The sequence below is a fragment of the Kitasatospora sp. NPDC056181 genome (assembly GCF_042266225.1).
Taxonomy (GTDB): domain Bacteria; phylum Actinomycetota; class Actinomycetes; order Streptomycetales; family Streptomycetaceae; genus Kitasatospora.
This window is the reverse complement of record NZ_JBHJUK010000073.1, coordinates 1-42,538: the sequence shown is the minus strand read 5'-3', so window position 1 is coordinate 42,538 and position 42,538 is coordinate 1. Positions and strand designations below refer to the sequence as shown.

41 protein-coding genes and 1 pseudogene are annotated in these 42,538 nt (G+C 73.2%); 19 read left to right on the top strand and 23 right to left on the bottom strand.

The genetic code is table 11. The annotated features are described in order from the left end of the window. Nucleotides 1-258 (bottom strand): DUF1330 domain-containing protein (locus ACFC1F_RS25410; protein WP_376161556.1); only part of this gene is annotated, 258 nt, incomplete at its 3' end. A gap of 277 nt (nt 259-535) precedes the next feature. Here ACFC1F_RS25410 and ACFC1F_RS25405 point away from each other — a divergent pair. Then, complete coding sequence (locus tag ACFC1F_RS25405; RefSeq protein WP_376161554.1) at nt 536-1,546, top strand: NADP-dependent oxidoreductase; 1,011 nt, start codon at nt 536-538, stop codon at nt 1,544-1,546. 131 nt (nt 1,547-1,677) lie between these two features. On the opposite strand, the gene ACFC1F_RS25400 is transcribed toward ACFC1F_RS25405, so the two are convergent. The 8 genes from ACFC1F_RS25400 to ACFC1F_RS25365 all read right to left on the bottom strand — a co-directional run bounded on the left by ACFC1F_RS25400 (nt 1,678) and on the right by ACFC1F_RS25365 (nt 10,436). Further along, nucleotides 1,678-3,147: a glutamate synthase subunit beta gene (locus tag ACFC1F_RS25400; protein WP_376161560.1), complete on the bottom strand. Its 1,470-nt coding sequence runs from the start codon at nt 3,145-3,147 to the stop codon at nt 1,678-1,680. Between the two features lie 297 nt (nt 3,148-3,444). After that, nucleotides 3,445-4,200: an alpha/beta fold hydrolase gene (locus tag ACFC1F_RS25395; RefSeq protein WP_376161552.1), complete on the bottom strand. Its 756-nt coding sequence runs from the start codon at nt 4,198-4,200 to the stop codon at nt 3,445-3,447. Nucleotides 4,201-4,254: 54 nt separating this feature from the next. Then, nucleotides 4,255-4,797, bottom strand: coding sequence for a hypothetical protein (locus ACFC1F_RS25390; RefSeq protein WP_376161550.1), 543 nt, complete (start codon nt 4,795-4,797; stop codon nt 4,255-4,257). Continuing rightward, nucleotides 4,794-6,374 carry a DUF58 domain-containing protein gene (locus ACFC1F_RS25385; RefSeq protein WP_376161548.1) on the bottom strand — a complete coding sequence of 527 codons (1,581 nt, stop codon included), beginning with the start codon at nt 6,372-6,374 and terminating at the stop codon, nt 4,794-4,796. The genes ACFC1F_RS25390 and ACFC1F_RS25385 overlap by 4 nt, the downstream gene beginning before the upstream one ends. Further along, nucleotides 6,371-7,438: an AAA family ATPase gene (locus ACFC1F_RS25380; RefSeq protein WP_376161546.1), complete on the bottom strand. Its 1,068-nt coding sequence runs from the start codon at nt 7,436-7,438 to the stop codon at nt 6,371-6,373. Before ACFC1F_RS25380 ends, ACFC1F_RS25385 begins: the two co-directional genes overlap by 4 nt. 151 nt (nt 7,439-7,589) lie before the next feature. Continuing rightward, on the bottom strand, nt 7,590-8,138 hold the full coding sequence (locus ACFC1F_RS25375) for a hypothetical protein (RefSeq protein WP_376161544.1): 549 nt from the start codon (nt 8,136-8,138) through the stop codon (nt 7,590-7,592). Next, entirely contained in the window at nt 8,135-9,112 is a 978-nt protein-coding gene (locus tag ACFC1F_RS25370; protein WP_376161543.1) for a DUF4129 domain-containing protein, read from the bottom strand. Before ACFC1F_RS25370 ends, ACFC1F_RS25375 begins: the two co-directional genes overlap by 4 nt. A 262-nt stretch (nt 9,113-9,374) precedes the next feature. After that, the gene (locus ACFC1F_RS25365) at nt 9,375-10,436 is read right to left on the bottom strand and encodes a phosphatidylinositol-specific phospholipase C domain-containing protein (protein ID WP_376161541.1); all 1,062 of its coding nucleotides are present in this window, start codon (nt 10,434-10,436) and stop codon (nt 9,375-9,377) included. A 383-nt stretch (nt 10,437-10,819) separates the two neighbouring features. Between ACFC1F_RS25365 and ACFC1F_RS25360 the strand changes: the two genes are divergently transcribed. Then, nucleotides 10,820-11,548: a hypothetical protein gene (locus ACFC1F_RS25360; RefSeq protein ID WP_376161539.1), complete on the top strand. Its 729-nt coding sequence runs from the start codon at nt 10,820-10,822 to the stop codon at nt 11,546-11,548. A 148-nt stretch (nt 11,549-11,696) separates the two neighbouring features. Continuing rightward, nucleotides 11,697-12,482, top strand: coding sequence for an alpha/beta fold hydrolase (locus tag ACFC1F_RS25355; RefSeq protein ID WP_376161537.1), 786 nt, complete (start codon nt 11,697-11,699; stop codon nt 12,480-12,482). Nucleotides 12,483-12,586: 104 nt separating this feature from the next. Here the strand turns inward: ACFC1F_RS25355 and ACFC1F_RS25350 are convergent, their stop codons facing one another. Further along, nucleotides 12,587-13,318: an HAD family hydrolase gene (locus ACFC1F_RS25350; RefSeq protein ID WP_376161535.1), complete on the bottom strand. Its 732-nt coding sequence runs from the start codon at nt 13,316-13,318 to the stop codon at nt 12,587-12,589. A 250-nt stretch (nt 13,319-13,568) separates the two neighbouring features. On the opposite strand from ACFC1F_RS25350, the gene ACFC1F_RS25345 reads away from it, so the two are divergent. Then, nucleotides 13,569-14,234, top strand: a complete 666-nt coding sequence (locus ACFC1F_RS25345) for a response regulator (protein WP_376161533.1) — start codon at nt 13,569-13,571, stop codon at nt 14,232-14,234. A gap of 65 nt (nt 14,235-14,299) precedes the next feature. On the opposite strand, the gene ACFC1F_RS25340 is transcribed toward ACFC1F_RS25345, so the two are convergent. The 3 genes from ACFC1F_RS25340 to ACFC1F_RS25330 form a co-directional block, all read right to left on the bottom strand. Next, complete coding sequence (locus ACFC1F_RS25340; protein ID WP_376161531.1) at nt 14,300-15,664, bottom strand: sensor histidine kinase; 1,365 nt, start codon at nt 15,662-15,664, stop codon at nt 14,300-14,302. Then, nucleotides 15,657-17,048, bottom strand: a complete 1,392-nt coding sequence (locus ACFC1F_RS25335) for an FtsX-like permease family protein (protein ID WP_376161558.1) — start codon at nt 17,046-17,048, stop codon at nt 15,657-15,659. The genes ACFC1F_RS25340 and ACFC1F_RS25335 overlap by 8 nt, the downstream gene beginning before the upstream one ends. Nucleotides 17,049-17,239: 191 nt before the next feature. Further along, nucleotides 17,240-17,992, bottom strand: coding sequence for an ABC transporter ATP-binding protein (locus ACFC1F_RS25330; protein ID WP_376161529.1), 753 nt, complete (start codon nt 17,990-17,992; stop codon nt 17,240-17,242). 145 nt (nt 17,993-18,137) lie between these two features. Between ACFC1F_RS25330 and ACFC1F_RS25325 the strand changes: the two genes are divergently transcribed. Continuing rightward, a complete protein-coding gene (locus tag ACFC1F_RS25325) occupies nt 18,138-18,404 on the top strand; it encodes a hypothetical protein (protein ID WP_376161527.1) in 267 nt (88 codons plus the stop codon). Nucleotides 18,405-18,646: 242 nt separating this feature from the next. Here the strand turns inward: ACFC1F_RS25325 and ACFC1F_RS25320 are convergent, their stop codons facing one another. From ACFC1F_RS25320 to ACFC1F_RS25310, 3 genes are all read right to left on the bottom strand, one after another. Further along, on the bottom strand, nt 18,647-20,140 hold the full coding sequence (locus ACFC1F_RS25320; protein WP_376161525.1) for an SDR family oxidoreductase: 1,494 nt from the start codon (nt 20,138-20,140) through the stop codon (nt 18,647-18,649). A gap of 556 nt (nt 20,141-20,696) precedes the next feature. After that, on the bottom strand, nt 20,697-21,044 hold the full coding sequence (locus ACFC1F_RS25315; RefSeq protein ID WP_376161523.1) for a hypothetical protein: 348 nt from the start codon (nt 21,042-21,044) through the stop codon (nt 20,697-20,699). Between the two features lie 86 nt (nt 21,045-21,130). Beyond that, nucleotides 21,131-22,243 (bottom strand): glycosyltransferase, encoded by a 1,113-nt coding sequence (locus ACFC1F_RS25310; RefSeq protein WP_376161521.1) that lies wholly within the window; start codon nt 22,241-22,243, stop codon nt 21,131-21,133. Nucleotides 22,244-23,140: 897 nt separating this feature from the next. Here ACFC1F_RS25310 and ACFC1F_RS25305 point away from each other — a divergent pair. Next, nucleotides 23,141-24,007 (top strand): GNAT family N-acetyltransferase, encoded by an 867-nt coding sequence (locus ACFC1F_RS25305; RefSeq protein WP_376161520.1) that lies wholly within the window; start codon nt 23,141-23,143, stop codon nt 24,005-24,007. A 195-nt stretch (nt 24,008-24,202) separates the two neighbouring features. Here ACFC1F_RS25305 and ACFC1F_RS25300 read toward each other — a convergent pair whose 3' ends face one another. From ACFC1F_RS25300 to ACFC1F_RS25290, 3 genes are all read right to left on the bottom strand, one after another. After that, nucleotides 24,203-24,643 (bottom strand): nuclear transport factor 2 family protein, encoded by a 441-nt coding sequence (locus tag ACFC1F_RS25300; RefSeq protein ID WP_376161518.1) that lies wholly within the window; start codon nt 24,641-24,643, stop codon nt 24,203-24,205. Nucleotides 24,644-24,676: 33 nt separating this feature from the next. Next, entirely contained in the window at nt 24,677-25,501 is an 825-nt protein-coding gene (locus ACFC1F_RS25295) for an MBL fold metallo-hydrolase (protein ID WP_376161516.1), read from the bottom strand. A gap of 75 nt (nt 25,502-25,576) precedes the next feature. Further along, nucleotides 25,577-26,152 (bottom strand): NADPH-dependent FMN reductase, encoded by a 576-nt coding sequence (locus ACFC1F_RS25290; protein WP_148640682.1) that lies wholly within the window; start codon nt 26,150-26,152, stop codon nt 25,577-25,579. A gap of 166 nt (nt 26,153-26,318) precedes the next feature. Here ACFC1F_RS25290 and ACFC1F_RS25285 point away from each other — a divergent pair, with 166 nt between their 5' ends. The 9 genes and pseudogenes from ACFC1F_RS25285 (at nt 26,319) to ACFC1F_RS25245 (ending at nt 35,825) form a co-directional block, all read left to right on the top strand. After that, complete coding sequence (locus ACFC1F_RS25285; RefSeq protein WP_376161514.1) at nt 26,319-27,287, top strand: pirin family protein; 969 nt, start codon at nt 26,319-26,321, stop codon at nt 27,285-27,287. Nucleotides 27,288-27,473: 186 nt separating this feature from the next. Next, the gene (locus ACFC1F_RS25280) at nt 27,474-28,178 is read left to right on the top strand and encodes a TetR/AcrR family transcriptional regulator (protein ID WP_376161512.1); all 705 of its coding nucleotides are present in this window, start codon (nt 27,474-27,476) and stop codon (nt 28,176-28,178) included. Between the two features lie 301 nt (nt 28,179-28,479). Continuing rightward, nucleotides 28,480-29,178 carry a transcriptional regulator gene (locus ACFC1F_RS25275; RefSeq protein WP_376161510.1) on the top strand — a complete coding sequence of 233 codons (699 nt, stop codon included), beginning with the start codon at nt 28,480-28,482 and terminating at the stop codon, nt 29,176-29,178. Between the two features lie 462 nt (nt 29,179-29,640). Further along, nucleotides 29,641-30,561, top strand: a complete 921-nt coding sequence (locus ACFC1F_RS25270; RefSeq protein ID WP_376161508.1) for a helix-turn-helix domain-containing protein — start codon at nt 29,641-29,643, stop codon at nt 30,559-30,561. A gap of 384 nt (nt 30,562-30,945) precedes the next feature. Then, on the top strand, nt 30,946-31,458 hold the full coding sequence (locus ACFC1F_RS25265) for a DinB family protein (RefSeq protein WP_376161506.1): 513 nt from the start codon (nt 30,946-30,948) through the stop codon (nt 31,456-31,458). Nucleotides 31,459-31,595: 137 nt separating this feature from the next. Further along, nucleotides 31,596-32,625 (top strand): annotated as a pseudogene (locus ACFC1F_RS25260) (IS630 family transposase). 154 nt (nt 32,626-32,779) lie between these two features. Continuing rightward, entirely contained in the window at nt 32,780-33,355 is a 576-nt protein-coding gene (locus tag ACFC1F_RS25255) for a GNAT family N-acetyltransferase (protein WP_376161504.1), read from the top strand. A gap of 543 nt (nt 33,356-33,898) precedes the next feature. Then, entirely contained in the window at nt 33,899-34,141 is a 243-nt protein-coding gene (locus ACFC1F_RS25250; RefSeq protein WP_376161502.1) for a histone-like nucleoid-structuring protein Lsr2, read from the top strand. A gap of 166 nt (nt 34,142-34,307) precedes the next feature. Further along, nucleotides 34,308-35,825 (top strand): MFS transporter, encoded by a 1,518-nt coding sequence (locus tag ACFC1F_RS25245; RefSeq protein WP_376161500.1) that lies wholly within the window; start codon nt 34,308-34,310, stop codon nt 35,823-35,825. A 216-nt stretch (nt 35,826-36,041) separates the two neighbouring features. Here ACFC1F_RS25245 and ACFC1F_RS25240 read toward each other — a convergent pair whose 3' ends face one another. Continuing rightward, nucleotides 36,042-37,058 (bottom strand): chitinase, encoded by a 1,017-nt coding sequence (locus tag ACFC1F_RS25240; RefSeq protein WP_376161498.1) that lies wholly within the window; start codon nt 37,056-37,058, stop codon nt 36,042-36,044. A 226-nt stretch (nt 37,059-37,284) separates the two neighbouring features. Between ACFC1F_RS25240 and ACFC1F_RS25235 the strand changes: the two genes are divergently transcribed. Beyond that, on the top strand, nt 37,285-38,817 hold the full coding sequence (locus ACFC1F_RS25235) for an APC family permease (RefSeq protein WP_376161496.1): 1,533 nt from the start codon (nt 37,285-37,287) through the stop codon (nt 38,815-38,817). Nucleotides 38,818-39,038: 221 nt separating this feature from the next. Here ACFC1F_RS25235 and ACFC1F_RS25230 read toward each other — a convergent pair whose 3' ends face one another. Next, nucleotides 39,039-39,308 carry a hypothetical protein gene (locus tag ACFC1F_RS25230; protein ID WP_376161494.1) on the bottom strand — a complete coding sequence of 90 codons (270 nt, stop codon included), beginning with the start codon at nt 39,306-39,308 and terminating at the stop codon, nt 39,039-39,041. A 59-nt stretch (nt 39,309-39,367) separates the two neighbouring features. Between ACFC1F_RS25230 and ACFC1F_RS25225 the strand changes: the two genes are divergently transcribed. After that, entirely contained in the window at nt 39,368-40,060 is a 693-nt protein-coding gene (locus ACFC1F_RS25225) for an SDR family NAD(P)-dependent oxidoreductase (RefSeq protein WP_376161492.1), read from the top strand. A 54-nt stretch (nt 40,061-40,114) separates the two neighbouring features. Here the strand turns inward: ACFC1F_RS25225 and ACFC1F_RS25220 are convergent, their stop codons facing one another. Next, entirely contained in the window at nt 40,115-40,309 is a 195-nt protein-coding gene (locus tag ACFC1F_RS25220) for a hypothetical protein (protein ID WP_376161490.1), read from the bottom strand. A 256-nt stretch (nt 40,310-40,565) separates the two neighbouring features. After that, nucleotides 40,566-40,763, bottom strand: a complete 198-nt coding sequence (locus ACFC1F_RS25215; protein ID WP_209410864.1) for a hypothetical protein — start codon at nt 40,761-40,763, stop codon at nt 40,566-40,568. A 238-nt stretch (nt 40,764-41,001) separates the two neighbouring features. Between ACFC1F_RS25215 and ACFC1F_RS25210 the strand changes: the two genes are divergently transcribed. Next, nucleotides 41,002-41,997, top strand: a complete 996-nt coding sequence (locus ACFC1F_RS25210; protein WP_376161488.1) for a helix-turn-helix domain-containing protein — start codon at nt 41,002-41,004, stop codon at nt 41,995-41,997. A gap of 103 nt (nt 41,998-42,100) precedes the next feature. Beyond that, entirely contained in the window at nt 42,101-42,535 is a 435-nt protein-coding gene (locus ACFC1F_RS25205; protein WP_376161486.1) for a hypothetical protein, read from the top strand. Nucleotides 42,536-42,538: the final 3 nt, after the last annotated feature.

Below are 42,538 nucleotides of genomic sequence, written 5' to 3'. Positions count from 1 at the left end.
CTCCATGTGCCGGGTGCGCAGCGCCAGGATCTCCTGGTAGGCGGGCGAGTCGTACCAGGCGCGCACCGCCTCGCGGTCGGGGAACTCGATCACGATCAGGTCCGGCCCCCAGGACCCCTCCACCGCCTCGACCTCGCCCCCGTGGACCAGGAAGCGGCCGCCGAAGGGCTCCAGGGTGGCGTCGACGCGCTCCAGGTACTCGACGATGTCCGGGCCGAACTCGACCGAGTGGACGTGCGCCAGCGCGTAGGCGGTCATGTGCTTCTCCCCCTTGTCGTCCGGGGCTCGCGCCCCGGAACCCGACTGCTCGCGGGACCCCGGCGCTCGGGACCGGAGGGTCCCGGGAGCCTGGTGTCCCGGTGGCCGGACCGTTCCGGCCTGGCTCCGACCGTACGACACCACCGGCGCACCGGAATCAGTCGGGGATAGGTACTCCGCGACCGCCCGCGACCGCCCGCATCCGCCCACCCCTGGCGCCCCGACTAAGCGCTTGCTTAGAATCGCCCTCGTCCGACGTCCAGACAGGGGAGCCGTCATGTTGTCCGCAGAGAACCGTCAGATCCGCCTCGCCCGGCGACCGGTGGGCGAGATCGGGCCCGAGGACTGGGAGCACGTCACCGTGGCCGCCGCGGCGCCCGGCGAGGGCGAGTTCGCCGGCCGCACCCGCTTCATCTCGCTGGACCCGGCCATGCGCGGCTGGCTCGACGACCGGCGCTCCTACCTGCCGCCCGTCGGCCTCGGCGAGGTGATGCGGGCCGGCTCGGTGGTCGAGGTGACCGAGTCCAACCACCCGGGCTTCCGGATCGGCGACCTGGTCGTCGGCACCTTCGGCGTCCAGGAGCACGTGGTCTCCGACGGCAAGGGCACGCTGAAGGTCGACCCGTCCGCCGCCGCACCGTCGACCTTCCTCGGCGCGCTGGGCATGCCCGGCATGACGGCCTACTTCGGGCTGCTGGACGTCGGGGCGCTCAAGGAGGGCGAGACGGTGGTGGTCTCCGGTGCCGCGGGCGCCGTGGGCACGATGGCCGGCCAGATCGCCAAGGCGAAGGGCTGCCGGGTCGTCGGCATCGCCGGCGGGGCCGAGAAGTGCGCGCTGCTGACCGACGAACTGGGCTTCGACGCCGCGATCGACTACCGCACCGAGGACGTCAGGAAGGCACTGCGCACCCACGCCCCGGACGGTGTCGACGTCTACTTCGACAACGTCGGCGGCGAGGTCCTGGAGGCGGCGCTGGCCAACCTGGCGATGCACGCCCGCGTGGTGATCTGCGGTGCCATCAGCCAGTACAACGCCACCGAGGGCGTGCAGGGACCGGCCAACTACCTGTCGCTGCTGGTCTGCCGGGCTCGGATGGAGGGTTTCGTGGTCTTCGACTACGCGCCGCGCTTCACCGAGGCGGCCCGGGAGATCGGCGGCTGGATCGGCTCGGGGAGGATCAAGGTCCTGGAGCACGTGGTCAAGGGCACCGTGGACGACTTCCCGCAGACCCTCCAGATGCTCTTCCGCGGCGAGAACACCGGCAAGCTCGTCCTCGAACTGGTCTGACCGCTTCCTCCCGCGCCGGCCCGCCCTGCCCACCCGGCCCACCCTGTTTGCACGGCCCGCCCGGCCCGCACGGCGACCGGCCCCTCCCCAGCCCCGGGCGGGGCCGCCCCGGGCGGTGCGCGGGCACGACCTCAGACGGTGAGCGGGCCGTCCGAGGGTGCGATCGGCGCGGGGAGGTCGGTAGCGCCGCGCAGGTAGCCGTCGACGGCGGCCGCCACCGCCCGGCCCTCGGCGATCGCCCAGACGATCAGCGACTGGCCGCGCCCCGCGTCGCCCGCGACGAACACGCCGTCCGCCCGGGCGGCGAAGCCCTCGTCGCGGACGAGCCGGCCCTGCCGGTCGGCGGCCAGGCCGAGCTGGCGGGCGAGGCCGCTCCGGCGCCCGGGCCCGTTGAAGCCGAGGGCCAGCAGCGCCAGTTCGGCCGGGACGGTCCGCTCCGTCCCGGGCCGGGGGCTGCGGTCGCCCGGCCGCGCCTCGGCGAACCGGACCGCCGCCAGCCGCCCGTCCGCACCGGCCTCGAACCCGACCGTCACTGCCGCGAACACCCGCGGCTCGGCGGCCGAACCGCCGGCCTCCTCGTGCGAGGTGGTCACCCGGTACACCTTCGGGTGGACGGGCCAGGGCTGGCCGGGTGCGCGGCGGTCGGGCGGCCGCGGGTTGATGTCGAACTGGGTGACGGCGGTGGCACGTTGGCGCAGCGCCGTGCCCAGGCAGTCGGCGGCGGTGTCGCCACCGCCGACGATCACCACACTGCGGCCCTCGGCGCTCACCGGGGAGGCCGGGCAGTCGCCCTCGTCCACCCGGTTGGCCAGGGTCAGGTAGGTGATCGCCTGGTACACCCCGGGCAGCCGGCGGCCGGCCACCGGGAGGTCGCGGCAGGCCGTGGCGCCGATCGCGACGACCATCGCGTCGTGCCGGGCCCGCAGGTCGTCCGCGGACACGTCGCGGCCGACCGCGACCCGGGTGCGGAACCGGGTGCCCTCCGCCGCCATCTGGCCGATCCGCCGGTCCAGGCGGTGCTTCTCCAGCCGGAACGGCGGGATGCCGTACCGCAGCAGCCCGCCGATCCGGTCGGCCCGCTCGTACACCGTGGTGGTGTGGCCGGCCCGGGTCAGCTGCTGGGCCGCGGCCAGGCCGGCCGGGCCCGAACCGACCACGGCCACCCGCAGACCGGTCATCCGCTCCGGCGGCTGCGGCCGGTCGTACCCGTCCTCCCAGGCCCGGTCCGCGATCGCCAGCTCCACGTTCTTGATCGTCACGGCCTCGCCGTCGATCGCCAGCACGCAGGCGCTCTCGCAGGGGGCCGGGCAGAGCCGGCCGGTGAACTCGGGGAAGTTGTTGGTGGCCAGCAGGCGCGAGGCGGCCGCGCCCCAGTCCCGGTGGGCGACCAGCGTGTTCCAGTCGGGGATGACGTTGCCCAACGGGCAGGCGTGGTGGCAGAACGGCAGGCCGCAGTCCATGCAGCGGCCCGCCTGTGTGCTGACGACCGGCAGCAGCGCGCCCTCGCGGTAGACCTCGTTCCAGTCCCCCAGCCGCTCCTGCGGGGCCCGGCGCTCGCGCGGCCGCCGGGGCGTGGTGAAAAAGGCCATGCGGTCGGCCATGGAATCAGCCATCGCGGTCTCCGGCAGGGCGTGCCAACGCGGGTGGCGACGCCGCCGTACCGGGCCGGACGGGCGCGCCCCCGGTCGGCGCATCACCGTGTGGCCACCGTACGCCTGCCGACCGCCCGGCGGGAGGGGGGAACGCTCACCGGGCCCACGGGAGAGGCGGCGGGAGCCCACGGAAGCGGCCGCGGAAGCCGACGGGAGGGGATGCGGGGAAGCGGGCGGGGAGGGCCCCTGCCGGGCCGGTGACCGGGGGCCGCCGACCCGGAGGACCCGGAGCACCACCCGGGCGGGTCAGTCGCGCAGGAAGGCCTCCAAGGCGGTGGCGAAGGCCACCGGCACCTCGTGCATCGGATAGTGGCCGGAGTTGGTGAGGACCTCCAGCTCCGCCTGCGGGTGGTGCGCCAGCCAGGTGCCGCGCATCACCTCGGCCGACAGCGCCGGGTCGTGCTCGCCGACGAAGACCTTGACCGGCAGGGTGCTGCCGGCCACCTTCGCCGCGAAGTCCTGGGTGGTCCAGTCCCGCAGGTAGGCGGCCATGGCCTCCGGGCGGGAGCCGGCCACCGAGCGGGCCGTCATCGCGTCCAGCCAGCGGCCGCAGGCACGGTTCCCGGTGACCAGGTCGAGGATGGCCCGGCGGTTGGCGGCGTGCTCGGGCGCCCCGTGGAAGAGGTCGTACATGCCGCCCTCCAGCGGGAAGGCGCTCGCCGGGACGGGCGTCACCCCGACCAGCTTCCGGACCCGCTGCGGAGCCTCGGCGAGGACGCGCTGCGCCGCCTTGCCGCCCATCGAGTGCCCGACCACGGAGAACTCGCCCCAGCCGAGCTGGTCGGCCAGGGCGAGCGCGTCCGAGGCGATCTCGGCGAGGGTGAACTCACCCTCCACGTCCCGTCGTTCACCGTATCCGCGGTAGTCGAGGAAGGCGTAGCCGAAGGCGTCCCGGTCCAGGTGGTCGAGGAACTGGCCCCACCCGGCGCCGGTTCCGAACCAGTCGTGCAGAACGAGCACCTTCCGTCCGCCGGCCCCGATGGTGCGGTGACTGATCGTCATCCACGGCTCCCTTCTGGCGATGTGACGGCGGTTACCTTCCCATCCGTCCGCGGACTACTCCCGCGCCCGTCGCCCGCGGTGGGGCCAGAACGCCAGACCGACGCCGCAGGCCGCCGCCACCAGCCCCAGCACGGCCACCGGACGGGACCACTCCCCCGCCCCGGTCGGCGCGAAGGCCACCGGCAGGACCAGCAGGGACGCGACGACCGCGGCCACCCCGTGCGCCGGCCCGGTCGTACGCCGGTGCGAGCCGAAGGCGTCGACCAGCAGCAGGTAGCCGGTCAGCAGCACGGCCACCGCCGCGGCCTGCCAGAACGGCGGCTCGCCCAGCGCGGCGAGCGCCACCGCCCCGGCGGGCAGCACCGTGGCGCGGCCCGCCGCCAGCCGGGCCGGCCAGCCGACCGGACGGTGCCGCGGGTCCACCGGCGGCACGGCGCCCGCGGCGGCGAGGGCGCCGGCGATCACCGCGGCGGCCGGACCGAACCGGTCCACCGCGCCGCCCGGATCGTCCACCGGCCCGGCGGCGGCGAGCGCCAGCGCGGCTCCCGTGGCGCGCAGCGCGGCGCGCTCCGCCCAGGGCGGCAGTGTCACGTTCATCGGACTCCTCCCCCGATCCGGCGGCGCAGCAGGGGCGCGAGCGCGAGGTCGAGCGCCTCCCCTGGGGTGTAGCGGGCCACCGGGACGCCCTTGGCCCGCAGGGCCGAGCGCATCGCCTCGCGCTCGGCGTGCCAGAGCCGCAGGGCGAGGGCGTCGATCTCGTCGCCGGGCTCCACCGCCGGCTCGCCGGCCGGGATCTCCACCACGACGAGCGGATTGCCGCGGTCGCGGACCTGCCCGAGCACCTCCAGGATCCGCTGGTCGGCGAGCGAGGTGAACGCGTACACCAGCGCGTGGCCGGGCAGGGCGGGCAGCGGGAGCCGCGGGAGGTCGGTGCCGCGGTGGCGGCGGTCCTGGCGGACCTCCAGCACGCTCTCCACCATCCGGTAGAACTGCCGGTCCCCGGTGCCCGCGGCGAGCCAGCGCAGCTTCCCGCCGACGGCGATCATGCCGACCCGGTCGTGCCGGCGCAGGTAGGCGCGGGTCAGCCCGCCGGCCGCGCGCAGCGTCTCGTCCAGACTGGACAGGCCCGTGGCGGCGTCCCGGAAGTCCGCCAGGGTGTCCAGCAGGACGACCGCGTCGGCGGCCCGCTCGGCGGCGAACTGGTTGATCTGGACGGCGTCGCGGCGGGTGGTCGACGGCCAGTGGATGCGCCGCTGGCGCTCGCCCGGCACGTGCGGGCGCACGCCGACCACCTCGACGCCGGTGCCCTCCTGGACGGTGGTGTGCTCGCCGAGCCGCTCGGGCAGCCGGACCGGGATCGGGGTGAGCCGGGCGGCGCTCGGCACCGGGAAGACGTCCACCTCGCCGAGTTCGGTGCGCACCGTCCGGCGGGTCAGGCCCCCGGCGTCGTAGACGTCGAGGTCGACGGCGCCCAGGGTCCAGCGGCCCCAGCTCCGGGCGCGCAGGACGAGGTCCACCTCGGCCGCGCCGACGGTGAGCGCCTCCAGGGAAACTCCGGGACCGAGGGCGATGGTGGGGTCGAGCGGGCCGATCCGCCCGTCGTGCCGCACGGTGATCCGCACGACGACCGGCTCGCCCTCGAAGCAGCGGCGCGGTTCGGCGGTGCTCTCGGCGGCCAGCCGGGTCGGCCTGCCGTGACCCGGGGCCGCCAGTGCCAACAGGACGGCGGGGCCGGCCGCCAGGGCGAGCAGCCAGGCGTGGCCGGTGGCAAGGGCGGCGACGGTCGCGACGGCGGCCACGGTGAGCAGGCGCAGGGTCTGCTCACCGGCCCGCCAGTGCGGCGAGGGCGGGGAGCTCGGCAGGCCGGCCACGGTGGCCCGGGCGCTGCGGGCCAGCAGCCGGGCGGTGACCCGGTCGGCGACCTGGCCGTCCCTCCGGGCACGGGACCGCTCGGTGGCGGGCCGCTCTCCTGCGGGCGGCTCGATGGCGGGCGGCTCGGTGGAGGGCCGCTCGGTGGAGGGCCGCTCCGTGAAGGGCTTGGCGGCGGGCGTGGAGGGCCGGCCTCCGCTGCCCGCGGGCGCCACGGCCAGCCGCCGCACCGGCCGGCGGCCGGCGGCGGCGCTCTGCGCGGCGAGCCGGCGGGCCCGCTGCCCGTCCGGTGACGCGGGATTCACCGGGCGCCGCCCGGCGAGCGGTCCGCGCCCGTCTCCGCCGCCCGCGGCAGCGTCTGCGGCGCCGGGACGGTGGCGACCAGCCGCGCCAGCACGTCGTCCGCCTCGATCTGGCGCACCCACAACTCCGGCTTCAAGGTGATGCGGTGGGCCAGCGCCGGCACGGCGAGTGCCTTCACGTCCTCCGGCGTCAGGTAGTCGCGGCCCTCCACCATCGCCCGGGCCCGGGCGAGTTGGATCAGCGCGAGCCCGCCGCGGGGCGAGGCACCGACCTGGATCTGCTGGTCACGGCGGGTCGCATCGACCAGCGCGACCACGTACTCGACCAGGTCGTCGTCCACCTCGACCCGCTCCACGGCCGCCCGCATGGCGAGGAGTTCGGCCGGGCTGCTGACCGGCTCCAGGACGGGCTCGGGCACCGACCGGTCCAGCCGGGCCCGGAGCATCGCCGCCTCCAGCCCGGTGGACAGGTAGCCCATCCGCACCCGGAGGAGGAAGCGGTCGAGCTGCGCCTCCGGCAGGGAGTAGGTGCCCTCGTACTCGATCGGGTTGGCGGTGGCGATCACCGCGAACGGCTGCGGGAGCCGGCGGGTGGCACCGTCCACGGAGACCTGCCCCTCGGCCATCGCCTCCAGCAGCGCCGCCTGGGTCTTCGGCGGTGTCCGGTTGATCTCGTCGGCCAGCAGGAGCTGGGTGAAGAGCGGGCCGGGCCTGAAGACCATCTCCCCGCTGCCCCGGTCGTAGAACGGCGCGCCGGTGACGTCCGAGGGCAGCAGGTCGGGGGTGAACTGGATCCGGCGGAAGTCCAGGCCGAGGGTGGTCGCGAAGGAGCGCGCCAACAGGGTCTTGCCGAGCCCGGGCAGGTCCTCGATCAGCACGTGGCCGCCGGCCAGCACGCCGAGCATCACCAGGCGGAGGGCCTCGGGCTTGCCCACCACGGCCCGTTCGATCTCCTCGACCACCGCGCGGGCGCGCTTGCCGGCCTCCTGCGGCGTCAGCGCGGGGACCGGGACGGCGGCGTCGGTCTCGGCGGCCGGGGCGGCGGGGGCCTGGGGAACGGCGGTCATGGCTCTCCTGAAGGGGCTGGCTGAGGTGTCGGTGCCGTGGGGCGGTGCTGCGGGTCGGGCGGTGCTGCGGGTCGGGCGGGGAGGTGGTCCGGGGAGGGTGCTCCGGAACGGTGGCAGGGGGACGGTGCGTACGGCCGGTGGTTCTCCTCGGCTACAGGGATTCGAGCCGGTCGACGAGGGCCAGCAGGACCGGAGCCGGAACGGGCTCGGGCGACGCCGCGGCCTCCGGGTCGATCCAGGGCCAGAGCCGGGGGCCGACCAGCTCGGCGGCCCGGTCGCGGTCGGCGGTCAGCGAGACGCCGTGCGCGTCCGACAGCCGTGCCGCGAACAGCCGTTGGAGCCGGCCGCGCAACGGCTGGCTGTCGCCCTGCGGGTCGAGCCCGTGCCGGACGGTCCAGCGCCAGTCGCCGAGCCCGGGCTCGTGCGCCTCCATCAACCGTGCGCGCTGCCGCAGGCCCTCCGTCCCGACCCCGGCGCCGGCGACGTACCGGCCGGCGACCAGGGCGACGCCGGCCAGCAGGACCGCCCCGGCGCCGGCCGCGGGCGCACCGCCGACCAGCGCGAAGAGGATCTCCGCCAGGACGGCCACCGTGATCAGCTCGATCAGACTGTGCTTGACCGAGCCAGGCTCGGCCACCGCGTCCCGTTCCGCACCCGGGCCGGCCTCGTCCCGCCCCCGCCTGTTCCGGCCGGTGTTCATCCGCGTCCTCCTGCCGGGCCAGTGGTGCCTGTGGCTGTTCCCGCGGCCGTACCTGCGCCCGTGCCCGCGGCTGTTCCCGCGGCCGGGACGGGCTCGGACGGCGCCTGTGCCCGGGCCGCGAGGTGGGCCGCGATCGCGTCCAACGCGTCCTGTGCCCGGCGCACGTGGCCGTCGCCCATCGGGTGGGTCGAGTAACGCGCCTCCCGGAACAGCCCGGTGAGCGCCTCCGCGGAACCGCGGTCCACGTGGTCGTCGGCCACCGCGCGCTCCAGCAGTTCGGTCGGGCTGTCGCAGGCCCGCCGGGCCGTGCCGGAGGCCGCCAACGAGCCCTCCATCGCGGCGTAGCAGGCGATCACCGCCGCCCGCGCGTCATCGCCGGAAAGCGCCCGGCGACCGGTGGCCACGGCGGCCGCGAGTACCTCCTCGGGCCGCGCGGGGGCGGCGGGCAGCGGCGCGGGCAGCCGGTTGCGGGAGATGCGCAGGCGCCGCCAGACCTGGACGAGGAGGATCACGAAGGCGACCGCCACCGCGATGACCAACCCACCGATCACCACCGCGACGAGGGCCTTGAGCAGGCCCCCGGAGCTCGGGTCCGTCGGCACCGGCGGCGGCGTTGGCGGGCGCGAGGAGCTCGGCAGTGCCTCCAGGGGCAACTTCGCCGTCTCGGCCGGCCTGTGGAGCCCTTGGCGGAAGGCGAACAGCAGCAACGGCACCGCGACGGCGGCCCCGGGCAGGAGCACCATGGCAGCCTCCCGCAGTCGCTCGGCCCACGGCGTCGGTCCGGCCAGATGCCGGACCTCCTCGCGGAACCTCACCGCGAACCGGCCGACGAGCACCGCCCAGCCCACGGCCAGCAGCACCACCATCCCGACGGGCCCGACCAACCCGGTCGTGGCCGTGCCGAGCAGCCCGCCGTCCGGGCGCAACGTCGCTGCGGCAGCCAACAGCCCGGCTCCCACCAGGAGGACGACCATGGTCCGCCCACCCGGCCCTCGTCCGGCCCGCCCGGCCCCGCCCGACGGCTCCTCGCCGCCCATGCGGCCACCCCCCGGTCCCTCCGCCGCGTGAATGATCACGCGCGAGGGTGCAGCGTCGCACACCAACTGTCACAGTGTCATCCCCCCGAAAGGGGGGAGACGAGGTGGGCGGGCGGAGTCGGCGGCGGGACGCCCGTGGCCGGCTCACCGGGCCGCCGGGGGTGGGGTGGGGCCGCGCGGGCAGGGCGGGGTCGGGTGGTCAGCCTCGCGGGAGCACCAGGGACTGGACCGCGGGGAGCTTGCGCCAGTCGCTGGAGACGATGCTCGCGTGGGCCCGGGCGAGCTGTTCGGCGCGGGCGCGGGCCTGCTCGGCCGTCGGGTCGGTGGCGCTGATCGCGGGGGCGACGTTGTGGGCGTCGGTCATCGTCAGCAGGTAGTGCCGGCTGTCGTACCAGGACGTGTCGATCCCGCCGGTGTACGCGGCGGCGTCGCCGTCGAAGACGACGAACCAGGGGCGGATGGCCGTCTCCGCGTACTGGGTGCGCGGGTCGCCGGCCGCGGCGCCGAGGACGGCCGGGAAGACCTGGGCGTCACCGATCCGGCCGGCCGCGGCGAGGTCGCGCAGGTGGCGGCCGTACTCGACGTCGGTGTGCAGGGTGTCGAACGGGTTGCCCAGCTCGAAGGTGCCGGGGATGACGTACACCAGCACCCGCCCGGCGAGCGCCGCGCGGGTCGGCCAGTTGCCCGCGCGGGCGGCCTCGTCGGCGGTCGCGTACGAGCCCCCGCCGGGCTTGGCGAGCAGGTCGGCGGGGCGGAAGGCGGCGGGGCCGAGGTGTGCGGCGATCAGCGAGTCGAGCTGGGCGGGGCCCATGCCGCGGTTGCCGGCGAAGCCGCCCTTCAGCTCCAGCTTGACCACCAGCGGGCCGGCCCCGGGGTGGGCCCCGAGCCAGATCCGGACGTCGTCGAGGCAGGTCTCCAGGTTCTTGTTGGTGCCGCCGGTGTAGAGCTGCGCGGGGGTGCCGGCGGCGGCACAGTTGTTGGCGTTGCCCAGCGGGTTGGAGTGGCTGACCTTCCACTCCTTGGTGACGGTGTCCGTCCAGGCGTCCAGCTCGATCATGCCGGTGCCGGTGTCCAGGCCCTGGGCGAGGCGGCCGAACGCGGCCGGGTCGTAGGTGTTGTGGATGCCGACCGTGGTGGCCGAGCCGAACGGGAGGTCGCCGGGCCCGCTCGCGTCGGCCACCGGGGCCGGCAGGAGGGCGGTGGCGGCTGCGGCGAGCAGACCGGTGGCGATGATGCCGGCGAGGGCGCGGCGTACGGTCACGGTGGCTTGTCCCCTTGTCAGAACGCGTGTGGCTGCGTGTCAGAACGCGTGCGGTTGTCCCGGAACGCGTGCGGCGGTCGTCCTCGGACGATGCCCGGCCCGGGCGACCCTCACATGAAGCGGGCACAACAACTCCGTAACGCCGACGGGACAACTACGACCGCCGGACGACCGGCCCGCCGCGGGCCGGAGCCCCCGCCGGTGCGGGCGCGCCCTCGACAACCTGCCGGCCGGACCGCTCCTGACCGACCCGCAGCAGTGGACGGGGGCGACGGATGCGACCTCCGTGTGGTAGACCCTTGCGCTGACACCGGGGCCACCGGTGCGGGCCCCCGGACCGCCGACACGGCGCGGCGGGCCATGACCTGACATCGGGGGATGCCATGACACTTCGCCGTACGCTGACCAGATCCCTGGCCGCCGCCACCGTCGCGGTGCTCGCCGCGGCCTGTGGCAGCACAGCAGGCCCGTCGGCCGCCACCACCGGCGACGCCGCCGGCAGCGGCACCACCGCCGCCGGATCCACCTCCGGCGGCGCCACCGTCCCCGGCCCGGGCCGGAGCGAGAGCGCCCCGCCCCCTCCGCCGACGGCGCCCGGCCGGACCGTTCCGACCGCGCGGGGGCAGGTGCTCCACGGGGTCACCGTCGACACCGGTTTCACCGCCCAGGTGGTCAGCGCCAACACCAGCGCCGCGCTGCCGGGCATCGCCGCCCCCACCGGAAGGACCACGCTGCTGGTCCGACTCAAGGTCGCCTCGGACCCGGCCGACCGGACGGTCAACGCCCCGAACCACCAGGCCCTCGTCGTCAAGTTCCCGGGCTGCGACCCGCTCCGGGACTGCTTCACCGCCGACGACGGGGCTCGGGCCGTCCCCGAGGGCGACGTCCGGGAGGGCGTCCACATGAACAGCGTGCCCGACTGGTTCGGCAAACTGGACGCCAACACGGCCTACTACAAGTACGTCTGGCAGTTCGTCCCCGAGGGCGCCGACCTCTCGGCCGCCCAGCTCTGTTCGAAGCGGATCGGCAACCAGCAGGACGTCTGTGTCCCGCTCGGCCCGGTGGAACCCTTGAACGGCCAGGTCGACCGCGCCGATCTGGAGTCGCGCTGACCGGTCGTTCCCGACGGACACCGCGTCGGGACGTCGCCGGCCGGGCGGCGGAACACGGTGACGAACATCCGCGGTGCACAGGAACCTGTGGCGGGGCGGCGGTCAAAACCGGATGGCGGGTCCCGCGCCGGCCTGCGAGGATCTCCGGATGATGATCTTCGCCGACGATCTCGGCCACCTCTCCCACACCGTCACCGGCGACGGGCCGCCCGTGGTCCTCGTCCACGCCGGCATCGCCGATCACCGGATGTGGGACGCGATCGTGCCCGCCCTCGCGGAGCGGCACACGGTCATCCGGTACGACCTGCGCGGCTTCGGTGAATCCGCGCCCCCGACCGGCCCGTTCAGCGAGGCCGACGACCTGCGCCGTCTCCTGGACCACCTCGGCCACGAGCGTGTCCGGCTCGTCGGCGCCTCCTGGGGCGGCCGCGTGGCCGTGGAGTTCGCGCTCGCCCACCCGGACCGGGTGCACTCCCTCGTCCTGCTCTCCCCGCCGTGGCCGGGATACCACTGGTCCGCGGACATGATCGCCTACGACGAGGCCGAGACCGCGGCCCTGGAGGCGGGGAACCTCGACGAGGCCGTCCAGGTGAACCTGGACATGTGGGTGCGCGGACCGGCCCGCACCTGGGACGCGGTGGACCCGGCACTGGCCGACCGGCTCCGCGGGCCGGTCCGGACGTCACTGGCGAACCAGGACGTCGTGGGGACGTACTCCCAGGGCGTCACGGACGGCGACGTCGCCACGATCGCCGCCCCCACCCTGGTCGGGATCGGGCGCCTCGACGTCCCCGACTTCCAGGACATCAGCCGCCGGTACGCCGACGCCGTCCCCGGCGCCGCCCTGGTCGAGTTCCCCTCCGCGGCCCACCTCATCGCCCTGGACGCGCCCACCGAACTCGTCGCCGCGCTGCTCCCGTTCCTCGCCCGCTAGGAACCCGTGCACGGGGCCCCGTGCTGGGGCCCTGTGCTGGGGCTCCGGGCACCGGCCCCGGTCACCGACCCCGGCCGCCCGCCCACGACGGCCGTGAGGGCGGGTCAGGTATCAGTGCGCGGCAGGTGGCCGGGGAGGTCGGTGAGCCGTTCGATGCGGCGGACCGTCGCGTCCGCCGTCGGCGACGGTCCACCGGTGACGAAGTCGACGCCGCGGTCCAGCCAGATGCCGGTGAGCCCGGCGAGGGCGGCTGCGTTCACATCGCTCTCCAGCATGTCGCCCACGTTGACCGCCCGCGCGGGGTCCGTCCGCATCCACCGGCAGGCGGCGGCGTAGGCGGCGGGCTTGGACGCACCGAGCTCGGTCGGGGTCAGCACGGCTTCGAAGTATTCGAGGAGGCCGAACCGGGCGAGCTTGGCGCGCTGCTGCCCGGGGTCCCCGTTGGTGAGGACAGCCAGACGCGGACCCCGGGCGAGCCGCTTCAGGGCCTCCAGGCACGGCCGGACATCGGGGTAGCACCGCCAGGACTCCTCGAACACGGCGAGGTAGCGCTCGGCGATCCAGGCGTCCAGGAGGCCGGGATCCTCGGGAACCGGCTCGCCGAGCGCCGGCAGGAACGAACGGAGCCTGCGCCGGTGGTGCTCGGCGAAGGAACACCCGCCGGCCAGGTACTCCCGCATGTGGCGCGCCTCCAGCGTCCACCACAACGCCGCCAGCTCCTCCGGTGGAGCCGTCGCGTCGGGCGCGTCCCGGACGATCCGGCCGATCGTTTCGAAGACCGCGCCTCGGTGGTCGACCAGGGTGCCGTCCAGATCGAAGAAGATCACATCTGCCATGGGGTGATCCTCTCCTGACGCCTCTTCCCGGCACCAGGGCCAGCCCTCGCGAGCCTCCGCGGGGACGGCTGCCCGAGCGCGACGCCGCACCGCTTCCGTCTTCTCCGGCCCTCTTCTCCGGCCCGTCGTCCTCCGTCCGCGGCCCCGCCGCCCGGTTGCCCGGCTGCCCGCTTACCGTCCGGGAGTGCCGCTCCCCCGCCGAAGTGCCGGAAGGGACGGGCCCGTCCGGGTCCTCGTTGATAATGGCCTCATGATCGACAGGCAGCTGCGGGTGGTACTGGCCGAGGACTCCGTCATCCTGCGGGAGGGGATGGTCGAGCTGCTCGCGGCCCGGGGGTGCGAGGTGGTGGCCGCGACCGGGACGGCGCCGGAACTGCTCGCCGCGGTGGCCGGGCACCGGCCCGACGTCGCAGTGGTGGACATCCGGATGCCGCCCACGCACACCGACGAGGGCATCCGCGCGGCCGTCGAACTCCGGGCGACCGCACCCGAGGTGGGCATCCTGGTCTTCTCGCAGCACGTCGAGACCGCCTGGGCGTCGCGGCTGCTCGCGGGCGGTGCGGCGGGAGTCGGGTACCTGCTGAAGGAACGGGTGGCCCGGACGTCGGAGTTCGTGGACGCGCTGCACCGGGTCGCGGACGGCGGGACGGCGCTGGACCCGGAGGTCGTGACCCGGCTGATGCAGGGCGGCCGGCGCGGCCGGGTGGACGGGCTGACGCCGCGCGAGCGGGAGGTGCTGGAGCTGATGGCTCAGGGGCACTCCAACCGCTCGATCGCGGCGCGGCTGGTGGTGTCGGAGCGGGCGGTGGAGAAGCACGTCGCCGCCGTGTTCACCAAGTTCGACCTACCGGCCACGGAGACGGACAACCGCCGGGTGAAGGCGGTGCTCACCTACCTCTCCGAGACGTCCGGTTGAGGGTCTGGTTGACGATCGGTTGACGATCGGTTGACGATCGGATTGAGAGTTTGATTGACGATCCGTCAGATTCGGCTCGGCAGTTCGACGGTGACGACGGTGGGCCCGCCGACCGGGCTCTCCAGCCGCAGCACGCCGTCCACGGCGGCGAGCCGCTCGGTCAGCCCGGCCAGGCCGGTCCCGCCGGACGCGCCCACGCCGGGGGCCGGCCCCCCGATCACCGCCCCGCCGCGGCCGTCGTCGCGCACCGTGATCCGGACCCGGCCGTCGGCCGCCGTCGCCGACAGCTCCGCCGTCCGCGCGCCGCTGTGCTTGGCGAGGTTGGTGAGCAGCTCGGCCGCGCAGAAGTAGACGGCCTGTTCGATCGCCGGGTCCGGCCGCTCGCGCAGGTCGACGCGGACGGCGACCGGGACGGGTGAGGTGCCGGCCAGCCCGGGCAGGGCCTCCCCGAGGCCGCCGTCCAGCGCCACCGGGTGGATGCCCCGGGTGACCCGGCGCAGTCCGGTGATGGTGTCGTCGGTCTGGCCGCGGGCGCGGTCGACCAGGGCGCGCAGGCGGGCGAGGTCCGGGCTCCCGGGGGCGGCGCCGGGGTCGAGTGCGTCGTCGGCCAGCGACAGGGTGATGGCGAGCGCGACCAACTGGGCCTGGGTGCCGTCGTGCAGGTCGCGTTCCAGGCGGCGCAGCCGGTCGGTGTTGTCGGCGAGGAGCGTCGCGCGGGCGGATTCGAGGGCGCGCACGCGCTGTTGGGCGCGGGCCGGGCCGAGCAGCAGCCGGGCGAGGTTCCGGTTGGCCGCGCCGAGTGCACGGTTGGCGGGCGGGGCGGCGGCCAGGACGGCGAGGCCGAGCAGGACGGCGACCGCGTCCAGCCGGCCGGCGGGCCGCTCACCCGGCTCCAGCAGCCGTACCCAGAGCGGGAACCCGAGCAGCCAGCCGCAGCCGAGCGGCAGGACGACGGCGGCGGCGAAGCCGAGCAGTCCGAGCGGCAGGCGGATCAGCAGGTAGAGCAGCGACCGCCAGGCGACCGGGTCCGCCAGGACGGCGCGGCCGCGGGCGAACGCGCCGTCCGGCCTCGGTGCCGGGAGTGGGGGTTCGACGTGCTCCCCCAGCAGCCGGCCCACCAGTCGGCGGTGGAGCCCGCCGAGGCCGCGCGCGCCGGCCAGCGCGGCGACCACGAACGGGAGGCCGAGGACGGTGAGCGAGAACAGCGTCCCGGCGTAGAGGACGGCGAGCGCGTAGGCGCCGCCGAGGACGGCGGCCGGCATGCCCGCGACGGCGAAGAGCAGTTCGCCGCCGCGGACGGCGAAGTACCGCCGTACCCCGGAGGGCGGCCGTACCCCGGAGGGCGGCTTGGTTCCCGGGGACAGCCGTACCCCGGTGGGCGGCCGTACCCCGGCGGGCCGCCGCGACGCGTCACGGGCCCGGTCAGCCACGCTCGCCGCCGGCCAGCTCGGCGGCCGGGCCGGTGATGGCGCGCAGGCCGGTGCCCAGGATGCCGGGTACGGTCAGCGCGGCCGCACCGGCCACGATCCAGCCGCAGGCGGCCACCGGGACGGCCGGCGCGGCGGATCCGGTGACGGCCGTGCTGAAGGCGGCCGAGGCGACGGCGGCGATCGCCGCGCCCAGCAGCACGCCCACCGCCGTGGTGAGCACCGCCTCGGCGGTGAGCATCCGCAGCAGCTGGCGCCGGGTGGCGCCGACCAGCCGGAGCAGTGCGAACTCGCGGCGGCGGTCGGCGGTCAGGGCGACCAGGGTGTTGACGGTGGAGACGGCGGCGAAGCAGACCAGCATGGCCAACTCCGCCTGGCGCAACCAGACGTCGGTCGCGGAGGTCACGGACGTCACGGTGGCGGCGGACCCGGGGAGGGCGCGGGCCACCGCTTGCTCGGCGATGCTTGTCATGATCGACATCGTGCCCGACACCCCGGTCAGGAGCGCAACCGGCACCACGGCGGCCGAGAGCCGGTGCGCGTAGCCGCGCAGGTTGGCGTCGGCCAGCCAGCCCGAGCGGGGGGCCGCCCACCGCACCGGCGCACCCAGCGCGGTGGCCAGTACCCGGGCCGCGAGCGGTCCCAGCAGGGCGACGGCGGCCAGCAGCACCAGCGAGGCGAGCATGGCCGCCTGTCCGGCCTTGTCGAGCTGGTCGGCCGGCCGGGTGGCCGCGAGCCGCAGCAGCAGCGCGCCGCCGGTCAGGGCTCCGGCGCCGGCCAGCAGCCGCACGACGCCGGTCCGGCCGTGCCCGGTAGAACCGGCGGTGAGCGCGGCGGCCGGCGGGATCCGGGTGATCCGCCGGGCCGCGACGGCGGTCGCCACCAGGCCGACCAGCAGCGCGGCGGCGAGCGCCACCAGCATCGGCAGCGGTGTGCCCGGGACCCGGACGGTGGGCGCGGCCATCCCGCGCTCCTGGAGGGCGGCGAGGAAGCGGCGCGCGGCGAACGCGCCGACCGCCCAGCCGGGCCCGGCCGCCAGCAGCGTGGTCGCGACCACCTGGCCGCGCACCAGCCGGCGGACCTGCCGGGGCGTGGCGGCGACGGTCCGCAGCAGTGCCAGCTCCCGGTGCTGCTGGCGCAGCGCGAAGCCGAGCGCGTTGACCACCACGAAGAAGGCCACCAGTACGGCGATCTCGCCGAACGCGCCCGCGATCACCATCAGCCCCGGCCCGGCGGGCGCCTTGCGCACTGCGGCGGGCGCGGTGACCTCGGCGGCGAACAGCGAGCCGAAGAGGGTCACCGTGGCGACGGCGAGGAAGAGCGCCACGGCCAGCCCCGCGAACGCGGCGGGTCGTCGGCGGAGCTGCCCGAGCACGAGCGCGGGCACCGGACGGCCGGCGGCGCGGAAGCCGAGGTCGGAGCCGGAGCCAGGGGCGGAGCCCCGGCCAGGGCCGGAGCCCCGGCCAGGGCCGGAGCCCCGGCCAGGGGCGGACTGCGGGGCGGGGGCGGACTGCGGGCCCGGGACGGAAGCGGTCTGCGGGCCCGGGGCGGGGTGCAGGTGTGGAGACGTCATCGTGGTCACCCGCCCAGCCGGCTCAGCCGCTCGGCGACCAGCGCCGCCGTCGGCCGCACCAGTTCGTCGACCAGCAGCCCGTCGGCGAGCAGCAGGACGCGGTCCGCGTACCCGGCCGCCACCGGATCGTGGGTGACCATCACACAGGTCTGCCCGTCCCGGTCCACACCGGTTCGCAGCAGGGCGAGGATCTCGTGGCCGGTGGAGCGGTCGAGCGCGCCGGTGGGTTCGTCGGCGAAGATCACGTCGGGGCGGGTGACCAGGGCACGGGCGATCGCGACGCGCTGCTGCTGGCCGCCGGAGAGCTCCCCCGGCCGGTGCCGTTCGCGGCCGGCCAGGCCGACCCGGGCGAGCGCCTCCCGGACGGCCGCGCGGTCCGGGCGGGCACCGGCCAGGCGGCCGGGGAGCTCGACGTTCTGTGCGACGGTCATCGCGGGCATCAGGTTGAACGCCTGGAAGACGAACCCCACCCGGCTGCGCCGCAGTTCGGCCAGCCTGCGTTCGGACAGCCGGGACACCTCCGTCGAACCCCAGCGGACGGTGCCACCGGTGGGGCGGTCCATGCCGGCGAGGCAGTGCAGCAGGGTGGTCTTGCCGGAGCCCGAAGGCCCCATCACGGCGGTGAAGGTCCCGTGTTCGAACGCCACCGACACCCCGCGCAGCGCCTGAACGGCGGCGCCGCCCCGCCCGTACTGCCGGTGCAGGTCGTCCGCACGGGCGGCGGGTTCCGCCATCACTGTCGTTCTCGTTTCAGCCATGACTCCATGCTGGCCGGGCCGGGCGCGACGATCGATCGTGCCCGCCCCCGGATCGGCGGTTCGGTTTTCCGAACCCCTCCCGAGGCGTGCCGGGTTGTCCCGCGCCACATCAACCGACGTCTGCCCTGCGTGTACGGTCGGGACCATGGATCCCAGCCGCCGGCCGACTCTCGACGAGATCGAGGAATGCTTCGTCGCGCTCGTCGAGGGCCGTCTGTCCCGGGACGAGGCCGACCGCTGGGCCGCGCGATGGGTGGCCGACGACGAGCTCGAATGGGACGACATCTCCTGGTGGGCGCTCGGACTCCTGCACGGAATCGACCTGCCTGCAGGCCGGCACGCCGCCTACCTGCATGACAACGGCCAGCTCCGTGACTGGCTCGCCGAACTGAGGAGGCGCCGGACGGTCTGACGCCCGTCACGGTCGGGTCGTACGCCTACGGGAAACCGATGATGCCGGGGGCTGCCGGGGCTGCTGGGGCTGGGCTGCCCCGGGCTTCCGGGGCCGACGACCGCGGCGGGTCATCCGCAGAGGCCCCGGGCCCACCGTCCGAGCCCCACCGCGCGGACGGGCTACGCGGACCACCGCGCCCCGGGTGACCGGAGGCGGGCCCTGGGGGACCACCGCGGTGACCGCTCCGGCGCCGCGCGTCGTCAGTCCGTCGCGCGGGCCCGCTCGGTGATGTTGCGGGCCATGCCGCCGAAGACCACGCTGTGGAACGGCGCGACGGACCACCAGTAGGCGTGTCCGGCCAGACCGTGCGGGTGGAACAGCGCCCGTTGGCGGTAGCAGGCGGCGCCGTCGCCGTCCGGGGTGACCGACAGCTCCAGCCAGGCCAGGCCCGGCAGCCGCATCTCGGCCCGCAGCCGCAGCAGCCGTCCCGGCTCGATCTCCTCGACGCGCCAGAAGTCCAGCGAGTCCCCGACCCGCAGCCGTCCCGGGTCCCGCCGCCCACGGCGCAGGCCGACGCCGCCGACCAGGCGGTCCAGCCAGCCGCGCAGCGCCCAGGCGAGCGGGAAGGAGTACCAGCCGTTGTCGCCCCCGATGCCCTCCACGACCTGCCAGACGGCGCGCGGGGAGGCCTGCACGGAACGCTCCCGGACGTCCTCGTAGAGGCTGCCGCCCGCCCAGTCGGGGTCCGTGGGCAGAGGGTCACTGGGCGCGCCGGGCAGGGAGGCCGAGGACCAGCGGGTGACCACCTCGGCATCGCGGATCCGGCGCAGGGCGAGTTCCACGGCCCGGTCGAAACCGATCAGTCCGCCCGGCGGGTCGGGCACCCACCGGGCGATGTCGTGCTCGCCGCACACCACCCGGTACCGCAGCGACTCGACCAGCGGCCGGGCGATGGCGTTCGGCACCGGGGTGACCAGGCCCACCCAGTGGCTGGACAGCCGCGGGGTGAGCACCGGCACCGCGACGATGACGCGGCGGCGCAGCCCGGCGGTCCGGGCGTAGCGCTGCATCATGCCCCGGTAGGTGAGGACGTCGGGCCCGCCGAGGTCGAAGACCCGGTTCACCTCCGGCGGCAGCCCGGCGGCGCCGACCAGGTAGCGGAGCACGTCCCGGACGGCGATCGGCTGGATCCTGGTCCCCACCCAGCTCGGGGTGACCATCACCGGCAGTCGCTCGGTGAGGTAGCGCAGCATCTCGAACGACGCGCTGCCGGATCCGATGATCACCGCGGCGCGCAGCTCGGCGGTGGGCACGCCGCTGCGCCGCAGCGTGCGGCCGACCTCGGCGCGCGAGCGCAGGTGGGGCGAGAGCTGCTGCTCGGGCACGTCGCCGGGGATCAGCCCGCCCAGGTAGACGATGCGGGACACGCCGGCCGCGGCGGCAGCCTCGCCGAAGGCGCGGGCGGCCTCGCGGTCGGTCTCCTCGAAGCCGGATCCGGTGCCCAGCGAGTGGACGAGGTAGTAGGCGACGTCCACTCCTTCGAGGGCGGCGGGGAGCGTGTCGGGGCGGGTGACGTCGCCGGTGACGGTCTCGACCTGTGCCCGCCACGGCTGGTCGCGCAGCCGGCCGGGGTCGCGGACCAGGCAGCGCACCGGGTGACCGGCGGCGAGCAGCTCGGGGACGAGGCGGCCGCCGATGTATCCGGTGGCGCCGGTGACCAGGCAGCGCTGCGCGGTGGGAGGCTGGTGGGTCATGCCCGCTCCTTCGCCCGGTGGTCACAGGCCGGCGGGCGCTGCTCGGTTCCGGGGTGCTCGGTGTGATCCCAGGATCTCGCGCATCGTCCGGAGCCGGCGACCGGACGGACCCGGCGGCCGCCGCGGGCCGGTGGCCGGCTCCGGGCCGGTGGCCGGCTCGGACCGGTGGCCGGCTCGGACCGGTGGCTGCTCGCCGATCGACCGCCTCCGCCGCTCCCCGCCGCGTCACGGTCACCTGTACGGCTTCGCGCCCAGGGCTGGTGGTGACCGAGACATCGCACTGTCGAGGACGCGATGGTCACCACGCAAAGCTTTCGACGGGTATGCGCCGACGGCCTTTCCACGGCGCTGACGCCTGGAGCGATGAGCCGTTGCCATCGAACCGGCGCCCACCCTCAGGTAGGCCCTTTCCGGGGCGGGAGACCAATCCCTGCCACAGGCCGTCGACGTCACGGCGGTGATGCGGAAATTCCCTGCACCGTTGACCGGATTCGGTCACGACACTCCGTTGAACATCCACGCGGGTGGGTGCCGTCCACAGGATGACCCGGCTGCGTCACGATCCACCGAGCCCACCCGGCACACCAGCTCGTACGCCCGGAACAGCCGACCGCATCCGCGCATGTACCCCGTACCCGCACCCGTACCCGGCGGCGACCGTCCTCTCCGTCAGGTCGGCGCCGCCGAGCACGGCCGCCGCAGGCTCGCCGTTGAGCGCGAGCCAGGCCATGTTCGCGGAGTACGCCTGACAGCCGGGCGCCGACTCCCGTTCGAACAGGGCGTCCCGCTCCGAACCGCAGGCGGCCGTGACCTGGCCGGGGTTGAGCGCGACGCTCTCACCCGGGGCCGGGTTCTCCCGCCCGCCCGGCGCGGGCTCCCGGCGGGCGGGCCTGCGGCACCTCACGCGGCTGAACGCTCGTCACGCGCCCTCGTCACGTGCCGTCGCCCACGTGCCGAGGAAGCACCGCGTGAGGCCCTGCAGCCGGCAGATCAGGCGAGCAGCGACTCGAAGCTCGCGACGAGCTCCGCCGGGGACGGCATGGCCGCGTTCTCCGCCCGCATGGCGCCCGCCGACTTCCGCAGCGCCTCGTCGGTGAGCAACCGGTCGAGCAGGCCCGCGTCCACGGTGTCCGCCGCCGACCGCAGTGCGAAGCCGTACGCCTCAGCGGCGGCGACGTTGATGAAGTGGTCCGCTCCCTGAGGAAGGATCAGCTGCGGAACGCCCAGTGCGGCAGCGGTCATCATGGTGCCGGAGCCACCGTGGTGCACCACCGCGTCACAGGCGTCCAGCAGTTGGGCGAGGGGCACCCACGGCAGCGGCCGGACGTTGGCCGGCAGCTCGCCCAGCGGCGCCAGGTCCGTGTCGCCGACCGCGAGCAGGATCTCCGCGTCGAGGCCGCCCGCCTGCTCCAGCAGGCGCTTGACGGGTGCGACCCCCTCCCACTCCGTGACCACGGTGCCCAGCGTCACCGCGATCCGCCGCCGCGTGCCGCGCCCGACCAGGTCCGCCGGGACCGTCCCGCCACCGTTGAACGGCACGTACTGGACGCGCCAGCCACCGCCGTCCCCGCCGAGCGAGGCCGGAACGACGTCCAGGACGGTGGACTCGGCGGGGCCCTCCAGGCCGTGCGCCCGGTACTCGTCCGCGAGCAGACCCGCCAGGAGACCGGGCATCCCGCCGGTCGACACACCGAAGTTGTGCACCACCGCGGGGATGCCGAGCTTGGCGGCCACCAGCGGTGCGGCCGGCTGGAACGGGGCGTGCACCAGGACGTCCGGCCGCCAACCGGCCGCCACGGCCAGCAGTCCGTCGATGGTCACCCGGCCGTGCTCGGCGAACCCCCGCGCGGCCAGCGCCATCGTCTCGTCGTCCGGCCGCTCGTCGTCCGCGAAGTTGACGTCCGGGAGGACCCGGGCGAAGGCTGCGCGGACGTCCGTCCCGTCGCCCACGTCGACGGCGGGCAGCCCGGTGCTCCGGAGCTGCTCGATCGGGGTCTGCCCCGCGAACAGGACGTCGTGGCCGGCCGCCCGCAGGGCCTGCGCAGCCGGCACCAGCGGGAATATGTGGCCGACCGAGGCGGGGGCGGCGAAAAGAATACGCACAGCAGTGCTCCCTCGTACTGGAGTTCGTTGGTGCGAAAACGTATCAGCCACATGGAGAATTCATTCCTGGGCTGAAAGCACAAGAACGGCACTTTTCATCACCTCGAATCCTGTTCCATCGGATATAACGTTCCACGGCTCGCGTCAGAGCGGCAGGTGAGCGGCCAACACCCGGGTGGCAAAGTCGTCCTGAGTCAATGTCAGCGCGACGGCGGACGCAGGGGATCCTCGACGGCACGCCGATCGAGTCGGACCGCCTCGCGGGTGGCCGAGAGAGCGACGACGGCCTGTCGTTCGGCCAGAAGCACAAGGTGTTCGGGGGAAACTCCAGTTCCATCCGAGCCACTCGCGTCCACGCCCTTCCCTTCCTGGACAGGCGACCGACGGCCTGCCCACCCTCGCGGACGAGGGCTGCATCGGCACGGGCATCGGCATCCTCATTCCACTCCGACGCCCAAAGGGCAAGTCCGCTCCGGAACTTCACGTCGCCGCCCGCGACAGACCGCGAACCGCAGGCAGCGTGGAAGGAACGGCGGCCGGCCGGTGAGCCGCGACGCCGGGCAGCACAAGGAGCGCCACACGATGGAGTGTTGCATCGCCAAGGTCCTGACGTGGCGTGACAGGGCGGCCTGACCACGCGCTACGACACGACGCCCGCGAGCTACACGGCGGGGCTCCGCTTCGCGGATCCGTCATCGGGAGGCGCAGCCTCAACCCGGTCCGCGGCATCGGCGCCGATGGACGGACCGGACGCGGTCCTAATACGGCCGCCGTAGTTCGTTGTTGGTACGAGCGGGGTGGCCGGAGAGACGAAGCTCGGTTGCGCCGCACCAGGAGACCTACCTGTGAGCGGTTAATAGGTTGCAGACCTCCGGAAGGGAGTGTCAGATCCCGGCTATGACCATTGTGCTGGGAACGCCGACTTCAGGCGGGGTGTGCGAGGCCATGGGCGCGCTGCGCGAGTGGCAGTACGACGGAGCGCCGATGCAGCTGCATCCGGGGGACATCGGCTGGAACCATCGGTTCGGAACGGCTGAGACGGCCGCGGTGGTTCGGACCTGGAGCCGGAGCGGACGGATCCTCGCCGTCGGGCTGCTGGACTCGCCGACGCTGTTGCGGATGACGGTCGCTCCCGACGCCTTCCAGGACGAGGACTTGGCGCGGCGGCTTGTCGAGGACTTTTCGCTGCCTGAGCGCGGCGTACTGCCGGAAGGAGCGGTGTACATCGAGGCGCCGCTGGGCCTGCTGCTTCACGACCTGCTGGCCGAGGAGGGCTGGGGCGTCGACGAGCCGTGGACGCCGCTCTTCCGCGACCTCGCAGAAGCGGTGGAGGACCCAGGCGTGCGGATCAAGACGATCGGTCCGGAGCAGGCGCAGGACTTCGCCGACGTTCTGCGGTCGGCGTTCAACACCTCGCGGCCTACCCGCGAGTACTGGCATGCGATGTCGGCGGGGCCGTTCTATGCCGACGCCCGCTGCCTGGGCGCCTACGACGACCAGGGCAGCCCGGTGGCGGTGGTGACGGTCTGGTCGGCCGGCCCGGGGAAGCCGGGACTGGTCGAGCCGATGGGCGTCCACGAGGACCACCGCGGTCGCGGGTACGGCCGGGCAATCACCGTCGCCGGGGCGGCCGCGCTCCGGGAGATGGGCTCGTCGAGCGTTCGTGTGTGCACACCGAGCTCCAACGTCGGTGGCGTCGCCACGTACAAGGCGGCGGGGTTCGAGGCGAGGCCGGAGATCGGCGACCGGATCCGCAAGGCCTGACGCTGATACAGCCCTGGCCCTGCGATCCCGGGGGTCCGCCGAGCGAGCCGCCAGCAGCCTCATCCGGTGCGGGTGGCTCGTCGCTGGTAGTGACAGGTGCGGGCGTGGTGTTGACGGTGGCGGCGCCATCGTGACCAGGCCCGCCGGGCTGCCGCCGTGGGAGCGCACCCGTGCGCGCCCGGCGGTCGCCGGGGGTCAGCGCTCGTCGTCCCCGCGCGGCCCGTGGATGGTGCGCTCGGCCTCGGTGATGGGGACGTCGTTGATGCTCGCCTCGCGCCGCCGCATCAGGCCGTCGGGGGCGAACTCCCACAGTTCGTTGCCGTGGCTGCGCCACCACTGGCCCTCGTCGTCGTGCCACTCGTACTGGAAGCGGACGGCGATGCGGTCGCCGGTGAAGGACCAGAGCTGCTTGCGCAGCGCGTACTCGTGCTCCCTGGCCCACTTGTCGGTGAGGAACGCGGTGATCTCCTCGCGCCCGTTGACGAACCGGTCGCGGTTGCGCCAGACCGAGTCGGGTGTGTAGGCGAGGGCCACGCGCTGCGGGTCGCGGGTGTTCCAGGCGTCCTCGGCCGCCTGGACCTTGGCGGCGGCGGTCTCCGCGGTGAACGGAGGGAGCAGGGGGCGTGCGGATGACATGGGGACTCCGTGGTGGGAGGGCGTGCGGGGCGGTCAGAGGGTTTCGGGAGTGCCCGGCGGCAGCCGGCGGAGGCGGCCGACCAGGTCGGGGGCGGCGAAGGCCTCGGTGATGCGGGCCGGGTCCTCGACGAAGTGCTCCCACGACTCGAAGTGCAGCGGGACCACCTGGCGGGCGCCGAGCGTGCGGGCCAGTTCGGCGCCCTCGGCCGCGCTCAGCGAGAAGGCGAGCTCCCCGGTGCTCGGGAAGTGCGCGTCGCCGAGGTGCAGGAAGGCCGTGTCGACGGCGAAGCGTTCGGCGATCTCGTCCAGCGCGGCATGACGGGTGGTGTCGCCCGAGAAGTAGAGCGTGCCGCCCTCGTACTCCACCACGAACCCGGTGACCGGGCCGGTGACCGACTCGGTGCCGGCCGGGCCGTGCCGGGCCGGGGTCGCGGTCACCGTGACGGTGGTCGCGCCGACGGTCGTCCTGACGCTCTCCCAGGGGCCGAGGCCGGTCGCCCTGCCGCCCAGCCGGGCGGCGGCCTCCGGGGTGGTGAGCACCGCACCCGCCCGCGCGGCCACCTCCCGGCCTGCGCGGTCGAGGTTGTCGGCGTGCTGGTCGTGGGAGAGCAGGACCAGGTCGACGGGCGGCAGCTGCCCGGGGCCGAACGCCGCCCCGGCGGTGCGGCGCAGCGGGCGGGCGGCGGGGTACTCGCCGGGTTCCTGGTCGAGGGCCGGGTCGGTGAGGATCGTCAGGTCGCCGATCCGCAGCAGGACGGTGGCGGTGCCGAGGTAGGTGACGGTGACCGGTGTGGCGGTGGCCGGGGTCGCGGTGACCGGCTTGTCCGTGACCGTGGTCGCGGTGACCGTGGTGGCCATGGCGGACGCTCCTTCGACGAGGGCGGCTGGGCGGCTGGGCGGCTGGAAGGCAGGGCGGGACAGGCTGGGCGGGGGTCAGCGCGCGGCGGCGGCGTCGATCTTGGTCTGAAGCGCCTTCAGCAGGTCCTGGAGCAGTCCGATGGTGATCTCGTCCGTGAGGTTGCCCTCCCCGTCGAAGCGCTCGTGCGAGCGGAAGACGATGACCTCGGGCTTCACCACGACGTCGCTGTCGGTCCAGACGAAGACCTGGCGCAGCGCCAGCTGGGCGCGGACGCTGCCGAAGTTGGTCGGGGCGGCGCCCAGGATCGCGGTGGGCTTGCGGTGCAGCGGCAGGCCCTCGGTCTTGGTCCAGTCGGTGCTCAGCCAGTCGAGGGCGTTCTTGAGGACGCCGGGGATGGAGTAGTTGAACTCCGGCGTGGCGATGAGCAGGCCGTCGGCGGCCTGGACGCGGCGGCGCAGGTCGTTGACGATGGCCGGCCGCTTCTCGGGGGTGTCGAGGTCCTGGTCGTACGCGGGGATGTCGCGCAGGCCGTCGTAGATCTCGATCTCCTGGCCGCCGGGGTTGAACTTCCGGGCGGCGTGCAGCAGCCGGGTGTTGTGCGAGTCGGAGCGCAGCGAACCGGAGATGGCGAGGATCTTGGCGGTGGCCATGGTGGGACTCCTTGAGAAGCGTGAGGCGGTGTTCGGCAAGGGAGTTGTCGGACCGTCCGGTGAACCGGGCGGCTTCGACACCGAGAAAACTAAACCGATCAGTTCATCGTGTCAACCGAACGGTTCAGTCTTGACAGTGAACTGAATCGTGTAGTTCATTCGAACCATGACCACTCCGAGCACCACCACGACCGCCGCCACGAGCGCCACCACGCCCGCCGCCACCACCACCCCGGCCGCCACGCACCCGGTCGCCGCCCAGGCCGGCGCGGCCACTGCCACGCGGTCCACCGTCCGCGTCGTTCGCCCCGTCCACACCTACGAGGGCGCGGGCTTCCCCGTCCGCCGGCCCTTCCCCACCGCCGAGCTGCCGTTCCTCGACCCCTTCCTGATGGTCGACCAGGTCGGCCCGGTCGAGCTCGCGCCGGGCGAGGCCAAGGGCGCTCCCCCGCACCCGCACCGCGGCTTCGAAACGATCCAGTACGTCATCGCCGGCGACATCGCGAACGCCGACTCCCGCGGCCACCGCGCGGTCGTCCGGGGCGGTGGCGTGCAGTGGCTCACCGCGGGTTCCGGAATCGTCCACGAGGCCCTGCCCACCGAGGAGTTCCTCGCCGAGGGCGGCCTCCAGCACATGCTCCAGATCTGGGTCAACCTGCCGGCCCGGCTCAAGGCCGTCCCGCCGCGCAGCCAGAACGCCGAGGCCGGCGACCTCCCCGTCGTCACCACGGAGGACGGCGCCGAGCTCACGGTCATCGCCGGCAGCACCCACGGCGCCACCGGCCCGTTCACGACCCACACGCCGGTCCTGGTGGTGCACGCCCGCCTCGCACCCGGCGCCCGGGCCGACTTCACCGCGCCGGCCGGGCACAACGCCATGCTGTACGTGATGTCCGGCGAGGCCGCCACCCCCGACGCGCAGCTCCCCGACGGCCACCTCGCGGTGCTCGCGCAGGACGGCGAGCGGTTCACGGTCGAGGCCCGGGGCGGGACGGCCGAGGTCCTGGTCCTGGCCGGTGAGCCGATCGGTGAGCCCGTCGCCCGCAGCGGGCCCTTCGTGATGAACACCGCCGCCGAGCTGTACCAGGCCCAGCAGGACTTCAGCCGCGGCCTGATGGGGCGGCTCCCCCTGTGAGCCCCTCCTGCCGGCCTGACCCGGCCCGTTCCGCTGACACGTCCGGATTTGCCACCTTTGCGAACCAAACCGTTCAGTTCATATACTGAGAAACCCCCGAGAAACCCCCGGACCGGACCCACCCCCGAGGCCGGGTCCTCCCCGGAACCAGGTCTCCCCCGGACCAGAACGCAAGAGGACACCACCATGGGCGTCGACGCTGCAGGCACGGCAGGCACGGCTGGCACGGCAGGCACGGCTGACGCGACGGATGAATTCGGCATCCCGATCATCCCCGACCCCACCGACTCGGCCCAGCGGAAGCGCCGGGCCATCATCGACTCGGCACTCACCGAATTCCTCGCCGAGGGCTACTCGGCCGCCTCCATGGACGCGATCACCAGCCGGTCCGGAGTCTCCAAGGCGACCATCTACAAGCACTTCGGCAGCAAGGAACGCCTGTTCCTGGCCGTCATCGGCGGCATCCTGCCCCAGACGTACGCCGGGCTCGAATCCTGCACCGCCACCATCGTCGAGGCCACCAACCTGCGGACGGCACTGGTCGACGTCACCACCGCATGGGCCCGCATCCTCCTGCGCCCGGACATCATGTCGCTGCGCCGGCTGGTCATCGGCGAGACGGAGCGCTTCCCGCAGCTGGGCCAGCTCTGGTACCGGGTCAGCTATGACATGATCAACGGCCCGCTGACCGAGGCCTTCACCGAGCTGGACCAGCTCGGCGTCCTGGACGCCCCCGAACCGGCACTCGCCGTCCAGCAACTCGTGGCCACCACCATCGGCGTCCCCCAGCTGACGGCCACCTTCGCCCCCGACACCACGTTCGACGACGCCGAACTCGCCCGCCTGATCACCTCGGGCGTCGACCTCCTGCTCGCCCGCTACGCACGCTGACACCCCGCTCCGCCCCGCTTCACCCCGCTCCGCCCCGCTCCGCCCCGCTCCGCCCCGCTCCGCCCCGCTTCACCCCGCTCCGCCTCACGCCGACACACGCGGGATGGCGGCCGGAACTGGCGACGGAGCAGGCACGAGACCAGCCACCGGCCCAGATCCACCGCCCCACCCGGACGCACCGCCGCACTCCAACGCCGCACTCCACTGCGGCACTCCACTGCGGCGCGTCCCGGGACCGGCGGGGGCTCCCCCGCGATAGGAATGGCACCGAGGGCCGGTCCCAAGCGGAGGAGCCAGCAGCGTGAACCAGCAAGTCGATGCACAACTGCGAGACCTGAGAGCAGAGTTGGAGCCGGGAGATGCGACTCCCGCGCTGGTCGCGGCCGTCGCGGCCGGCCGCGCACCGCTCGGTGCGCTCGCCGAACTGGCCGCCCAGCAACAGCGGATCATCACCTCCGACCGCCGCAGCCTGCTCCTGCTCGCCACCCGCTGCGCCGACCGCCCCCTCGGCGCCTGGTTCGCCACACTCGCCGTAGGCGAGAGCGCCGCCCTGCGCACGCTGCCTGCACTCGCCGCCGCCTGCGGAACCGTCCTGGACCGGACCGCCGACCACCCACCCCTGTCCGACCAGCCACCCCTCCCCCACCACCCGCCCTTGCCCGGCTGCCAGGCCTACCCCGCCTACCTGGCCTGGCTCGCGCTCAACGGCCTGCCGACCGCCGCGGCGGCCGCACTGATCGCCAACTTCGCAGCCTGGGGCGGCTACTGTGCCACCATCGCCGAAGGGCTGCGCCGCCATTACGGGTTCGACGACGAGGCCTGCGCCTTCTTCGACTTCTTCGCCCAGCCCGCCACCGCCCTGGAACAGCAGGCCGCCGCCGCCCTCGCCGCGGCCGCCCTGAGCTCCGCCGAACTCGTCGCCGCACGCGAGTACGGCACCCTTCTCCAGGCCTACGAACGGCTGTTCTGGGAGACGCTCGCCGCACTCCCCACCGGCTGAGCGGCCGACGGCAGGCGGCACACGCAGTCGAGCGCAACCACCGGCGCAGCCCCGCACCCGCCACCCCGCACCCGGCACCCGGCACCGCCGACGGGCCGGCCCGGGATCACGTCCATCACGCCAAGGACCGACCGTCGGTGAGCGCCGTCGCCGAGCACGTGCCGTCGCCGAGCACGTGCCTGCGCCCAGCAGGTACCTGCGCCCCGGCGGCGACCGGTCGGAGTCGAGGGCGATCCGCCGCCCCTTCGCGGCTCGTACGGACCCGGCCGTCGGCCCGCGGTCGGTGCCGGCGATCGGTCACTCCTCCTCACCGTCGGATGGGCCGCAGCAGTGCTTCGTGGGGGGACGGCGCGCCGGCCCGTGCCGACCGCCGCCCAGTCCCGCCTCGTTCCCGTGGACCGAACAGCCCTGCCCTCGCGAACACATGACATCGTGGACACGTCAAAACACCGTGGAGGGGAAGTGACAGTGGAACGCTCGGGCGGGCCGACGGTCCTGGTCGACGGCGAGTGTGAGATGGCGTACGGCGCGCCCCGGCCGCGTCTGCGGGAACACGTCCTCGGGTACCGGGGGTACCGGTTGGCGTCGGACCGGGCCCGGCGCCGGCTGGAGGTACCCACGGACGTGGTGACATTGACGATCGGGTTCGAGGGGTCGATCCGGCTCACCGACGCGGTCGCCACGGCTGACACCGCTTCGTTCGGTTCGGTCCTCGCCGGGATGCGGCGGACCGCCACGATCGCCGAGCACGGCGGTCGGCTGCACGGCCTGGCGGTGTCGCTCACCCCACAGGGTGCGTACCGGATCCTCGGCCCGGCGCTCGGAGACCTGGACGGCCGGTGGACCGATGCCACCGCCGTCTTCCCCGGCCGTGCCGGCCGGGAGTTCACCGAGAAGCTGCACGACGCGCCGAGCTGGAGGGCGCGATTCGCCCTGCTCGACGCCCACTTCGACGCGCGGTTCGCCACCGGCCGTGTGTGGGACCCGTCCGCGGCCTGGGCCTGGGAGCAGTTGCGCGCCTCGCACGGCCGGACGTCGGTACGGGCGCTGGTGGACGGCACCGGCTGGAGCCGTCGCCGGCTGGAACAGCGCTTCCGTGAACACCTCGGCCTCGCACCGAAGCAGGCGGCCGACATCCTCCGGCTCCAGCACGCGCTGCTGGCCTTCGAGCGGCGGCCCGGATGGGGCGGCGCCAGGATCGCCGTCCACTGCGGCTTCTACGACCAGGCCCACCTCACCCACTCCTTCCGCGCCATGGTGGGCTGCTCGCCGAGCCGGTTCTTCGCCTCCCGCCGGGCCGCCCAGGTGCCCGAGCCGACGGATCGCCTGACCGGGCGGGTGACCACCGCGATCGAGGCCGTGGAACGGGGGCACGCCGGCTGACCGAACCGGTACTGCGCATTCCTACAATCCCCGCCCGCGTTCCGTACGGCAGGCTGGACCGAACGGGGCGGCGTCGGGGGGGCCGCCCCGGGCCTGGCGTCCCGAACGAGGACGGGAGCACACCGACGCCTTCACACCGCTTGGGCGACCAGGTGCGACCCCTGCGATTCGGTGCGACCCTGCGGCCGTGCGGGCGGATTACCCACTCCTGCTGGGATGTTGGACCGCGCGCCGTGACCCGGTGGCGGGAGTCAGATACCCCAATGGCCTGTCTGACAAATGATCATATGGCCGGTGAGCGGAGCCTAGTGCCGTATCAGGCAACGTTCGCCCTGCCGGAGGCCCTGCCTGTCCATGGCTTCGGCCGCTGGTGATAATCGTCCGATGAGCGCCATCGAACGCCCTTTGCCGCCCCTGAACGCCGACGAGCGCACCACGCTCGAAAGCTGGCTTGACTTCCACCGCGCCACCCTCGCCATGAAGTGCGAGGGCCTGGACGATGAGCAAGCCATCGTCGCGTCCGTGCCACCGTCCGGCTTCACATTGACCGGCCTCGTCCAGCACATGGCGGAGGTGGAGCGGAACTGGTTCCGCCGAGTGTTCGCCGGAGAACAGGCCCTGCCCATCTACGACCCGCGGGCCGACCCTTCTGACCCCGACGGCGGCTTCGAACTGGCCGAGGGCGCCACACTGCACGACGCTCTGGCCACCTGGCACGCGGAGATCGCCCATGCCCGCGAGCTCTGCGCCGCCCGTGCCCTGACCGACACCGGCCGTTTCATGGAGCAGGACGTCAACCTCCGCTGGATCTACGTCCACATGATCGAGGAGTACGCCCGCCACAACGGCCACGCCGACCTGCTTCGGGAGCGCATCGACGGCACCACTGGTGTATGACACCAGATCAGTTAGGGTCCGACCTATTGTGAGGTGACGCGCCGCCGGGTTCCGTGCCGGGCGGCGCGTCGCGTCAGGGTGCTTGGGTGGCTGAACGTGTGCGCGTGCGCGAGATCGATGACGATGAGGGATAGCGGCTGCTGCGGATCATCCGCAGGGGCACCGGGTCGGTGGTGACCTGGCGGCGGGCCCAGATGGTGCTGCTGTCGGCCCAGGGTATGCCCGTGGCGAAGATCGCCGAGGTGACCTTCACCAGCGCGGACCGGATCCGGGACGTGATCCACGACTTCAACGTCGACGGCTTCGCGGCGCTCTACCCGAAGTACAAGGGTGGTCGGCCGAGGACCTTCACCCTTCCCGAGCGCCGCGAGATCAAGAAGACCGCCAAGTCCAAGCCGGCCGAGCACGGCCTGCCGTTCTCGACCTGGAGCCTGGCCAAGCTGGCCGACTTCCTGGTCGCCGGGGGGTGGTCGACGACATCAGCCACGAGGGCCTTCGGGTCCTGCTCCGCGAGGAGGGCGTCTCCTTTCAACGCGTGAAGACCTGGAAGACCTTGAAGGATCCCGACTACGAAGCGAAGAAGGCCCGCGTCGAGCACCTCTACGCGATCGCCCACGGCGAGGTCATACCCGAGGAGGGCGAGCCCGAAGTCATTTTCTGTCTGGACGAGTTCGGCCCGCTCAACCTCCAGCCACACCCTGGCCGGCAGTGGGCCGAGCGCGGTCGCAAGGGCAAGGATCCCGACCGCGAGCCGCGGCCGAGGCGTCGGGATACCTACACCCGCCCGCACGGGCTGAGGCACCTGTTCGCCGCCTATGACCTCGCCAAGGACAAGCTCTACGGCCACATCAAGAAGACCAAGAACCGGTCGAAGCTCCTGGAGTTCTGCCGGTACCTACGCAGCCTGTGACCACCAAGCGCTGCCGCCGGGTGGCGAAGTGGGCCGAAGCGAACAACGTCGAAATCGCCTACACCCCCACCGACTCCTCATGGCTGAACCGCATCGAGGCCCAGTTCACCGCCCTGCGCTACTTCACCCTCGACGGCACAGACCACGCCAGCCACAAGGAGCAGGGCAGCATGATCCGCCGCTACATCATCTGGCGGAACAAGCACGCCACCGACGAACGCCTACGCAAGATCGTCAACAGGGCGAACGTTGCCTGATGCGGCACTAGGATCCGGGAGGCCAGGACAAGGCCGGTGCGGTAGCAGTCGGTGAGCCTGTCCAGTCTGGCGGCGATCGCACGGAACTTCTTGAGGCGGGCGACGCAAGTGGAAATCAGTTGCCGCACGCCTGGCGTGCTGCTCGAATCGCCGCGTGGAAACCTACTTGGAAACCGAGCGGATGACGCTCCGCCGCTTCACCGAGGCAGACGTCGACGACCTGACCGCCTTGCACGGCCACCCCGACGTTATGCGGCACATCGATGACGGCCGTCCCATTCCCAGGACCGTCGTCGAGGAGCAGCAGTTCCCGCACATCCTCCGCGAGTACGACGAACTCCCCAGCGGCCAGGGATGCTTCGCCGCGACAGAGAAGTCATCCGGGGCGTTCTTGGGGTGGCTCTCGCTGCGGCCCGCGACCAGTGTCGGCCTGAACGGCGGAACGGAGCTGGGCTACCGGATGCTCCCGTCCGCCTGGGGTCTGGGCTATGCCACCGAAGGCGCGCTGGCACTGGTGAACCACGCGTTCACCGAGCTGAAGATGGACCGGATCGTGGCCACCACGATGACGGTCAACACCGCGTCGAGGCGGGTCATGGAGAAGGCCGGCTTGTCCTTGATCCGCACGTTCTTCGAGGAGTGGGATGAGCCCATCGAGGGGGCCGAGCACGGCGACGTCGAATACGCGGTCACACGCGAAACCTGGGCCCGCCGGCGCGACCGCCAGTAGTCACCAATTCGGCGAATCCACAGATCTTGATAATGAATCGCGCATGCTGAAGGGAGCCTTCCGGCGAAACAGGGCAATGTCGCGGTGGAATCCCACCATGAGGTCGCCGGCAGGGGTGAAGACGGCGGTGCGTGGACTGCTGACCGCCAGGCACGCCGTCACGGTGCGGGAACGGAGGTCCCAGATCCGGGCCGTTCCGTCCCGGCTTCCGGTGACGGCCACGGGGGTGCCGTCGAGGGTGGTGCACGCCACCGCACGCACGGGCCAGACCGACCGCAGCCGGTCCTCCCCTGCACCTGCTGCCCCATCCCGTGGACACACACCACCCGGGCCACTACACCCACCCCCCCAGACGAGTACGACCGGCCCTGAGGCTCTACACCTACCAGCCTTCGGCCGCCCTCCGTAGGAAAACTCCCGCACCCGCCGTCGAACCCGCCGGTCGTCCCGGTGCCGCGCCTCCGGTGCCGCGTCCCCCGATGCCGCGCCTCCGGTACCGCGTCGCCCGGCAGGTGGACGCGGCGGCGGGGTAGGGTCCCGATCATGAACGACGGAATCGACGCTCCGGGCGTACCGGGCGTACCGGGCACGCTGGGCGCGGTGGGCAGCGACTCGACGGCGGACGCTCCTGGGCCGGACACCGCGGATCCCGAGCAAGAGGGGCTGCACGTCTGGGCCCGCGAGCACGGCATCACGGTCAACGATCGCGGCCGCATCCCGTCCCGCATCAGGGACGCGTACGAGCAGGCGCAGGCGACGGACGGTCCGGCCCCGCGCAACGCCTGACACCGCAACTCGGGTGGGCCACGGCGGCGTTCCGGGCGGGACTCCGCCGGACAGGGCCTAAACACCCCCGATCGGCCGCGTTTCCCCCGGTTTGCACCACCGCGTTGCATAGCGTCGGTGCCCTCCCGACCGAGCCGCGGTCGACAGGCCCAGGAGACCGGCTGCCGTGCAACGCAAGTGGTGGACCCTCGTCGCCGTTTCTGTCGCGACGTTCATGCTCCTGCTCGACATCACGGTGGTCAACGTCGCCCTGCCGTCGATCCGCAAGGACCTCGGTGCCAGCTTCACCGACCTCCAGTGGGTGTTCGACGCCTACGCGCTCTCCCTGGCCGCACTGGTGCTGACCGCCGGTTCGCTCGCCGACCGGCTCGGCCGCCGCCGGGCCTTCGCCGCCGGCCTGGTGATCTTCTCCGGCGCCTCGCTGCTCTGCGCACTGGCGCCGAACCCGACCTTCCTCAACGTCTCCCGGGCCGTCCAGGGTGTCGGCGGAGCGGTGATGTTCGCCGTCTCGCTCGCCCTGGTCGCCCAGGAGTTCCCGCCGGGCCGCGAGCGCGGCACCGCCATGGGCCTGTACGGCGCGACCATCGGCGTGGCGGTCGCGGTCGGCCCGCTGGTCGGCGGGGCGCTCACCGACACGCTCGGCTGGGAGTCGATCTTCTACCTCAACGTGCCGATCGGGGCGGCCGCCCTGGTGGTCACCTATCTCAAGCTGGCCGAGAGCCGCGACCCGAACGCCACCAGGGTCGACTGGGCGGGTGTCGCGACCTTCAGCACCGCCCTCTTCCTGTTCGTCCTGGCCCTGGTACGCGGCAACGCGGAGGGCTGGGGCAGCACGCTGATCGTCTCGCTGTTCGCCGGCTCGGCCGTGCTGCTCACCGCGTTCGTGGTGGTCGAACTCCGCGTCCCCGAGCCGATGCTGCCGCTCGGGCTGTTCCGGCGGCACGCGTTCACCGGGGTGCAGCTGGCCGCGTTCGCGGTGTCCAGCTCGCTCTTCGCGCTGTTCCTCTACCTGACGCTCTACCTGCAGAACTACCTCGGGCTCTCGCCGTTCGCGGCGGGCGTGCGCTACCTGCCGATCACGATGCTCAGCTTCGTCGTGGCCCCCGTGGCCGGCCTGCTGCTCTCGCGGGTGCAGGCGCGGTTGATGCTCTTCGTCGGGCTGGTCGCGGTCGGCGCGGGTCTGCTGCTGATGGGCGACGTCCAGGCCGACGACGAGTGGACGGGGCTGCTGGCCGGCTTCCTGGTCGGCGGCGCGGGCGTCGGCCTGATCAACCCGGTGATCGCGGACGTGGCGGTGAGCGTGGTTCCGAAGGAGAAGAGCGGCATGGCGGCCGGGATCAACGACACCTTCCGGCAGGTCGGCATCGCGGTGGGCATCGCCGTCTGGGGGGCGATCTTCGTCGGCCGGGGCGCCGACAAGGTCCGCGAGCTGACCGCCGGAACGCCGACCGCGGAGGGCTCCCAGCCTCGCGAGCTGATCGAGGCCGCCTCCTCCGGCAGTCTGCCGCAGGTACTGGACGCCGTGCCCGAGCCCGCCCGACAGGCCGTCCGGGACGCCGCCCGCGCGGGGTTCCTCGACGGCCTCAACACGGTGCTGCTGCTCGGCGGATTGGTCAGCCTGGTGGGCGCGGTGCTCGCGCTCTGGCTGGTCCGGGAGAGCGAGATCGACCGCGAGGAGGTGTGACACGGGGCGCGCCGACCGTCCCGGGTCCGCGGAGGGGCTCCCTCCGCGGACCCGGAACACGACCGGTCACGACGCGGCGTGACGGGGCATGACGGGGCTTGACATGGGCAGTACGTGGCTTGACGGGGCGGTACGTGGCATGGCGGGCCGTAGCTGGCCGTAGCGGGGTACGACGGGGCTTGGCCGCCGGGTATCCGGAGAGGCCGCCCCGGCTCCTCAGCCCTGGTACTGGACGACGATCTTGGTGAACTCGTACGGGGACTGCGCGATGCCGCTGCAGGCGTCGGCGTCCGCGCCGGAGCCGCAGGCGCGGTCGCGGTTGACCGCCCAGAAAGCGAAGCGGGCGAGGTGGTGCTGCTTCGCGTAGGCGAGGATGGTGCGGAAGTCGGCGGTGGTGACGGTCTCGCCGGCCTCGTCGGTCTTCCCGTTCATCGACGACACGCCGATGTGCCGGAACGCGGCGTCGTCGCTGTAGCCGTACGCGCTCTTGACCGCGGCCTTCAGTCCGTCCAGCGCGCCGACCGTGGCCTGGCCCATGGTGCCGCTGTGGCCACCGAAGTCGAAGGGCATGACCACCCAGCCGTCGTTGGCCAGCCCCGCCGCCGCGCCCCGCTTGATCAGGTCCTTGCCGGTGGCGTCCGGCCCGGTCGGGGTGGTGCCCATGGTGATGTAGGTGACGATGCCGGGGTTCTTCGTCTTGACGATCTTCAGGGCGTCCACCACCCGCTGACGGACCGTCGCGTTGGAGAACTCGGTGTTCTCGATGTCGATGTCGAGGGCCTTCAACCCGTAGGCGTCGATCACCTTCTGGTAGGCGCCGGCCAACGCGCTCGCACTGGAACACTTCTCGCCCAGCTTGTTGCCGCTCCACCCGCCGACCGAGACCATGACGTCGCCGCCGGCCGCCCGGATCGACTTGATCGCGGCCTCGTCGGAGCCGCCCGCCAGCGGCCGGCTGCCGTCCCACTTCGGGTTGCAGCCACCGTCGGAGAGGATGAAGGCGAGGGTGAACCACTTCACCCCGGTCGCCTTCATCACGTCGGTGGGCTTCTGGGGGCTGCCCCAGCCGAGGTACTCGTACGGCGCGGCGGCCATTCCCGGCACGGCGGCCGCGGCGGCGGGCGCCGCCTGCGCAGCTGCGGCGGCGTTCACGGGGGCCAGCAGCAGGGCGGCCGAACCGAGGGCGGTGGCGAGCAGCGGGGCGGTGAGACGGACCCCGATAGCCTTGTGCATGCCAACTCACTTTCGTCGAAGCCGCCGCACGGGGCGACGGGCCAGGGGGAGAGCAGAGGAACGGGGAAGCGGTGGAGCGGGAGAGCGGGGAAGCGGTGGAGCGGTGGAGCGGGAGAGCGTGCCCGCGGCAGCCATGATGGGCGCCACCAGAATCGGGGCACCGGAGCCACGCGGTCAATGACTTTCGTTAGGAAAGTTTCCCAATGGTCACCAGGGTCAACCTCCGATGCCGCCCCGCATCTTGACGAATCAAGTAAAGCTCCCTAACTTGAACGCCCTCACCCCCAGCCAGGAGCCCCACACTCCCCCGCCGCCCCCGGAGGCCCCGGTGTCATCCCCAGGTCTGTCCCGAAGAATCGGCCTCTTCCAGGCCGTCACGATCAACATGAGCCAGATGTGCGGCATCGGACCGTTCGTCACCATCCCGCTCATGGTCGCCGCGTTCGGCGGCCCCCAGGCGGTGATCGGCTGGATCGCCGGCGCCGTCCTCGCCCTCGCCGACGGCCTGGTCTGGGCCGAGCTCGGCGCCGCGCTCCCCGGCGCCGGCGGCACGTACGTCTACCTCCGCGAGGCCTTCCAGTACCGGACCGGGCGACTGATGCCGTTCCTCTTCGTCTGGACGGCGATGCTCTTCATCCCCCTGATCATGTCCACCGGCGTGGTCGGCTTCGTCCAGTACCTCGGCTACCTCTGGCCGTCGATGACGGACAGCCAGGGCGACCTGGTGGGCCTGGCGTTCGTGGCGCTGGTGGTCCTGCTGCTCTGGCGCCGGGTGGAGAACATCGCCAGGCTCACCACCGTGATGTGGGTGGTGATGATCGCCTCCGTCCTGGCCGTCATCCTCGCCTGCTACACCCACTTCAGCCCGGGCCGCGCCTTCGACTGGCCCGCGCACGCGGTCGAGTTGTCCCACAGCCAGTTCTGGCTCGGCTTCGCGGCCGGCCTGACCATCGGCATCTACGACTACCTCGGGTACAACACGGCCGCATACCTGGGCGCCGAGGTCCGACAGCCGGGACGGGTACTCCCGCGCGCGATCGTGCTCTCCATCGTCGGAATCATGGCGATCTACCTGCTGCTCCAGGTGGGCGTCCTCGGCGCGATGGACTGGCACGCCATGCTCGACCCGGACTCGGTGGCCTCCAAGTCGGTCGCCTCCGCGGTTCTTGAGAGCACCTGGGGCAAGGGTGCGGCCGACGTCGTCACGGTACTGATCCTGATCACCGCCTTCGCCTCCGTGCTGGCCGGGCTCCTCGGCGGATCCCGCGTGCCGTACGACGCGGCGCGGGACGGGGTGTTCTTCCGCGCCTTCGGCAGACTGCACGCGAAGCACGGCTTCCCGGTCTACGGGCTCGCCGCGATGGGCGTACTCACGGCGGCGGGCTTCCTGCTCGGGCGCCACCTCGGCAGCAACGCGGCCCACCCGCCGCTCACGGTGCTGATCAACCTGCTCACGACGGTGATGGTGATCGTCCAGGCGCTCGCCCAGATCGTCGCGGTGAGCGTACTCCGGCGCCGCCAACCCGGATTGGCCCGACCGTACCGGATGTGGCTCTACCCGGCCCCCGGCGTCGTGGCGGCCGTCGGCTGGCTGGTCATCTACGGTTACGCGGACCGCAACGCGCCCGGCTTCCACCCCATCGAGTGGTCACTGGCATGGGTGGCGGCCGGCGGCGGGGCGTTCCTGCTCTGGGCACGGACGGAACGGACGTGGCCGTTCGGACCGCGCGAGATACGGGAGCAGTTCGCCTCGGCCTGACGGACGTTGAAGGGCATGGCCTCGGGGCAACGGCTCCGAGGCCGCACCCGTTCACGGGAGTCGGCCCGCGATCCCCTTCTCGACACGACGCCTGATCCGCTCGAACGACTCGGGGAGGCCGTCCACCAACTCGGCATCGAGGCGGCGACGTTCAGCCCGGAGGAGCCGCGCGGCAGGGGCGCGGGAGCAGCGGACGAACCACCAGGGGTAGATGCGGTGGATCACTGGGCGCCACCCGGGGCGGTCCAGTGGATGCGCAGGTGGTGGACGCCCTCGGGGAGGACGACCGGGAGCGACAAGGGTCTGTTGTAGTTGAGGCGTTCAGCGACGACGCGCTCGGCGGCCGGACCGGTGAGGTAGTGCTCGAACCACTGCCACTGGGGCCTGCGGAGCGGGCGGAACCGGAGGGCGGACCAGAGCACATCCAGGTCGGCGGGGAGGAGGAGGTAGGCAATCGGACGGCGGGCCTCGGCGTTCTGGTCGCGCCGCATCGCGGACCGCGTCGTAAACCACTGGCCGATCGCAGCGTCCCGGAGGGAAGCTGTGCCCCATGACGACGACCTTAATCACCGGGGCCAACAAGGGCCTCGGCTACGAGACCGCCCGCCGCCTGATCGCCGCGGGCCACACCGTCTACCTGGGAGCGCGCAACGTCGAGCGGGGCAAGGCAGCCGCTGCCGAGCTCGGCGCCCGGTTCGTACAACTCGACGTCACCGACGATGCGTCGGTCGCCTCCGCGGTGGCCACCGTTGAGGCCGACGGCGCCGCCCTGGACGTCCTGGTCAACAACGCCGGAATCGAGGTGCGGTCACCCGAGGGCGAGATCATCGGCGCCGCGGAACTGACCGCCGACGTGATGCGGGAGGTGTTCGAGACCAACGTCTTCGGCCTGGTCCGGGTGACCCACGCCTTCCTGCCACTGCTGGAACGCTCCGCCGTCCCGGTCGTGGTCAATGTCAGCAGCAGCCTGGCCTCCCTGGCCCACGCCGGCAAGGGGTACCCGGGGGCCGCCTACCCGGTTTCCAAGACCGCGGTCAACATGCTCACCGTGCAGTTCGCCAAGGCGTTCCCGCGGATGCGGATCAACGCCGTGGAGCCCGGCTACACCGCGACGGACCTGAACCGGCACGAGGGCTCGCAGACCGTCGAGCAGGGCGCCGAGATCATCGTTCGGATGGCACAGCTGGGTCCGGACGGCCCGACCGGCGGCTACGTCGACGCGGCGGGTCCTCTGCCCTGGTAGGCGACGGGGTTGACGGGCGCCGCGCCGGGACCGGCGCGGGGCCCGTCCCGCCGCTCAGCTGTCGAACCAGACGACGAGCCGCACGTTGTCGTCACCGTGTGTCGAGGCCAGAGCCTCCATGACCGTCCAGACGGGCTTCCACTCGCCGTCCTCCGTCACCGCGTCCCTCCGGCGCATCGTCTCCGCGCGGTAGAGGATGTCGTCGATGAGCCATTCGCTACCCTCGAGCCACTCCTGCGGCTGCCCCATCGCCGAGTCCGGCAGGCCGACGGCCTGCGCGAACCGGGGGGGGACCAGGCGGCCTTGCCCGTCAGTCGGAGTCCGTCCGCCGTCTGCCGGTACTGGTGCAGCCGACCGTCGGGCCGCTCCGCGGGCTCGTTCCAGTCGACCGCCTTCAGTTCGACCCAGGTGATCCAGGTGACCCCCTGGACCGCCTCCCACACGGTGAACCGGTCCACTTCGGAGCGGACGGCCTCGGGGACGACGCCTCCGAGGCCGCACCCGTTCACGGGATCCGGCCCGCGAGCCCCTTGTCGACGCGTCGCCTGATCCGCTCGAACGACGCAGGGAGGTCGTCCGCCAACTCGGCATCGAGGCGGCGGCGTTCAGCCCGGAGGAGGCGCGCAGTGGGGGCACGGGAGCAGCGGGCGAACCACGCCTGCGGGCGCGTGAGCGGCGGCAGCGCGACCCGCTCATCCGTCACTCCCGCCGTCCTCCCGCGGCACCCCTGTGTCGCGTCGCCCGGCACGGTGCCGGGCCGGGCCGGGCCGGGCTACCACTGTGTGGCAGGGCCGCCGTCTTCGTCTTTGGCACCGAGCGCAGACTTCTCTGGCACTGAGAGCCCACGGATCCGTCCACCCGGTGAGTTGACCGGTATTGCGCTGGCTCGCGGGCCTGCCGATGCTCGACGATGGCATGTATACGTCACGCGGGGGGTGCACGTGAAAGCATCGGTCTCCACCACGAGCGTCAGCGCACGCGACGGCTTCGAGTGGTGGACCCACATGGTCGGTGACCTGGTCATGCCGGTGTCGGTCACCAGCACTCATGCAGACCGCTTCCGCGGCACCGCCACAGCCATCCCGCTGGGCGACACGGACATCTTCGGCTTCACCTTCTCCCCGATGTCAGCCCGCCGGGCTGTTGGCCACATCCGGCGCGGCGACCCGGAACAGTACTTCCTCTTCCTCGTCCACGGCAGTCCCATCGGTATCGACCAGCGTCGCAACACCTCCCTGCTCACTGCGGGGGACATCGCCCTCTTCGACTCTTCCCACCCCCTGAGCTGTGAGTTCCAGGACGAAGGACGCCTGCCACGCGTCACCCTGCTGCGGATATCACGGTCCGCCCTGCCACTGTCCCAGGACCGGACGGACCGACTACTCGGCACCGCACTGCCGGCACACACCGTTCCAGGGACGCTCCTTGCCTCGTACCTGACCGAGCTCCGGTCCCAGGCCGAGCGGTGCGAACCAGCCGAGCTGCGGCGCCTGGGCGGCATCGCGCTCGATCTCACCGCCGCCCTCCTGGCATCGGCGTCCGACAGTACCCTCGCGCTGCCCGCCGAGACCCGCCGGGAGGTCCTGCTGGCGCAGATCGGCGCCTTCATCGACCGCCACCTCGCCGACCCCGACCTCGGGCCGGCCGGCATCGCCGCCCACCACCACATCTCGGTCCGCGCCCTGCACCAGCTGTTCCGTTCCCAACCGGAGACCGTGGCCGCGACGGTCCGGCGCCGCCGGCTCGAACGCTGCCGCGCCGACCTCGCCGATTCCCGCCTGCGCGACCGTCCGATCGGTCCCCTGGCCGCCCGGTGGGGCTTCCTCCTGCCCGCCGAGTTCAGCCGGGCGTTCCGGGCCGCGTACGGCGTCACGCCCACCGAGTTCCGGCACGGGGCAGCCGCACGCCCGCCGAGGTCTGCGCCGAGGCACAAGTGATCCGGCACGGAGCCACAAGAGACCCGGCCCGTGCCGGGTGACGCTGGAATGCCTCCGTCGGGAGGGCGTCACCCGAGAACAAGAGAGAAGAGGACCAACCGTGTTGGGTAGGAAGACACTGCTCGCCGCAGCCGCCGCCCTCGGCGTCCTGGCCTTCCCGCTGGCCGGCGCCGGCCCGGCCTCCGCAGCGGCCCCGAGCCCCGGCTACCAGGTCGGGTGCTGGAGCAACTACTACTACTGGTGCGACCAGGTCGCCGCCAACGGCGTCGTCGCCGAACTGGACATTCACCGCGGTTCCGACACCGGAGGCCACGACCGGGCCACCGCCTGGCTGCACACGAGGACCTACGGCCAGAACCTCTGGGTCCTGACGTCCAACGGCAGCGGCGGCTGGGACTGGCTCGGCATACCGGCCACCAATGACATCGGCGGCGGCTGGTACGACACCGACTTCAGCAAGTCGGACGCCGGTGTCCTGATCAAGGTCGCCGTCTACAACTACGACACCGGCTCCTACATGTACACCAACGCGCACTGAACC

Bases quoted from the DNA above. Each gene is read 5' to 3' on its own strand.
- ACFC1F_RS25250 (WP_376161502.1), top strand. From the start codon at position 33,899: ATGAACGACGGAATCGACGCTCCGGGCGTACCGGGCGTACCGGGCACG.
- ACFC1F_RS25305 (WP_376161520.1), top strand. From the start codon at position 23,141: ATGACCATTGTGCTGGGAACGCCGACTTCAGGCGGGGTGTGCGAGGCC.
- ACFC1F_RS25220 (WP_376161490.1), bottom strand. From the start codon at position 40,309: ATGGGGCAGCCGCAGGAGTGGCTCGAGGGTAGCGAATGGCTCATCGAC.
- ACFC1F_RS25325 (WP_376161527.1), top strand. From the start codon at position 18,138: ATGGATCCCAGCCGCCGGCCGACTCTCGACGAGATCGAGGAATGCTTC.
- ACFC1F_RS25265 (WP_376161506.1), top strand. From the start codon at position 30,946: ATGAGCGCCATCGAACGCCCTTTGCCGCCCCTGAACGCCGACGAGCGC.
- ACFC1F_RS25285 (WP_376161514.1), top strand. From the start codon at position 26,319: ATGACCACTCCGAGCACCACCACGACCGCCGCCACGAGCGCCACCACG.
- ACFC1F_RS25380 (WP_376161546.1), bottom strand. From the start codon at position 7,438: ATGACCGCCGTTCCCCAGGCCCCCGCCGCCCCGGCCGCCGAGACCGAC.
- ACFC1F_RS25295 (WP_376161516.1), bottom strand. From the start codon at position 25,501: ATGGCCACCACGGTCACCGCGACCACGGTCACGGACAAGCCGGTCACC.
- ACFC1F_RS25370 (WP_376161543.1), bottom strand. From the start codon at position 9,112: ATGGTCGTCCTCCTGGTGGGAGCCGGGCTGTTGGCTGCCGCAGCGACG.
- ACFC1F_RS25345 (WP_376161533.1), top strand. From the start codon at position 13,569: ATGATCGACAGGCAGCTGCGGGTGGTACTGGCCGAGGACTCCGTCATC.
- ACFC1F_RS25400 (WP_376161560.1), bottom strand. From the start codon at position 3,147: ATGGCCGACCGCATGGCCTTTTTCACCACGCCCCGGCGGCCGCGCGAG.
- ACFC1F_RS25300 (WP_376161518.1), bottom strand. From the start codon at position 24,643: ATGTCATCCGCACGCCCCCTGCTCCCTCCGTTCACCGCGGAGACCGCC.
- ACFC1F_RS25230 (WP_376161494.1), bottom strand. From the start codon at position 39,308: ATGCGGCGCGACCAGAACGCCGAGGCCCGCCGTCCGATTGCCTACCTC.
- ACFC1F_RS25405 (WP_376161554.1), top strand. From the start codon at position 536: ATGTTGTCCGCAGAGAACCGTCAGATCCGCCTCGCCCGGCGACCGGTG.
- ACFC1F_RS25390 (WP_376161550.1), bottom strand. From the start codon at position 4,797: ATGAACGTGACACTGCCGCCCTGGGCGGAGCGCGCCGCGCTGCGCGCC.
- ACFC1F_RS25290 (WP_148640682.1), bottom strand. From the start codon at position 26,152: ATGGCCACCGCCAAGATCCTCGCCATCTCCGGTTCGCTGCGCTCCGAC.
- ACFC1F_RS25330 (WP_376161529.1), bottom strand. From the start codon at position 17,992: ATGGCTGAAACGAGAACGACAGTGATGGCGGAACCCGCCGCCCGTGCG.
- ACFC1F_RS25360 (WP_376161539.1), top strand. From the start codon at position 10,820: ATGACACTTCGCCGTACGCTGACCAGATCCCTGGCCGCCGCCACCGTC.
- ACFC1F_RS25225 (WP_376161492.1), top strand. From the start codon at position 39,368: ATGACGACGACCTTAATCACCGGGGCCAACAAGGGCCTCGGCTACGAG.
- ACFC1F_RS25350 (WP_376161535.1), bottom strand. From the start codon at position 13,318: ATGGCAGATGTGATCTTCTTCGATCTGGACGGCACCCTGGTCGACCAC.
- ACFC1F_RS25235 (WP_376161496.1), top strand. From the start codon at position 37,285: ATGCCGCCCCGCATCTTGACGAATCAAGTAAAGCTCCCTAACTTGAAC.
- ACFC1F_RS25355 (WP_376161537.1), top strand. From the start codon at position 11,697: ATGATGATCTTCGCCGACGATCTCGGCCACCTCTCCCACACCGTCACC.
- ACFC1F_RS25280 (WP_376161512.1), top strand. From the start codon at position 27,474: ATGGGCGTCGACGCTGCAGGCACGGCAGGCACGGCTGGCACGGCAGGC.
- ACFC1F_RS25320 (WP_376161525.1), bottom strand. From the start codon at position 20,140: ATGACCCACCAGCCTCCCACCGCGCAGCGCTGCCTGGTCACCGGCGCC.
- ACFC1F_RS25240 (WP_376161498.1), bottom strand. From the start codon at position 37,058: ATGCACAAGGCTATCGGGGTCCGTCTCACCGCCCCGCTGCTCGCCACC.
- ACFC1F_RS25395 (WP_376161552.1), bottom strand. From the start codon at position 4,200: ATGACGATCAGTCACCGCACCATCGGGGCCGGCGGACGGAAGGTGCTC.
- ACFC1F_RS25375 (WP_376161544.1), bottom strand. From the start codon at position 8,138: ATGAACACCGGCCGGAACAGGCGGGGGCGGGACGAGGCCGGCCCGGGT.